The 52677-nt window shown below is 39.6% G+C and carries 50 protein-coding genes and 2 tRNA genes; 26 read left to right on the top strand and 26 right to left on the bottom strand.

What is annotated here, in order from left to right; genetic code table 11:
* Window positions 1-753 (top strand): ion transporter (locus tag EA341_RS08440; protein ID WP_293012944.1); only part of this gene is annotated, 753 nt, incomplete at its 5' end.
* Here EA341_RS08440 and EA341_RS08435 read toward each other — a convergent pair.
* From EA341_RS08435 to ileS, 3 genes are all read right to left on the bottom strand, one after another.
* On the bottom strand, window positions 750-1349 hold the full coding sequence (locus tag EA341_RS08435) for a hypothetical protein (protein WP_293012942.1): 600 nt from the start codon (window positions 1347-1349) through the stop codon (window positions 750-752). The genes EA341_RS08440 and EA341_RS08435 overlap by 4 nt on opposite strands.
* Window positions 1350-1443: 94 nt before the next feature.
* Window positions 1444-2106 (bottom strand): lipoprotein signal peptidase, encoded by a 663-nt coding sequence (locus EA341_RS08430; protein WP_293012940.1) that lies wholly within the window; start codon window positions 2104-2106, stop codon window positions 1444-1446.
* 74 nt (window positions 2107-2180) lie between these two features.
* Window positions 2181-5564: an isoleucine--tRNA ligase gene (ileS, locus tag EA341_RS08425; RefSeq protein WP_293012939.1), complete on the bottom strand. Its 3384-nt coding sequence runs from the start codon at window positions 5562-5564 to the stop codon at window positions 2181-2183.
* Window positions 5565-5813: 249 nt separating this feature from the next.
* Here ileS and EA341_RS08420 point away from each other — a divergent pair, with 249 nt between their 5' ends.
* The gene (locus EA341_RS08420) at window positions 5814-6266 is read left to right on the top strand and encodes a DUF1569 domain-containing protein (protein ID WP_293012938.1); all 453 of its coding nucleotides are present in this window, start codon (window positions 5814-5816) and stop codon (window positions 6264-6266) included.
* A gap of 105 nt (window positions 6267-6371) precedes the next feature.
* On the opposite strand, the gene EA341_RS08415 is transcribed toward EA341_RS08420, so the two are convergent.
* A complete protein-coding gene (locus EA341_RS08415; protein WP_293012936.1) occupies window positions 6372-7565 on the bottom strand; it encodes an AAA family ATPase in 1194 nt (397 codons plus the stop codon).
* Window positions 7566-7647: 82 nt separating this feature from the next.
* The gene (dgt, locus tag EA341_RS08410; protein WP_293012946.1) at window positions 7648-9000 is read right to left on the bottom strand and encodes a dGTP triphosphohydrolase; all 1353 of its coding nucleotides are present in this window, start codon (window positions 8998-9000) and stop codon (window positions 7648-7650) included.
* Between the two features lie 119 nt (window positions 9001-9119).
* Between dgt and EA341_RS08405 the strand changes: the two genes are divergently transcribed.
* From EA341_RS08405 to EA341_RS08390, 4 genes are all read left to right on the top strand, one after another.
* Window positions 9120-9935: a DUF4382 domain-containing protein gene (locus EA341_RS08405; RefSeq protein ID WP_293012934.1), complete on the top strand. Its 816-nt coding sequence runs from the start codon at window positions 9120-9122 to the stop codon at window positions 9933-9935.
* A 91-nt stretch (window positions 9936-10026) separates the two neighbouring features.
* Window positions 10027-10815, top strand: a complete 789-nt coding sequence (locus EA341_RS08400; protein ID WP_293012932.1) for a DUF4382 domain-containing protein — start codon at window positions 10027-10029, stop codon at window positions 10813-10815.
* A gap of 4 nt (window positions 10816-10819) precedes the next feature.
* Complete coding sequence (ribD, locus tag EA341_RS08395) at window positions 10820-11851, top strand: bifunctional diaminohydroxyphosphoribosylaminopyrimidine deaminase/5-amino-6-(5-phosphoribosylamino)uracil reductase RibD (protein WP_293012931.1); 1032 nt, start codon at window positions 10820-10822, stop codon at window positions 11849-11851.
* Between the two features lie 4 nt (window positions 11852-11855).
* Window positions 11856-12338 carry a GAF domain-containing protein gene (locus EA341_RS08390; protein ID WP_293012930.1) on the top strand — a complete coding sequence of 161 codons (483 nt, stop codon included), beginning with the start codon at window positions 11856-11858 and terminating at the stop codon, window positions 12336-12338.
* Window positions 12339-12347: 9 nt separating this feature from the next.
* On the opposite strand, the gene EA341_RS08385 is transcribed toward EA341_RS08390, so the two are convergent.
* Both EA341_RS08385 and EA341_RS08380 read right to left on the bottom strand, forming a co-directional pair.
* Complete coding sequence (locus tag EA341_RS08385) at window positions 12348-12920, bottom strand: TIGR00730 family Rossman fold protein (protein ID WP_293012929.1); 573 nt, start codon at window positions 12918-12920, stop codon at window positions 12348-12350.
* A 49-nt stretch (window positions 12921-12969) separates the two neighbouring features.
* Window positions 12970-13566, bottom strand: coding sequence for a hypothetical protein (locus EA341_RS08380; protein ID WP_293012928.1), 597 nt, complete (start codon window positions 13564-13566; stop codon window positions 12970-12972).
* Between the two features lie 258 nt (window positions 13567-13824).
* Here EA341_RS08380 and EA341_RS08375 point away from each other — a divergent pair, with 258 nt between their 5' ends.
* The 3 genes from EA341_RS08375 (at window position 13825) to EA341_RS08365 (ending at window position 14783) form a co-directional block, all read left to right on the top strand.
* Window positions 13825-14214, top strand: coding sequence for a DUF2784 domain-containing protein (locus EA341_RS08375; RefSeq protein ID WP_293012927.1), 390 nt, complete (start codon window positions 13825-13827; stop codon window positions 14212-14214).
* 266 nt (window positions 14215-14480) lie between these two features.
* Window positions 14481-14607 (top strand) — tRNA-Asp (locus EA341_RS08370).
* A gap of 49 nt (window positions 14608-14656) precedes the next feature.
* A tRNA-Asp gene (locus tag EA341_RS08365) sits at window positions 14657-14783 on the top strand.
* Window positions 14784-15041: 258 nt separating this feature from the next.
* Here the strand turns inward: EA341_RS08365 and EA341_RS08360 are convergent.
* The gene (locus EA341_RS08360) at window positions 15042-16268 is read right to left on the bottom strand and encodes an FtsX-like permease family protein (protein WP_293012926.1); all 1227 of its coding nucleotides are present in this window, start codon (window positions 16266-16268) and stop codon (window positions 15042-15044) included.
* Between the two features lie 12 nt (window positions 16269-16280).
* Window positions 16281-16661: a 30S ribosome-binding factor RbfA gene (rbfA, locus tag EA341_RS08355; RefSeq protein WP_293012925.1), complete on the bottom strand. Its 381-nt coding sequence runs from the start codon at window positions 16659-16661 to the stop codon at window positions 16281-16283.
* A 160-nt stretch (window positions 16662-16821) separates the two neighbouring features.
* On the opposite strand from rbfA, the gene EA341_RS08350 reads away from it, so the two are divergent.
* On the top strand, window positions 16822-18156 hold the full coding sequence (locus EA341_RS08350; protein WP_293012924.1) for a hypothetical protein: 1335 nt from the start codon (window positions 16822-16824) through the stop codon (window positions 18154-18156).
* 297 nt (window positions 18157-18453) lie between these two features.
* A complete protein-coding gene (locus EA341_RS08345; protein WP_293012923.1) occupies window positions 18454-19443 on the top strand; it encodes an SH3 domain-containing protein in 990 nt (329 codons plus the stop codon).
* Between the two features lie 209 nt (window positions 19444-19652).
* Here the strand turns inward: EA341_RS08345 and EA341_RS08340 are convergent, their stop codons facing one another.
* The 4 genes from EA341_RS08340 to EA341_RS08325 form a co-directional block, all read right to left on the bottom strand.
* Window positions 19653-20255 (bottom strand): nitroreductase, encoded by a 603-nt coding sequence (locus EA341_RS08340; protein ID WP_293012922.1) that lies wholly within the window; start codon window positions 20253-20255, stop codon window positions 19653-19655.
* A gap of 267 nt (window positions 20256-20522) precedes the next feature.
* Complete coding sequence (locus EA341_RS08335; protein WP_293012921.1) at window positions 20523-22013, bottom strand: peptidase S10; 1491 nt, start codon at window positions 22011-22013, stop codon at window positions 20523-20525.
* Between the two features lie 285 nt (window positions 22014-22298).
* The gene (locus tag EA341_RS08330; protein ID WP_293012920.1) at window positions 22299-23762 is read right to left on the bottom strand and encodes an aldo/keto reductase; all 1464 of its coding nucleotides are present in this window, start codon (window positions 23760-23762) and stop codon (window positions 22299-22301) included.
* 13 nt (window positions 23763-23775) lie between these two features.
* Window positions 23776-25248, bottom strand: coding sequence for an APC family permease (locus tag EA341_RS08325; RefSeq protein ID WP_293012919.1), 1473 nt, complete (start codon window positions 25246-25248; stop codon window positions 23776-23778).
* Between the two features lie 303 nt (window positions 25249-25551).
* Here EA341_RS08325 and EA341_RS08320 point away from each other — a divergent pair, with 303 nt between their 5' ends.
* The 5 genes from EA341_RS08320 to EA341_RS08300 all read left to right on the top strand — a co-directional run bounded on the left by EA341_RS08320 (window position 25552) and on the right by EA341_RS08300 (window position 31005).
* Complete coding sequence (locus EA341_RS08320; RefSeq protein ID WP_293012918.1) at window positions 25552-28482, top strand: DEAD/DEAH box helicase; 2931 nt, start codon at window positions 25552-25554, stop codon at window positions 28480-28482.
* Window positions 28483-28557: 75 nt separating this feature from the next.
* Window positions 28558-29412, top strand: a complete 855-nt coding sequence (gene purU / locus EA341_RS08315) for a formyltetrahydrofolate deformylase (RefSeq protein WP_293012917.1) — start codon at window positions 28558-28560, stop codon at window positions 29410-29412.
* 306 nt (window positions 29413-29718) lie between these two features.
* Window positions 29719-30318 (top strand): hypothetical protein, encoded by a 600-nt coding sequence (locus EA341_RS08310; RefSeq protein WP_293012915.1) that lies wholly within the window; start codon window positions 29719-29721, stop codon window positions 30316-30318.
* Between the two features lie 152 nt (window positions 30319-30470).
* Window positions 30471-30704 carry a type II toxin-antitoxin system ParD family antitoxin gene (locus EA341_RS08305; protein WP_293012913.1) on the top strand — a complete coding sequence of 78 codons (234 nt, stop codon included), beginning with the start codon at window positions 30471-30473 and terminating at the stop codon, window positions 30702-30704.
* Between the two features lies 1 nt (window position 30705).
* A complete protein-coding gene (locus EA341_RS08300) occupies window positions 30706-31005 on the top strand; it encodes a type II toxin-antitoxin system RelE/ParE family toxin (RefSeq protein ID WP_293012911.1) in 300 nt (99 codons plus the stop codon).
* Window positions 31006-31175: 170 nt separating this feature from the next.
* On the opposite strand, the gene arsB is transcribed toward EA341_RS08300, so the two are convergent.
* The 4 genes from arsB to EA341_RS08280 all read right to left on the bottom strand — a co-directional run bounded on the left by arsB (window position 31176) and on the right by EA341_RS08280 (window position 34204).
* Window positions 31176-32204 carry an ACR3 family arsenite efflux transporter gene (arsB, locus tag EA341_RS08295; RefSeq protein ID WP_293012909.1) on the bottom strand — a complete coding sequence of 343 codons (1029 nt, stop codon included), beginning with the start codon at window positions 32202-32204 and terminating at the stop codon, window positions 31176-31178.
* 213 nt (window positions 32205-32417) lie between these two features.
* The gene (locus tag EA341_RS08290; RefSeq protein WP_293012907.1) at window positions 32418-33032 is read right to left on the bottom strand and encodes a protein-tyrosine-phosphatase; all 615 of its coding nucleotides are present in this window, start codon (window positions 33030-33032) and stop codon (window positions 32418-32420) included.
* Between the two features lie 219 nt (window positions 33033-33251).
* Complete coding sequence (locus EA341_RS08285; protein WP_293012905.1) at window positions 33252-33794, bottom strand: DUF6428 family protein; 543 nt, start codon at window positions 33792-33794, stop codon at window positions 33252-33254.
* A gap of 80 nt (window positions 33795-33874) precedes the next feature.
* Window positions 33875-34204 (bottom strand): helix-turn-helix transcriptional regulator, encoded by a 330-nt coding sequence (locus EA341_RS08280; protein ID WP_293012903.1) that lies wholly within the window; start codon window positions 34202-34204, stop codon window positions 33875-33877.
* 208 nt (window positions 34205-34412) lie between these two features.
* Here EA341_RS08280 and EA341_RS08275 point away from each other — a divergent pair, with 208 nt between their 5' ends.
* The 3 genes from EA341_RS08275 (at window position 34413) to EA341_RS08265 (ending at window position 35567) form a co-directional block, all read left to right on the top strand.
* Window positions 34413-34853 (top strand): DinB family protein, encoded by a 441-nt coding sequence (locus EA341_RS08275; RefSeq protein ID WP_293012901.1) that lies wholly within the window; start codon window positions 34413-34415, stop codon window positions 34851-34853.
* A gap of 29 nt (window positions 34854-34882) precedes the next feature.
* Window positions 34883-35242, top strand: coding sequence for a cytochrome d ubiquinol oxidase subunit II (locus EA341_RS08270; RefSeq protein ID WP_293012899.1), 360 nt, complete (start codon window positions 34883-34885; stop codon window positions 35240-35242).
* A 145-nt stretch (window positions 35243-35387) separates the two neighbouring features.
* Window positions 35388-35567, top strand: coding sequence for a hypothetical protein (locus EA341_RS08265; protein WP_293012897.1), 180 nt, complete (start codon window positions 35388-35390; stop codon window positions 35565-35567).
* Window positions 35568-35616: 49 nt separating this feature from the next.
* Here the strand turns inward: EA341_RS08265 and EA341_RS08260 are convergent, their stop codons facing one another.
* The gene (locus tag EA341_RS08260; RefSeq protein WP_293012895.1) at window positions 35617-36009 is read right to left on the bottom strand and encodes an STAS/SEC14 domain-containing protein; all 393 of its coding nucleotides are present in this window, start codon (window positions 36007-36009) and stop codon (window positions 35617-35619) included.
* A gap of 227 nt (window positions 36010-36236) precedes the next feature.
* On the opposite strand from EA341_RS08260, the gene EA341_RS08255 reads away from it, so the two are divergent.
* From EA341_RS08255 to EA341_RS08235, 5 genes are all read left to right on the top strand, one after another.
* The gene (locus EA341_RS08255) at window positions 36237-38141 is read left to right on the top strand and encodes a propionyl-CoA synthetase (RefSeq protein WP_293012893.1); all 1905 of its coding nucleotides are present in this window, start codon (window positions 36237-36239) and stop codon (window positions 38139-38141) included.
* 94 nt (window positions 38142-38235) lie between these two features.
* Window positions 38236-38601: a hypothetical protein gene (locus EA341_RS08250; RefSeq protein WP_293012892.1), complete on the top strand. Its 366-nt coding sequence runs from the start codon at window positions 38236-38238 to the stop codon at window positions 38599-38601.
* Window positions 38602-38804: 203 nt separating this feature from the next.
* Entirely contained in the window at window positions 38805-39494 is a 690-nt protein-coding gene (locus EA341_RS08245; RefSeq protein ID WP_293012890.1) for a carbonic anhydrase, read from the top strand.
* A 90-nt stretch (window positions 39495-39584) separates the two neighbouring features.
* A complete protein-coding gene (gene ppk2, locus EA341_RS08240; protein ID WP_293012888.1) occupies window positions 39585-40430 on the top strand; it encodes a polyphosphate kinase 2 in 846 nt (281 codons plus the stop codon).
* Window position 40431: 1 nt separating this feature from the next.
* Window positions 40432-41208, top strand: a complete 777-nt coding sequence (locus tag EA341_RS08235) for a polyphosphate kinase 2 (RefSeq protein ID WP_293012887.1) — start codon at window positions 40432-40434, stop codon at window positions 41206-41208.
* 225 nt (window positions 41209-41433) lie between these two features.
* Here EA341_RS08235 and EA341_RS08230 read toward each other — a convergent pair whose 3' ends face one another.
* The 8 genes from EA341_RS08230 to wecB form a co-directional block, all read right to left on the bottom strand.
* A complete protein-coding gene (locus tag EA341_RS08230) occupies window positions 41434-42348 on the bottom strand; it encodes a hypothetical protein (RefSeq protein ID WP_293012885.1) in 915 nt (304 codons plus the stop codon).
* 78 nt (window positions 42349-42426) lie between these two features.
* Window positions 42427-43932 carry a DUF5982 domain-containing protein gene (locus EA341_RS08225; protein ID WP_293012883.1) on the bottom strand — a complete coding sequence of 502 codons (1506 nt, stop codon included), beginning with the start codon at window positions 43930-43932 and terminating at the stop codon, window positions 42427-42429.
* Between the two features lie 28 nt (window positions 43933-43960).
* On the bottom strand, window positions 43961-45337 hold the full coding sequence (mgtE, locus tag EA341_RS08220; protein ID WP_293012881.1) for a magnesium transporter: 1377 nt from the start codon (window positions 45335-45337) through the stop codon (window positions 43961-43963).
* Window positions 45338-46054, bottom strand: a complete 717-nt coding sequence (locus tag EA341_RS08215; RefSeq protein ID WP_293012879.1) for an MgtC/SapB family protein — start codon at window positions 46052-46054, stop codon at window positions 45338-45340. It lies immediately after the preceding gene.
* A gap of 190 nt (window positions 46055-46244) precedes the next feature.
* Window positions 46245-47609, bottom strand: a complete 1365-nt coding sequence (locus EA341_RS08210; protein ID WP_293012877.1) for a HAMP domain-containing sensor histidine kinase — start codon at window positions 47607-47609, stop codon at window positions 46245-46247.
* Entirely contained in the window at window positions 47606-48298 is a 693-nt protein-coding gene (locus EA341_RS08205; protein ID WP_293012875.1) for a response regulator transcription factor, read from the bottom strand. Before EA341_RS08205 ends, EA341_RS08210 begins: the two co-directional genes overlap by 4 nt.
* A 4-nt stretch (window positions 48299-48302) precedes the next feature.
* Window positions 48303-48779, bottom strand: coding sequence for a cupin domain-containing protein (locus EA341_RS08200; protein ID WP_293012874.1), 477 nt, complete (start codon window positions 48777-48779; stop codon window positions 48303-48305).
* Window positions 48779-49873, bottom strand: a complete 1095-nt coding sequence (gene wecB / locus EA341_RS08195; RefSeq protein ID WP_293012872.1) for a non-hydrolyzing UDP-N-acetylglucosamine 2-epimerase — start codon at window positions 49871-49873, stop codon at window positions 48779-48781. Before wecB ends, EA341_RS08200 begins: the two co-directional genes overlap by 1 nt.
* Before the next feature lie 175 nt (window positions 49874-50048).
* Here wecB and EA341_RS08190 point away from each other — a divergent pair, with 175 nt between their 5' ends.
* Window positions 50049-50714 carry a hypothetical protein gene (locus EA341_RS08190; protein ID WP_293012871.1) on the top strand — a complete coding sequence of 222 codons (666 nt, stop codon included), beginning with the start codon at window positions 50049-50051 and terminating at the stop codon, window positions 50712-50714.
* A gap of 5 nt (window positions 50715-50719) precedes the next feature.
* On the top strand, window positions 50720-52414 hold the full coding sequence (locus EA341_RS08185; protein ID WP_293012870.1) for a capsule assembly Wzi family protein: 1695 nt from the start codon (window positions 50720-50722) through the stop codon (window positions 52412-52414).
* Window positions 52415-52677: the final 263 nt, after the last annotated feature.

Raw genomic sequence — 52677 nt, 5'->3', positions numbered from 1 at the left:
GCTTCTAAAAACTTCGACTTGGTCATTTTGGTCTTGATTTTGGGGAGTCTTGTGGTAGTCATTTTGGATTCGGAGCCTAGTATTTACAGTGATTACCATCATGAACTTCTAATACTCGAGTGGGTCTTTACAGGACTTTTTACCATTGAATATGTCTTGAGAATATGGCTTAGTAAAAAGAAGTGGGGTTATATCTTTAGTTTTTATGGCTTGGTGGATCTGTTGGCAATTATCCCTACTTTTTTAAGTCTGATACTCACAGGGACTCAGTTTTTGGTGGTAATCAGGGCATTGAGGCTGCTTAGGGTAGTGAGGATTTTGAAACTTGGCCGATACATGAAGGAGGCGGAAGTATTGAAATCAGCACTTAAGGCAAGTAAGCTTAAAATCCAGTTGTTTGTAGGCACAGTACTGACCATAGTCTTGATAACAGGTACACTGATGTTTATTGTGGAGGGCCCTGAAAGCGGTTATACCAGTATAGGAATGTCTATGTATTGGGCCATTGTAACATTGACCACAGTTGGGTTCGGGGATATAACACCGGTAACTCCCTTAGGCAAATTTTTGGCTTCAATAATTATGTTACTGGGTTATGCCATCATCGCTGTTCCTACTGGTATTGTGACTTCAGAACTTACCTTAGCTAACTCCAAGACTAAGAAAAAGCAAGGGAAAGCTTGTAAAAATTGCAATAGCCAAGGACTTGACTTGGACGCTGCATTTTGTAAGTTTTGTGGAGAAAGGATTTAGTCTTCCAAAGCCAGGAATGTCATCCTCTGATCTCCATGCTTCCCATAAAGATAAAGTTTGTTATTGTCCAAATGATAGACTTTTGTTTCTCGCAGATTTTCAAAAAAGCGGGCTTCAAATTCATGAGCTGGTAATGTACTTGAAGCTGGGTTTGGGTGGTATTTTGTTGCTATTGTATCAATTAAAAACAAGAGTGTGTCAATTGTGAGCTCAATTTGGCCAAAGTATTCATAAGAAAATGTCCTGATATTAAAATCAAACATAGTTTTATTTTCAGTATTTCCATGAGACTCTAAAATATCAAGGGTGATCTGGAAAACATTGTCATAATCTTCTCCAGCTAAAGCAAATTCAGCCCATCTTGCCATACAAGTTAGCTGATCCAAATTGCCACTCTCAGCCTCTTGAAAAGCTACAAACTCCCATTTTCCAAACAAATCGAAATCCCCATCCACATCTGAAAGGTCAAAAGCACAGATATTCCTATTTTTTCTTGGAGTGACTTCTTCTGTTATTTCCTCATTGTTGGGAGGCTCATCGATCGTCCCGCAAGCGCATAAAACCAGCAAAATCCCAAAAACAGCAAAAGATTTCATAGCCTAATCTGTATTTTGACTAAATTAACAATATTAAAGCGGTTTATCAATTTTGACTATTAAGCACAAAAAAAGGCTGCTAGAGCCTTCTAAATCATGGGTTACTGGCTGAGGGCTTTTCGTCACCTTCAATAAATTGTCTTTGGATTTCGTCTTCTTCCTCTTCAGTTTTATCTTCTTTTTCCTCTTTGAAGAAAGAGTTTTGGAAAATTAAAATAATAGCTACCCCCACAAAGATGGCTGCATCCGCAATATTAAATATCGGCCATAGCGCCGTGTAACTCCCACCCCAAACTGGAATCCAGTCTGGTAAATATCCTTCCCAGATATCTATATAAAACATATCGATCACCTGTCCATGAAACCAAGGACTTTGGGCGTTATATGGTGCATTATTCAGCCATACACCGTAAAAAATACTATCAATCAGATTCCCAATGGCTCCGCCTAGTATCATTGAAATGCAGACAATATATGCGGTATTCATTTTTTTATTGATGATATAGTAAAGGTAATATCCAATACCAAACATGGCTACGAGTCTAAAAGTAGTCAAAATGAGCTTTCCATAATCAGAACCCAGTTGCATACCAAAGGCCATTCCTGGATTTGTAGTATAGTGAAGCTTAAACCAATCACCGATTACTTTAATCTGTCCCGGTGTGCCGAAATCCATTTGGTAGTGGACCATCAGTTTGACAGCCTGATCGATCAGGATTACCAAAAGGGCAATACCAAAATATTTGAAATACTTCATTGATATCAATTAAAAGCCACAGATATAAGGATTTTTTCAGAAAACACCTTTATCTGTGGATGATTATTTTTTTGTTAGGCTTTTTTGACTTTCACTTTAAGTTCAAAATCATCCATATCCAATATCCTGGCATCCGCCAAGCTTCCGTTGACATCCAACGAGAGTGCCTGCGTTTCTGTTTGGATATAGGCAGAGAAATTCTTCAATGCATTGTTGATCAATTGATCATGTTCAGCAACTTGAATGGTGATTTTGTCTTGAACTTCTAGACCCAAATCTTTTCTAAGGTTTTGGATCCTGTTTACAAAATCCCTCGCAACACCTTCTTGCTTCAGCGCATCCGTTAAGGTTATGTCCAAAGCCACTGTAAGGCCTTGGTCAGTAGCTACTGACCATCCTGGAATATCTTCAGAAGAAATCAGCACCTCTTCTAAGAGCAGTTCTAAACTTTCTTCTTCCACAGGAATCAGAATTTTCCCGTTCTTTTCTATCTCAGCGATTTCTTCCTGACCCCAATTCTTAATAGCAGCGACTACAAATCTCATTTTAGGACCAAGCTTTTTACCCAAAACGGGAAGGTTTGGCTTGACGCTTTTCACCAAGACTCCGGAAGCATCATCAATGTATTCTACTTCCTTGATGTTGACTTCTGATTTGATCAGCTCCTCTACATGTTCTAGCTGTCTCCTGATTTTGTCACTCAACACCGGAATCATGATTCTTTGTAAAGGCTGACGCACCTTGATCCCTATTTTTGGATTTTTCCGGAGTGAGTGCACCAAGGATGAAGTTCTTTGGGCCAAATCCATGCTCTCCTCCAAATCCTTATTGATCAATGAATCCTGTGCAGAAACCCAATCTGTCAAATGTATGGACTCTGCCATTGTTGAAGAAGCAGAAGCTGTCAGGCTTCTGAATAACCAATCAGCATAGAAAGGTGCAAAAGAGGACATCAATTGGGTAAGGCTGTACAGACATTCATAAAGGGTTTCGTAAGCGGCCTGCTTGTCGGTGTTCATTTCTCCTCTCCAGAATCTTTTTCTCGCCAACCTCACATACCAGTTTGATAATTGGTCTACAGTAAAGTTCATGATGGCCCGTGTTGCCTTTGTGGCGTCATAATTGTCCATGGCACCTTCCACTTCTGCAATCAGGGACTGCAGTTTGGAAATGATCCACTGATCCAATTCTGCCCTTTCCGATACAGGGATGGACTTGGACTTGTCATAAGCAAAGTCATCCAAGTTGGCATACAAGGCAAAGAAATTATAGGTATTCTGCAAAGTACCGAAAAACCTTCTCTGCACATCAGCAACTCCCTCAAGATTAAATTTCAGGTTGTCCCAAGGGTTGGCATTGCTGAGCATATACCACCTTAGGGCATCAGGACCGTATTCTTTCAGGGTTTTGAAAGGGTCTACGGCATTGCCCAACCTCTTTGACATTTTGTTCCCGTTTTTATCCAGCACGAGTCCATTTGCTATGACATTTTTGAATGCCACAGAATCAAACAGCATTCCTGCAATAGCGTGCAGGGTAAAAAACCAACCTCGGGTTTGATCTACTCCTTCAGCGATATAGTCAGCCGGGTAATTGGCTTTGAATACGTCTTCATTTTCAAAAGGATAATGCCATTGCGCATAAGGCATGGCTCCAGAATCAAACCAAACATCGATTAGATCTGATTCCCTGAACATTTTTTCACCTTTTGGAGAAACCAGAACTACATCATCCACATAAGGACGGTGAAGATCCATTTCTTTTCCTTCCCATGGGGAAGCAGTCATAAATCCTTTGGAAATAGATTTTTTTACCTCTTCCTCTAGCTCGGCTATTGAACCTATGCATTTTTCTTCGGTACCGTCTTCTGTTCTCCATATAGGAAGGGGAGTGCCCCAGAATCTTGACCTACTCAGGTTCCAGTCCACAAGATTTTCCAACCAGTTGCCAAAACGGCCAGTACCTGTTGCCTCAGGTTTCCAGTTGATGGTTTTGTTCAGTGCCACCAGCCTATCTTTATATGCTGTGGTTTTGATGAACCAGCTTTCTAGTGGATAATAGAGGATAGGCATATCAGTTCTCCAACAATGAGGATAACTGTGCTCGTATTTCTCTACTTTAAAGGCCTTATTTTCATTTTTGAGGATAATAGAGATGACGATATCTGTGTTTTTATAATCAGTGGCATTTTCATCGTCCTTGGAGTAATTTTTCACATAGAAATCATCAGCTCCAAACTCCTTATGGGCTTGTATGCCATGTTCTTTCATTTTTGCGGCAAGGTATTCACCTACCACTGGCAGAAATTTCCCCTGTTTGTCTACTACAGGGATTTCGTTCCCCTGCTCATCTTGTACAAATACTCCTGGTACATTATTTTGTGTCAAGGTCCTGAAGTCATCCGCACCGAAAGCCTTTGCTAAGTGTACGATTCCAGTACCATCTTCTGTGGTTACATAATCTCCGGATACTACTGTGAAAGCAGGATGCGGCAAAGCAATGTCTGCTATAGGGAACAATTGCTCATATTCCCATCCCAACATATCTTTCCCTTTGAATTCGCCAATGATTTCAAAAGGAATCAATTTATCTCCTGGTTTGTAAGAATCAAGTGAAAGTTCTTTTGCCTTGCTATTGAAGTATGAACCTATCCTCGCCTTGGCCAAGATGGCTGTCATTGGATCAAAAGTGTATGGATTAAAGGTTTTCACTTTTACATAATCCAGGTTTTCACCGATAGCCAAAGCGGAGTTGGAAGGCAAGGTCCATGGAGTGGTCGTCCAAGCTAGAATGTAGGTGTTATCCTCACCCTTCAACTTGAACTGTGCCGTGATAGAGGTGTCCTTTACATCCCTGTAACAGCCGGGTTGATTGAGCTCATGGGAACTCAAACCTGTACCAGCCGCAGGAGAATAAGGCTGAATCGTATAACCTTTATACAAAAGGTCTTTTTCATAAAGTCTCTTCAAGAGATGCCAAAGAGACTCAATGTATTTTGGCTCAAAGGTGATGTAAGGATCATCGAGATCTACCCAGTAACCGATTTTCTCAGTCAGGTCATCCCATTCATCCTTGAATCTCATGACCGTTTCCCTACACTTTTGATTGTATTCTTCTACCGAGATGGTTTTACCTATATCTTCCTTGGTGATGCCCAATTCTTTTTCTACCTGCAGCTCAACTGGAAGGCCATGGGTATCCCATCCGCCTTTTCTTTTTACCTGAAATCCTTTCAGGGTCTTGTAACGGCAGAAAATATCTTTAAGGGTACGGGCCATGACATGGTGAATCCCCGGAGTGCCATTGGCCGAAGGTGGTCCTTCAAAAAAAGTAAAGGTTTCTTCACCTTCCCTATTGCTGACGGATTTATTGAAAATGTCTTTTTCTTTCCAAAACTGCAGGATTTCTTCTCCTATTTCCGGATAACTAACCTGCTTGTACTCCTGATATTTTTTCACGGTATTCCTTGGTGTTTTTTTACCTGAGCCTCCACATATTTTCAGGGATGCCTCTTATAATCTTTCTGGATTTTCTACTTACTTTATGGAGCCTGAATCCTGCTTTACGCTGATTCTTAGGGAATGCCTAAAAAGTAAGCAGGCGCAAAGTTAAGATATTTTGGAGGATTAGAGGCAGAGAAATAGAAAATTGATACCAAAGCGTATCAGCACTCATTTTATTGATTAAGTTTAAGTAAACGTAGATCTATGAGCAAATCCATATTTGATCAAAATGCAGTTGACGAAGTCATCGCAAGAGTAGGGAAATTGAATGTTGCCGATAAAGCAATATGGGGTAAAATGACCGCTTCGGAAATGTTGGCCCATTGTAACCTTGCCCATCAGGGAATTTTGAAGGCTCCTAAGGCTGATAAAAATGGGGGATTTAAAAAGTGGGTGACAAAATTGTATTTTATTCATTGGATGAAGGAATTCCCAAAGGGAGCAAGAGGTCCCGGACGATTTGATATGAAAGATAAGGTGGATGTAAGCTTGTTTGAAGAAGAAAAATCCAAATTTGTTCATATTATTGGTAAATATGCCAAGGTAGAGCATCAGCTTGCCGGTTTTCATCCGCGATTCGGTAAACTCACCCACAAGGAATGGGGGATTTTTGTCTGGAGACACGTGGACCATCATTTGAGACAGTTTGGATTGTAGGTTGGGGTTTATTAAAATAAACCCCATCAATTTGAAATATCCGTAGTCTAATTACTTTTACACCTATTCCTGCTGGCAGGATATGATAATATTTTATAATGTAAATCACCTTATAAACCCAAACAGCCAAAGCGGAATCCGATTGAAAGATCCGATAGGTAAATCGGCGATGGCCAAAAATGAATTCGATTCACCTTTGATTTGAAAATCTGTTTTATTTTTACCCCCTACTTCTATGGTTAACTTATCATCTAGCAGGAAGTCCCCATTTTTTGGAAGACTTAATTGATGTCTTTCAGCTACTTGAGAATAAAAAAAAGTCCCCCGAAGGTTTCCAATATCTAAATTCGCACCCGCCAAAGCATAGCTGATATTTGTGTTTTCCAAATATACCTTGTCAGGTTTTTGGAGAATACTCGTGCTTTTACCTTCTGCAAAAAGACTGTTGATGATTTTCGCTTTTTCCAAATAATGCAGGTAAGTTGTGAGGGTATTTCTATGAATCCCTATTTTTTCACTCAATTTCGCAACATTTGGTTTGAACGGCACACTTTGAGCAATCAGACCCAGTAATTGATGGATTCTTTTGGTCTTATGGATATCCATACCTTCAATGAACTGAAGCTCTGTTTCTATGGTCATTCGGATGATTTGCTCAATTCTCAAATGGTAAGTTTTTGTCCCTTCCATAAAAAATGGATAATAGCCAAACTTAATATAGTCATCAAATTCAGCCAATGGGTTGATTTTCTCTAAAATCGAATTCGCTATATCTACATGGTTTGATATAATTTCATTGAGTTGAAAAATAGGCAGTTGAATATTTTTTGTGAAATTCAAATATTCCCTGAAAGATAAGCCTGTTAGATCGTACAAGACAGCTCTTCTGCTCAAATCAACATCCAACTTGAGCATATCTATCACGGAAGATCCTGTAAATACCACTTTTAATTCTTTATAAAAATCATAGGCATTTTTCAACTCTCTGGCCCAAGTGGGATATTTGTGCACTTCATCCAATACAAGAAATCTTCCACCAAAATGATAGAAACTTTCGATAGTTTCAATTAAAGAATGATTACTAAAATAAATATCATCTAAAGACCAATAAGCAGCACGATCACTCAAACCGTAAGCTTTCTTAAGATATTGTAAGACTAATGTTGACTTTCCGGTGCCTCTTGCTCCCAAAATCCCCACCAACCTACTGTCCCAATCTATCTCATCATACTTGCTCCTAATCATTTTCAAGCTGGTGGAGCTGACAATCAGCTTAGATTTTTGATTCAAATCTTCCATTTTGCTATTTTATTTAGCAAATTTAGAAATTAATGCTATTTAAAATAGCGAAAATAAATAATTAACTGTGAGAAATCTGCTACTAAACTCCCGGCAAAGCAATCCCTTTTACTTTTCTATAAAGTGAAAGGGCATACTTGTCAGTCATGCCGGAAATGAAATCAATCAAGGCTCTCAATAGAGGATACGCATTGGGTTTGGAATCCCAATTTTCCATCGGAAAATCCTCTGGAAGTAATCTTAAAATGCTCTTGTCTTTTCCTGAGTAGAGATCCGTTTGGAAGAATTTGTGGTTCAAGGCTTTTGAGAAAACCTCTAATAAGCCTTCCAATACCTGAAATCCTGCAGCTTCTTTTTCCAAAACAGGTTTAGAGCGATAGATTTTTCGAACAGACAGACTTGAAATTTTTTCCAAGACTTTGGCAGAAGGAATGATGTCTGTAATTGCTTGATCAAAGCTCCCTTCCAACATTTTTTCCTCGTGCTCACAAAATGAATTTACTGCTTCATCTATCAGCTGTCCGATAGTCATGGCCCTCAAGACAGCAAGCTTTTGGGAAGTAGTCTTATATTTTGAAAGTTTTTCCTCCTGAAATTTATTTCCCAAAATTTCAATAAGTAAGGCCAAGGTTTCTTCAAAGCTAACCAGTCCCAATGTACATCCATCTTCCAAGTCAATAATGCTGTAGCAAATATCGTCCGCAGCCTCGACCAAAAATGCCAAAGGATGCCTCACATAACTTTCAGGGCTTGAATTTTCAATTCCCAGTCTGTTAGCCAAGAGTTCATAATCGGTGATTTGGTCTGAAAAAAAGCCAAACTTTTTATGGCTTCTTCTTTTTGGATCTTTTTCGAAAATCTGAGCTGGTCTAGGATATTTGGTGAATGCGGCCAAAGTAGCATGTGTGAGCTTTAGGCCATTTTCTTTGGAAACCAGCATTCTGAATCCTTGAGCATTGCCTTCGAAACTGCACAAATCGGCCCACTCCAGTTGGCTCACGTAGGGTTGCCACACAAATCCATAAGGATGATGCTTGAAAAAATCAGAAATGGCCTCTTCTCCAGCATGGCCGAATGGTGGATTTCCAATATCGTGAGCAAGAGCTGCCGCAGCTACAATCGCTCCAATATCTGACGAAGAGATACCGTGGCCAGGTAGATTCGGGTACTTTTTGACTAAGTATTCTCCTGTTGTTTTCCCCAATGATCTTCCAACACTGGATACCTCCAAACTATGCGTAAGCCGGGTATGTACAAAATCATGCTCCGGCAAAGGAAAAACCTGCGTTTTATCCTGAAGGTTACGGAACGGAGCAGAAAAAATAATCCGGTCATAGTCTCTTTCAAATTCGCTTCGGCTTTGTGGTTCGGAAGGTGCGTTGTTTTTATTGAGGTCAAACCTGCCTCCTGCTAAAAGTTGTTCCCAGTTCATCATGCTCAAAAATACTAAAGCTACCCGATTGGCATCCATTAATTGGTAAAAAATATGTGGGACCCTTTTATTGGTATCAATTTTGGACATACGGGTTTGTCAACACCAAAATTTTATTCATAATGAAAAACAAACTATTTACTATGATGCTGGCTATGCTGGCATTTTTCGCCATGAGTTCCTGTGACCAACAGGAAAATTACAATACCATCACAGAAGGCAATGCTAAAGTAAACGTATTCCTGGTAGATGCGCCTGCTGACTATGAGGAAGTTTGGGTAGAAGTACTTGCTGTAAGAATCCTCCCAGCTGAAAATGATGAAAACACAGATTCAGAATGGGTACATATTGATCATGAGTCTGATGACAGAATGGTTAATTTGTTGTCATTGGTGGGCAATAATGAGGCATTTATAGGAAGTGTAGAAGTTCCTGCAGGAAGAGTTTCCCAAATAAGATTATTGTTGGGAGACAACAACTATATCATAAAAAACGGAGAGAGAATTGACCTCAAAACACCAAGCGCTCAACAAAGTGGCCTGAAGCTACAGGTAAATAAAGAGTTTGAATCTGGAAAAGAATATGATCTCATTATTGATTTTGATGCGGGAAGATCGATTGTGAAAGCTGGGAATTCTGGGAATTACATTTTAAAGCCAGTGTTAAGGGTAATTGCTGAGACAGCTTCTTCCATACAGGGGACAATATTACCTGTTGAGGCAGAACCAAAAGTTACAGCCTCTCACAACGGGGAATCATTCTCCACTTTTACGGACGAAAATGGTTTTTTCAGAATAAGGGGAATTCCGGCAGGTTCCTATTCGATTTTGATCGAGCCTAAAGAACCATATTTACCGGTGACTCTTGAAGGAATCACTCTCGACGAGGGACAATCTATCACATTGGACACCGTTACGCTAGAAGCTGAGGAAGAATAAAAAGTCAAGCCATTTCGAACTTTCGGAATGGCTTTTTTTATTCATCTTCATAAGAGCCCTCGATATTCACTTTCTTTTATAAATTTGTCATGTGAATAAACTTATTACGCTTCCACTTATTATACTTTTACTCTTTTCCGGGTGTTCCAGTGACGCAGAAAGAACCAATACTTTGGTCAATGTTTTCATTGTCGGGGCACCGGCAAATTTTGATGAGGTTTGGGTAGAGGTACTGGGAGTGGAAGTGCAGTCTGTTGGTACGAGAGGTCAGGACAATGCAGATCCTAAATTTTTTCCGAACGACCAGGTGATTAAACGCATCAACGTAGGTGCATTGGTTGGAGAGAGCCAATTTTTAATAGGCAGAGGAGAGATACCTTCGGGAAGCATTAATAACATCACTTTGAAATTAGGAGATGATAATTTTACAATTACGGAAGGGGAAAGAACAAATTTGGTTTTGATTGAAGATTCACCCTCTGTTGATATGAGTTTAACTGTAGATCCAGGATTGTCCATTGATTTATTTATTGACTTTGAGGTATTCAGATCCATCCGGACTGGCGAAGGAAGTAGTTTGGAGCTTAGTCCAAAAATACGTGCTTTTTCAAGCCTTAATACAGGAAAGATTTCAGGAGGAATAAGACCCCAAACCGAAAAAGTAATCTTGTTTGCTGTCCAAAGTAGGGATACAGTAGCTGCAACTGGAACTGTGCAGAATTCAGGAAATTTTCAATTTAGAGGTTTGAGTGGCAATCATAGGATAATTGTACAGCCATTGAGCCAAGCATTTCTTTCAGATACACTGAATAATGTCAATGTAGGTCCAAGGCAGACCACTCAAGTAGGGAACATCACGTTGAGACCGAGAGGAGAATAGGCGCATGGGAAAAGATGAAAGATATATGGGGAGGGCATTGGACTTAGCATTATTGGGCATGGGAAGTGTCAGCCCAAACCCAATGGTAGGTTGTGTCATTGTCCATCAAGATAAAATTATAGGAGAAGGTTATCATATGGCGTATGGAGGTCCACATGCAGAACCGAATGCTATTCATGCTGTCAAAGATTCCAATTTACTCAAAGAAGCCACGGCTTATGTGACACTGGAACCCTGTTCCCATTGGGGTAAAACACCGCCTTGTGCAGACCTTTTAATTGAAAAAAAGATCAAAAGGGTAGTGATAGCAGCAGTTGATTCCAACCCTCTTGTAGGAGGTAATGGAATCAAAAAACTAAAGGAGGCAGGAATTGAAGTACAACAGGGTGTCTTGGAGAAAGAAGCTTTAGAGCAAAATAGGCGATTTTTTACTTTTATAAACGAAAAGAGGCCCTATATCATCCTGAAATGGGCTCAAACGCAAGACGGTTTTGTGGCAAAAGAGGATTATGACAGTAAGTGGATCAGCAATTCTTACAGTAGGCAGATGGTTCATAAGTGGCGAAGTGAAGAAGACGGCATTTTAGTCGGCACTTTGACTGCGAAATATGACAATCCAAGGTTGAACGTGAGGGAATGGGTGGGAAAGAACCCCATTCGTATAGTGATAGACAGAAACCTAAGTCTTGATAAGAGTTTGCATCTATTCGACAAAACCCAGTCTACCCTATGCTACAATCAAATTGAAAACCAATCAGTCTCCAATCTTGATCATATTCTTCTCAAGAAAGGTTTTGACATGGAGGATGTTTTGGAGGACCTATATGAACGAAAAATCCAAAGCGTTTTCGTAGAAGGAGGGGCAAGGATCCTAAATAATTTGATTTCAAAGAACCTATGGGACGAGGCAAGGGTTTTTACAGGGCCTGTCAGTTTTGGGAGAGGAATCGAAGCTCCAACAATCCTTGGTTTGCCCTATCAGGAGACAAACATAATGGGAGACAAGCTTAAAATTTATAGAAACATCAATCACTAGCATCATGGCTGAATCCATTTATATTCCAACTGCTGCCACAAAGGCGGTAAAATACGAATCAATATTACCTCAAGTGGATGCATTGATTTCTTCTGAAACAGACACCTATGCCAATCTTGCGAATGTAGCGGCTGTTTTGAGAGAGGCGTTTGGTTTTTTTTGGGTAGGATTCTATTTGGTAAAAGAGGAAGAATTGGTGCTTGGTCCATTTCAAGGGCCATTGGCTTGCACCAGGATTAGAATGGGTAAAGGTGTCTGTGGTACTGCTTGGGCAAAAGCTGAAACCCAGTTGGTGCCTGACGTGGAGGCTTTTCCTGGTCATATTGCCTGTAGCTCTGCTTCCAAATCAGAAATTGTAGTTCCTGGCTTCAAAAAAGGAAAAGTATGGATAGTGCTGGACGTGGACAGTGACCAATTGGGTGATTTTGATTCGGTAGATCAGGAGTACTTGGAAAAACTGATGCTTTTAGTAGATAAATACTGTTAACTTAAGTCCTTATTTCACTTCCCACTTCTCGATATGCTGCGGCTCAAAGGCCTCCATTTTTTCCAACAAATCTACAGGGTCGGAAGAAACAATAAGCAAGTTGAGTTGTGCTTGATGTAAGAAACCTTCTTTTACCGAATGGTCTAAGAATGCAATAAGTTTATCATAATAACCATTGACATTGAATAGGGCAAGCGGTTTTCTGATGTAAGCCAGTTGATTTAGTGTCATGATTTCAAAAAGCTCTTCGAAAGTACCAATGCCTCCGGGCATTGCAATAAAACCATCCCCTTTTTCTGCCATCAACCATTTTCTGTCCCGCATGGTTTCTACCACAATGAGTTCTGTGCATCCCTGATGTGCAACTTCTATGTCCACAAGTTTTTGAGGAATGATACCATAGACTTTTCTGTCTGACTCTAGCATGGCATCAGCTATTACTCCCATCAACCCTACATTTCCCGCCCCATAAACCAGGTCAATTTCCCTTTTTATCATTTCTTTAGCCAAGGAAAGTGCACCATCACTGTAGGCGCCTATGCGGCCTTTGTTAGAACCGCAATACACAGTAATTTTTTTCATATCCAAATATAGGAGTTAGAATAGAAAGGGAAAACGAAAAAAACCTGTCTCAGACAGGTTTTTTATTTAGCGCATCAACAAGTTCACGCTTGAGTTTCCGCTCTCTATCAAGTGTATTTTTTCTATGCTGCTCAAATTCTTCAATGGTTTCTTCCAGGTCTTTTCTTGCTTTAGAAATTACTTTGTGGCTTTGACTGTATTGAAAAAGGAAAAACAAGAAAGCCCCCAAAAGAACCAAAACAATAGTCCACATGATGCTGCTATAAGCTGATTTATGGATGGGCATACCCAGAAACTCAAAGCTGTCTCTTGCTTCCTCGGCATTGGCGAGCTGCTCTTGGACTTCGCTCATTTGAACTTCCAAAACATTGATTTGGTCCTGTCTTTCCTTTAGATCACTCTTGACAGTGACCAATTGGTCTTTGAACACATTTAAAGAATCAGTGACATTTTTTCTGATTTTATCAAGATTGGTACGCTTGACCACTTTATATTCTTGAAAATTATTCGAAACTGAGTTTAAATAATCAAACTGACTTGAAATAGTACCGGAATTTAAAGAGGGAGCCGGAGTTTCATCTTGTGCATTTGCATTGATACAATATATAAAAAAAGTAAATAGACTGATAAATATGGATTTTTTCATTCTAGACTGGTGGATTTTGTACTATCTATTATTCAATATTCTCAGGGAAATCCTGATTTTGTAAGGTTAGCAATAAATATGCCTTTTTATTACCGGTTTATCAAAATAAGAACGTGGAAAAATATATTTTTTGATCAAGTAAGGGGGTTTTTAACAGCTTTTCCGGCTAACACAAGGAAAAAATGCCAAAATTTATAGGTCTGGGACTTGGCAAAGTGATATGGTTTTTTGAAATTATCGCATTGATACTTCTCAATTATGGTAGAAAGCGAATTTTTATTAAAAATCGGAGATTACTTCTTTTTGATTTTCCATACTGCATTGGTTTTATTTAATCTTTTTGCTTGGTTGCACAAGCCTTTATTGAAGTGGCATTTTTTCACCATAGTCATCACCTTTGCTTCTTGGGGAATTTTGGGTATTTGGTATGGATTAGGCTATTGCCCATTGACAGATTGGCACTTTGAAATCTTGAGAAAACTGGGAGAATCAGATTTACCGAATTCCTATATCAACTACCTGTTCCAAAGAATTTTCAGCTTTTCACTTCCAAGTGACATGGTGGATGCTCTCACCTTAGGTTTTTCGTTGGTAGCGCTAGGTATATCCATTTATCTCAATTTTTTCAAAAAGAAAAGCAAAACCTAATACATTCCTAAGCTATTTTCCAGAAGATAAAAGGGTCACCCCCCTTTCAGACGCACTGTAGTTGTACTGGGAATCCAAATTGATTTAAAATTCTTCAAACCTGTATACATTTTTATCATCGATTTTATCGATTCATTAATATTTATAACCTAAAATTAAATATAATGTAAATATTAACCATTTTTGTTAGAAATATTTTAAGGGGAAGAATGTTTTATTAACTTTGAATCATCAATAAAGACAAAAGGTCTTTCAGATAACAAAATTGTAGGATGATGAAATTGGCAAACATGCCCCCCTGTCTCGGGGGTGGGGAATCAGGAATAAAGCAAATAGCGAGCTCGTATTTTGCCTAACTGCCCTTTGGAGGTTCGAGTCCTTCTCCTACAGCCAACCCAAATATGATGGCATAAGGCTATCAAAATATTGAAAACACTTACAATGTAGGATGATGAAATTGGCAAACATGCCCCCCTGTCTCGGGGGTGGGGAACCAGGAATAAAGCAAATAGCGAGCTCGTATTTTGCCTAACTGCCCTTTGGAGGTTCGAGTCCTTCTCCTACAGCCAACCCAAATATGATGGCATAAGGCTATCAAAATATTGAAAACACTTACAATGTAGGATGATGAAATTGGCAAACATGCCCCCCTGTCTCGGGGGTGGGGAACCAGGAATAAAGCAAATAGCGAGCTCGTATTTTGCCTAACTGCCCTTTGGAGGTTCGAGTCCTTCTCCTACAGCTGGTTATTTTGGGTTTATTGTTAATTGACTAAAGCTGTGAAATGTATTCACGGCTTTTTTACTTTAATGGGGGTTGATAATATATTATAAATCAGTTGATTTTACCTTAGCTGCAATAAGTGCAGGTCTGTAGGAAGCCAGAAAAGTAATGGCAATAACGGCAATACTTGTCCATAAAAAATCTGTCCAGATGATCTTTACAGGGTAACTGTCAATGATAGATGAGCTTATACCCAGTGTTACAAGTCCAAAATTATCCTGCACCCATACTATCGCAAAACCTATCACCAAACCTATCAGAGCTCCGGAAAATGCAATGATGGCCCCTTGTTTGATATAAATTTGCTTTACAAGTTTGGCCCTTGCCCCCATGGCAAAAAGTATTGCAGTATCTTTTTTCTTTTCTATCGCCATCATGCTCAAAGAAAAGAAAATATTGAAAGATGCAATTGCAAGAATAAAGCTAAGGGTAATGAATACAAATAGCTTTTCTATTTGAATGGTCCTGAGGATGCTGGCGTGCTGCTCATCAGTATCCTTCACTGAAAACCCCTCTCCTAAATGCTCTCTTAATCTTTTTTTGACGGTATTGATTTTAAATCCTTCTGCAACCTTGATTTCCAGCGACGTTCTTTTTTGGCCATAGTTGAGTAGCTTACTCACAAAAGAAATGGGGGCAATGATATAATTATCATCAAAATCCTTCTCTATGCTAAAAAATGCAGCTGGCTTGATAATATCTCTATTATAAAGTTGATTAGGGTCTATAGATCCAGCACTACGAGGAGCTTTCGGATAATATACCTGTAGCAATTCAAATTCATTATCAAGGTCTATAGAAAGAAAAAAGCCCACGCCTCTTCCTATAATTGCGCGAGGTTGTATATCCGTACCCAGATCTAGATCTCCCCATACATACCCTTCTGCAAACCTATCTGGATCTTCAAGATAGGCTGCTGATACGCCTTTAATTTTAGCCAGATGTTGGTTGTCACGATATTTGAAAAGAGCATTGTCTTCAATTACTTCAGTCAATAAGGCCACGCCCTCTAATTCCTGAATACTACGGAGCCATGTTTCATCTACTTCAAAAGATTTTCCAATAGCTGCCTCTACCTTGAGTTCTGCATCAAATGAAGCATAAAGGCTTCTGACCAGATCCTCCAAGCCATTGAAAACCGATAAAACCACGACCAAAGCCATAGTACCTACCGCTACCCCAATCATTGAAATCCTGGATAGAATGGTAATAAAATTTCGCTTCTTTTTACTGCGAAAATATCTGGAAGCTATAAAAAAGGAGACGTTCAAAGGCGTATGAGGTTAATCTTCTTCCTCTTCTTCCTCATCAGAAGATTCAGGTATATCCAATTTGGAGATGACGGCATCCATATGCTGCGCATAAGAAGCTGACTCGTCCATAAATAGGGCAATTTCAGGTACTATCCTGACGCTCTTGCCAATTCGATTTCCGAGATGCTTTCTCAATTCACTTTTTCTGTCATTCAATTTTTCGAAGACAGCCTTGTCTTTTTCTACCAAAAAGCTGACGTAAACTTTTGCCAAGCCAAGGTCTGGGCTGACCAGTACTCTAGCCACGGTGATAAATGCACTGCCTATTAAGTGGCGGCCTTCTTTTTGAAAAATCTCACCAAGTTCTTTTTGAATCAGTTTACTGTATTTTTGTTGTCTTTTACTTTCCATATCAGATTAAAGTTGGTACAAATTTAGTGAATTAAATGACTAACCTTTAATTTCGGGAGTTCTGATTGTTCCACCTCTCATCCTTCGATAGATTTTGATTAGTTTTTTTAGAATTAATGATCCTTTTCGCCTTCTGGCCATCCTGGCTTTAATGGTATTGATGAGTGGAATTTATTTACTGTTCCTAGACTTGCCCACCCTGCAATCCGAAATGATCTGGATGTTGATCGGGGAACGTATGGCTGAGGGTAAACACATGTATAAGGACATCCTGGATGATACCGGCCCTTTAGCAGCGGGAACCTACTGGATTCTTCACATTGTTTTCGGAAGATCAATCATTGTGTATAAAGTAATAGCAGGATTGATTGTTTTCATTCAGATAGCATACTTGAACAGCCTCTTTATGCGGTACAAGTCTTTTGATGAAAACACCTACATCCCTGCATTTGTAGTACTCATCCTATTTTATTGCTCCTTTGATTTGGTTACGCTTTCACCTGCCTTACTGGGAAGTACTTTTATAGTTTTTGCTTTAGGACAATTGTTTGCTCAGACGGTCTTGCAGAAAGAAGGTTCGGATTCTGTTCTTCTTGTGGGCCTCTTGGCTGGAATCGCCTTATGTTTTCATTTTCCTTTGGTGATTTTCCTCCCCTACTTGATATTGGTCGGAGTGGTGGTAAGTAGTTTCAGTTTTCGACAATTACTCCTTTCTCTGATAGGATACACAATTCCGATAGGTATTTGTGGGCTTTACTATTTCTGGATAGATGCTTTGCCACAGTTTGTGGTAGAATATATCCTTACTGGCAGGTTAGGAGAGGTATATGTACATGTCAGTTATCAAGACCTTTTATTTTTATATGTAACCCCTTTATTCTTTGGGGTAATTGGGATTTTCCTAGGTTCCCTATTCAAATCATTGACAGTCAATCAACAAAAACAACTGCAGCTGATGCTGATTTATCTGGTTTTTGCGGCAAGTTCTATTTTTCTTGTTAATAGGAGAACACCTTATCAGCTGTTAATTTTGATACCTCCCTTGGCATATTTTATTTCTATGTTTTTTATTTCATCCAAAAGAGACTTTATCACCAAAATACTCTCTATAGTTTTTGTAATTGGCATTCCACTGATGGGGTATGCCTGGTGGTTTTGGAAACATGATCAGAAGGTCCTACAAGAATATACAGTGAGTTCAAAACAAGAACACGAAATCAGCAGAGGCAAAAAAATCCTTGTTTTGGGAAATGACCTGGGTTATTACAAACATGCAAAACAGGTCACACCTTATCTGAATTACTATATTTCAAGAGATGTACTTGCTGATTTCGAAGATTTCAAGGACATGGCAGATGCTTATAGAAACTTTTTGGAAGAAAAACCTGAGTTGGTTGTGGATGAAGATGGTATTTTTCAAAGCCTTCTTCAGCGCATTCCCCTTCTCAAGGAAAAATATAGAAGATCCGGCAAATTCTATTTTTTAGAGGAATAACCTGCTAGTCCCAAACAAGAATTATTATTCTAATAATGCGACAGTAGTTTGAAATTGAGGGAGATATCCTGTATTTTAAATGAATGGTTTGGGGCTGAAAAGCATTTGATTGTTTTTATAGTAAGATAATTGTTTATCAGTGTTCACGACATGAATTCTCTTTTGGGTGATCCTTTATTTGTGTAAAGAATGCGTCCTGATCGATTTCATTGGTAAAATCCACGCCAAAAACTATAGGCACGGTTTTCATTTCCCAGATCTGTAAAACAAATTTTAAACTTTAACCAGAGGTTTATCATGGAAACCAAATTCGGATTTGCAAAAATGACAATAGAGGAATTCACCGAATGGCTTAGCAAGCAAAGAGTGGCACGCACCATTCTCAATGTACAACAACACCATACCTGGATTCCCAATTATTCTCATTTCAATGGTAAAAACCATTTTGAAAGGCAGCAGGCAATGAAAAACCACCATGTGGGTGTCAATGGTTGGGCGGATATTGGTCAGCATTTTTCTGTGTTTCCTGACGGTGCCATTGTTTCAGGTAGGTCTTTAGAACGCGTACCTGCGTGCATCACCGGACACAATGCCCATTCCATTTGTCTGGAACATGTGGGTAATTTTGATAAAGACGGGGACACCATGACAGAGCCGCAAAGAAATGCCATCATCAAAATGACAGCAGCAATCTGTAAAAAATTCAACTTACCTGTCAACACCAATAGCATAATTTACCACCATTGGTTTGAATTAGGAACGGGCCTACGCAATAATGGCAGCAGAAATAATAAATCCTGCCCTGGGACTGCTTTTTTTGGAGGCAATAAAGTTGACAATTGCGAAGAGACCTTTCTTCCTTTGGTGAGAGAACAGTTGGGCGATTTTGATGTGGTCAAAACCAAAAATCCATATATCAACTATGTCCTTGTCACCGCAAGCCGTCTGAATGTCAGGACACAGCCAAATGGTAGGTCAAGTTTGGCCAATAACCGTTCCCCTATTGAATTGGGGGCTATTTTGAGGGTGTATGGCAAAACAGATGGTTGGTTAAAAATCTCAAACTCTCAAGACCATTGGGTTTCGGGAAGGTTTACAAAAGAGGTAAAAAGAGCAACTGTCAATGCCAGTGTTCTCCGCGTACGCTCAGGTCCGGGGACAAATTTTAATGTAGAAGGAAATCTAAACAGAGGAGAGGAAGTCTTTATCGTGGCAGAAAAAAATGGTTGGTGTAAGATTGGCTTCGAGGAAAAGTGGTTGAGCAGTGATTTTTTGGATTTTCATTAACCAAAGCCATTGCATCATGGGCGTAAAATTCAAAAAAGGAGAACCCACACATTGAAAGTATTTAAATCTTTTTCTTATGACCTTTTGGGTGGACGGGAAAGTGCACTTATGTTTTCTCAGTATTGGAATTAGCTAATACTTTATATTTGTAGACCTTCGGGATTTTTAAAAACCCCAAAGGTTGTTTAGTACATTAGGTTTTTAGCTTTTTACCTTACCCAGTCCACTTTTTCCTCTATAGACTTTCTCCTACCCAATGGCCATCTTTCGGTCGCAGGCTTTGCCACATAGAAAAATCCCATCAACATATCTTCTTCTTCCAAGCCAAACCATTCTTTGGCTTCTGGCCAGAATGTAGGACCGCCTGTTCCCCAATAAGCTGCCAATCCATGAGCAGAGGCTGTCAAATACATATTCTGAACTGCCATGGAAACCGCTGCAATTTCCTCCATTACCGGAAGATTTGCTTTGAGATCTCTCTTCATTTTGATCGCAATAATATGCGATGCTTTGAGCGGGTTTTCCTTGAGTTTATTATAAGTTGCTTCTACAAAGTTTCCATTTTTTGTGGCCCTCTCCCGATATCGCTCAGATTGAAAATCTGCAAACTTCTGCAAGCCTGCGCCCGAAAAAACGGTAAATGACCATGGTTCGGTCAACTTATGGGTGGGTGCCCAATTTGCATTTTCCAACATTTCCTGAATGATGGTATCGGATACAGGATCATTTTCTTTGAATTGGGCTACAAACATGGACCTACGGCCTCGGATAATTTTATTTACTTCTTCAATATTAAAATCAGGTCTTTCCATAGAGATTTTATTGATAGTTACTGTCAGGTTTTAGAATGCGAAATAAAGGCAAATGGTTTCCTTTTAGACTAATTTCTATTTCAAAACAATTGTTATGTTTGTCTCAGTCATCAGGTTAGCTGGAAAACACTTTTAATTTCCAATACCTTCGGTAAAGATCTCTCTGGAAATTCATTGATATTGGTATCAAGCCAAAGTATTTATTGCAGAATAAGTTATTCTGGGAAATCAATAAAGATGTATTAAAATCAGATTAACCCATCATCTCTATTTCTCCATAAAGCTCCTTATATCCATAACCAGTTTTTCAAAATCAGGTCTATGGTTGTACATCATATGGCCTCCTTCATAGTAAAACATCTGCACCCTTTCCATAGGAATATCATGTCTCGCGAAGGTATATTCGGCATCTAAAAAAGGAGTAATCAAATCATAATAGCCATTAGCCACCATGACTTTGAGGTCTTTATTCCTCCTCATGGATTCTCCCAACCCCCTGGCCACATTGACATAAGAAGGTTCCCATCCTATACCATCAGGCACCGGTTTCCAGTTCCATTTGCCGTAAATTTTACTATTGGATGTCAAATAAGGCCGGTCAATTTTAATATTTAAAGTCCTTGCAAAATAATCCTGTAAGGAAGCAGTATATGCTGCATCTATTGCATAGCTTGATGCATCCCCCAAAGTAGGCCTGTCAGCAGTTTGGTCTCCTTCTTCTCCTAGGTACCTGCTATCAAGCGTACCGATAGTCTTGCCCTCTTTCCTCAATAATTCCTTTTTGAATCTTGAGGTTAAAATCCTATTGTCGGATAAAAGCACATATTCGGGGTCAAGTCCCAAAAAATTGGCAATTCTTGATGCTAAAGTTCTTTTGTTTTCTGTGGATAACTGATTCCCCTGATACAAAGCAGGAAGGTAAACATTGTAGGCAAATTCCCTCGCCTCCTGTACAAAATCCTCTAAGGCCTTACCTTCTCCAGCTTTTCCATGGTACCAAGCAGTGGCCGCCATGGTGGGGAAATAGGTGAAATAAGAGGCTATATTGTCATGTACTGAAGTGCTCCCCTGATAATCTAACGCCTGAGAAATCAATATCAATCCATTCAAGGCCATAGTCTGCCCTCCGCCTTCCAACGCAGCGGTAACAGCACCTGCCCTAGTTGTACCAAAGCTTTCACCAGCGATATATTTGGGGGATTGCCAGCGTTGGTTTTGAGTTATCCACAATCTCATAAATTGAGCAATGGAGTTCGCATCTTCCCTCAAGCCCCAATAATCCTCCACTTTTCCTTTACCGATTACTTGGCTGTAACCCGTTCCAATTGGGTCTACGAATACCAAATCAGTAATATCCAATAAAGCCAGGTCATTGTGGATAACTTTGAAAGGAGCGGCACCATCGTCTGATTTGGCGTCAGAATCAACCTGGACTACCTTTGGGCCAAAAACTCCCATATGCAACCAAACTGAGGCTGATCCTGGACCTCCGTTGAAAACAAAAGTCACTGGTCTCTTGGAAGGATCCGGTTCATCCTTGATATAAGCTGTTGACCATACGGATGCAGTTGGTTCCCCTTCGCTGTTTTTTAGATAAGTTTCTCCAGCAATCGCTTTATAAGCTATGCTTTTCCCATGAAAGGTCCCTTGGTGGGAGGTTTCAAAAATAATGGGCTCTGGAATTGGTTTTTCGCTTTCTTGGGCAAAAATCGGAGAAAAACAAAGGAACAAGAATAGACTAAAACAGATTGTTTTCATGTTTTTATAATTTGTTTTTTAGAGTTCAACCACGATGGATCGGGGCAGGCTATGGAATCCCTGCCTGTCCGGCAGGCAGGTCACTTTGATAATCATCCCAGTGTGTGATCCCGTAGGTACGGGATCATGCCTGCCTGTCCGGTAGGCAGGCTCGATTTCATATGGTTAATTGTTAGATATGATTATTTGGAACGATCCCAGTAAATCTCAAATTTAGTATTAAAGGTTATTATCAACAATTTCAGATTTCTTGAGAAAATGATGGTCTAAGATATTTACCTAATTTCAATCTTCCATTTCCCCTAAAATCTCTGCATCTGCCTCAATTTCCACCAAATATCCCTCTCCTACCAATTTGGCCTCTACCAAAGTATTTGCTGGTTGGATATGTGCAAATCTTTGCCCGTGGGCCCTTGCTACCGCTTCCCAGTCCTTGATATTATTGACAAAAATCCTGGTTCGAATTACATCCTCCATTTTTCCCCCCAAGGAAATAATTGCCGCTTCAATTTTGTCCAAGACAAAATGGGTTTGGGCAGCGGCATCTTTTCCACCGATCATCAGATTTCCATGGGTGGCAGTAGTACCTGACACTGAAATTCTATTGCCTCTGCGCGTGCCCCGGCTGTAACCGGCCATCCCTTCCCAGACTGTTCCGCTGAAAACCTGAAGACTTCCATTTGCTCCCTCATTGATTTCAAAAGGTTTTGGAAGCTCTTCCAGGTGATGGCTTAGGTCTCCCGATGCTGTCAGAAATGGAGGCTTCCTGTACTCATCGCCGCAGTCTCCAGGAATTGGGCTCAACTGGGATTGGGCATTGTGGATAACTGACTTATCCACATCGTCTAATTCAAAGGTAAATAACTGTTTAGTGTCCTCAATATGAATACTTTGCCCCAATCTTGCCCCAATAATTACACCTCCAATATAGTCCTGGTCCATGATGAATTTAGTGGCTACATTCGCTATAGAAACTTGATGCTTTTTTGCCACTTTATCCACAGTCTCGAGAAGGTACTGAAACTTATCCCATCCTCCGGCAGCGTCGATAAACCTTTTGTATTTCATCTGTGACCAAGTGCCGCCATTTTGAATAGAGGGTTCAGTTTTCCCCAACCATTTATTCGACAAAAATCCTCCTGCCAAGGTCCCAAATGCCAATACTTTTACGCCATACTCTTTACAGACTTGGGCCATTTCTCCGGAGGCCCTTTGATCAATCAAGGAATGGCAGACCTGATTGGAGACGACAGGAATACCGCTAGCACAAACTATTCTAAGATGTGCCGCATCAAAATTGGTCAGACCAATATGTTTGATAAGGCCCTCTTTTTTCAATTCAGAAAGCCAAAAGAGCTGATCCAGCCAGGTTGGGTCAGGGTAAGACCATGCATGAAACTGCAACAAATCAATTTTCTCAACCTGAAGTCTGTCTAAAGACAATTGGATTGCTTCTCGCGTTTCTTGTTTGCTGGATTTCCCAGGCTTTGGTACCCATTTCGTCAAAAGTTGGGCTCTTTTACCTTGGGGATGTTGGTTGTAAAAAGTACCGGATATGATTTCAGCCGATCCATAATGGTCTGCCATATCAAACGTAGTCAATCCGGCTTCTACATATGGTGCCATAGCAAGAGAGGTGGCATTGGGATCAAGTATATTCCCGTCTTTCTCCATATCTGCGATCTGCCAAAGTCCGGTCAATACTTTTGAAATCTTAAGGTCAGGGGCGAGGTCAGTATATAAATCCATTATTAGTATATTTTTATGGTAAATGAGAAAAAAGCGATTTGGTGTCAATTCCTTTTCTTTTCATTTGGGTAAATTTAAAATAGAATATCATGGAAGCAATACCCATTACAATCAACCAAATAGACGTTGAGTGAAAATACCAAGCCCCGGCCTCAGTATGGATATCTTTCCAGGTGTGGATAAATAGAAAAAATGATAAAATAATTGTACCACACCAACCAATAATAAGTCTCACTTTTCGGTTTTTTACAAATCGAATTTCCTTAGTTAAAGCAGGGTTTACCTTTTCGATTGACAATAAGGTTATGCACATCAATAGGAAATTAACCATCATAGAAGTCACCATAATGTCAATTCCCAAAAAGAAATCCCCTGCAAAATGACTGCCTATAATGCCAACACTTGCCATCATACCACTGATTATGATTGCCAGATATGGGGTTCTGAATGTTGAATGTATTTTGGTGATGGATTTTGGGAAAATACCATCCTCCGCCCATGCAAACATCAACCTGGATACCGAAAGTAGCATGGCAGGTAAATCATTAATCAGGGCTATTGCTGCGCCTGCTACGATCAAAACCGTAAGTCCTGAGGGTAGGAGATAGCTCATCATCCCAGGTGCAGTAATGTCCCTCTCCATTGCCTGAGCTGAGACAAAAGACCACGGGACTGCATTGTAAACTGCTCCGGTAAAAAGCATGTAATATCCGCCTACTATTAATATGGTCAACCCAATTGCAAGAGGAAGCTTTTTGGTCGGGTCTTTAGCCTCCCCTCCAGCCTGGGCAATGCTATCAAAACCGATGAAGCTGGCAAACAAAAGGCTGCCGGCTGATAAAAAAGCAAATAAATCAAAACCATGCCCCTCAGTTACCTCTGGAAACTCACCTTTTTTAAGTAAGAATGATTGTGCGAAATCTTCTTGTGTAAAGTAAAAACCGCTTATGATGACAATTCCTCCCAATAAAAACATCAGGATCATCAAGGGTATAATTGTCTTTTCATACAATTTTGCCCCTTTAATATTGACAAAAACAAAGAGCCAGACCAAAGTTAGAGACAGTAACACCCTTACAATTCCGGAGTCGAGGGCAGCTGCCATTTTAATCCAAGCAAGGGTTTCAGCAATATCCCTGAGAAAAGGTATAGTCACGTAGGCAACAACTCCAATCACTATAGATAAGCCAAACCATTGAGAAAAACTGGCAATAAAACCAAGGTATGGATTCAGTCCGCGACTGGCATAAATATAACTACCACCAGCTTTCGGCATGGCTGTGGCCAATATACTGTATGCAAAAGCAGCCAATATTGCAGGAATAGCGGCGAAAATAAAAGCGTACAAAACGTAAGGACCAATACCTGGCACATGTCTCTGTATCATAAAAGGCACCACATTGATAGACGCACCCAACATGGAACAGACTCCTGTTGCAACCAAAGCGGTCAAACCAAGCTGACGGCTTAAAGTAGAATTACCCATTCATTTTTTTGGGGAAAATCCGATAATATCTATTCAAATCAAAGCCTCGAACTGTAAATGCAGAGTTGAAAGATGATCAGTGGTAAAAAATAATCCTAAAATTCAACCTGACGAAAACTTTGGCATCTGACTGATAATCTTAACAGTTCTAATTGAAAAGATTTTCCCACCAATATTCAAGCATGTTTCGCCCGTCCCAAATACTCTTTTTTTATCTAAATTAATTCTGTATTTTTCGAACTAGCTTAACTTACAAAATTCAAATTTATCTACGGATTTGCTCCGTTGATTTCGTCCAACAGCATGAAAGTTTCTCCTGAAAAACCTTTTGAAATTATCTACGCCATATTCATTCATGAGTATTTGGGGCTACTATTTGAATCCTTTGTGGTGCAATTGGACGAAAAAGGAAGGCTTTCATTTGCCAATCAAAACATTTCAAGTATCAATGCGCCTGAATTTTCATCAGGTCTTGATGAGATGGATTATAAGCTAATCAAATGGATGGATGACATGCAGCAGGATGCAGTTGTCAAAAAATTCAATACCAAAAAGCTTAAGCCAAAAGAATACCTGAGAAAAATTTACGATCCCAAAACCGAAAATAAGACTATTCAGGAGTTGATCGAGCGAAAGCTTGAAAATCTCAGGGCAAAAGTCTTGGAAAATCTCCACGGGAAAAGACTTTTTGAAATGGGCAATGATGGAAATCCTATTTGGAAGGAAATTCGAATCATGCCTGAAAAGGCATCAGTACTTTTTCATTTTAGAAGGAATGAAGACAATACCCATTATTTCCCTACCCTTAAATATGGAGGAGAAAGACTGGAATGGCAGTATAAAAACGCCTATCTCATTTGTCATGAACCTGCATGGCTGGTGGTAGAAGGGAAACTTTACAGTTTTAAAAAAGATGTTGATGGCAAAAAGCTTCAACCTTTCCTTAATAAAAAATTTATTGTAATTCCCCGGAAGGTAGAAAAGCAGTATTACGAAAAATTTGTCACCCAGCTTGTATCTTCTTTTGATGTGTATGCAAAAGGTTTTGATATCAAGGTCCTCCGAGATCAACCAAATGCAGTACTAAGCCTGAGTGATTTACCAAACAATCCGAAAAATGATCTTTTCGGAAACCCAGTTGAAGAAAAAGAGGAAGACAGTATAGTTTTTGATTTACAGTTTCAGTATGGAGATTATATTTTCCGGTCTGAAGAAAAAAATGAGAATAACGTAGAATTAGAACAGATTGATGACAATTATATTTTTCACAAAGTAATTAGGGATTTAGATAGGGAAAAAACTTATGGAGACTATTTAAAGGGCTTGGGTTTGCCGGTCAACAGTGCAAGGTTTTCCCTTTCAAAATCAAAGGCTTTTGGATGGATCAACAACTATCGGGAAAATCTAGAGGAAAAGGGAATTCAGATCAAACAGTCAAGTACGCTTAAAGGCAAAAGGTATTTTATCGGCCATGCTCATATTTCTGTTGAAGTCAAGGAAAACATAGACTGGTTTGATGTAAATGCCATAATTAAATTTGGTTCTTACGAAATTCCTTTTCATAAAATAAGAAAACTATTGCTTCAGGGTAAAACTGAGTTTGAGTTGCCCAATGGTGAGATTGCAGTAATCCCCAATTCCTGGTTTGTCAACTACTCTGAAATGTTCGCATTTCTTGAGGAAAAAGAGGAAGAGGCTACACAGTCTCTTGTACTTAAAAAACACCATATCGCTCTGGCGCAAGAGCTACAGGAAAGTAACTTGCTCCAGCTTAGCCTGAGTAGAAAACTTGAAAAACTTCGTGATTTCAGTAAGATTGAAGATTATGAACTTCCTTCCAAGTTTAAAGGACAATTAAGGCCTTATCAAAAAGCAGGTTATAATTGGTTGAGATTTTTAGCTGAATACAAATTTGGTGGTTGTTTGGCTGATGATATGGGGTTGGGAAAGACAGTACAGACCCTAGCGATGTTAGCATACCAAAAAGAAGTCAATCCAGAAATGACTTCTCTTCTTGTGATGCCTACTTCATTGATTTACAATTGGGAATTGGAAGCAAAGAAGTTTACTCCAAGCTTAAAAATTCTGACCTATACAGGAACGAATAGGCTAAAGGATAACAGCAGGTTTGCCAAATATGATTTGGTTTTGACTTCCTATGGAATAACCAGGATGGATATCGATATTCTGAAGGGGTTTTATTTCAATTATGTTATTCTTGATGAATCCCAAGCTATTAAAAACCCAGGAAGCATTATTTCCAAGGCAGTTGGAGAATTGAATTGTAAGCAGAAGCTGATACTTACCGGAACCCCGGTAGAAAATGGTACGATGGACCTTTGGTCACAGATGAACTTTATCAACAAAGGTTTGCTGGGAGGTCAAAGCATGTTTAAAAAACAATTCCTTCAGCCCATTGAGAAACAAAACGATATGGATAAAGCGGCAAAGCTTCATGCTTTGATCAAACCCTTTATCCTGCGTAGGCTAAAAACCCAGGTAGCTACTGATCTTCCAGAGAAAGTAATCAATGTGAAGTATTCTACCATGACCGAAGATCAGGAAAAAGCCTATGAAGAAGTTAAAGGATATTACCGCGAAAAGATTGTCAACGAAATGTCTATTCCTGGGTTAAAAAATCAGCAGTTCACCTTGTTGAGAGGTCTTACCCAGCTGAGGCAAATTGCCAATCACCCGAGGCTGACGGATAAGAGTTATTCATCTGACTCTGGGAAGTTGGAAGATGTGATCCACATGTTGGAAGCTACTGCCAGTGAGGGTCACAAGGTTTTGATTTTTAGCCAATTTGTAAGACACTTGGGAATTGTGAGGGAGTATTTGGATCAACAGGGGATCAGCTATGCTTATTTAGATGGTACTACCAAAGACCGACAGGGCCAAGTTCGTTCTTTTCAGGAAGATGACAAAGTGAAAATTTTCCTGATTTCTCTTAAGGCAGGAGGCGTAGGCCTTAACCTGACAGCCGCAGAATATGTCTTTTTATTGGATCCATGGTGGAATCCGGCTGTTGAGGCTCAAGCCATTGACAGGGCACACAGAATTGGTCAAGAAAACAAAGTGATCATCTATAAATTTATCACGCGAAATACGGTTGAAGAAAAAATCATGGCCTTACAAGAACGCAAAATGGCACTTGCAGGTGAATTGATCAGTACTGAAGAAAGTTTTATGAAGAGTCTGAGCAAAGATGACATAGAGGCACTTCTTGACTGATAAGAAGCTTGTTTCAATGTAACATTGGAATTCCATGACTTTTTGAGCTATTTTGAAGATCAAACCTAATTAGCTATGGATAAGGCAATCATGATGATTCAATGTAAGGATCAAAAGGGTATAGTGGCCAAGGTCTCGGATTTTTTATATTCCTATAAAGGTAATATCCTTGAAATTGACCAGCATGTGGACGAAGAAATCGGCATGTTTTTTATGCGAGCAGCATGGGAGCTGGAAAGTTTTGATTTGGAAAAGGAGAAAATTGCAGACACCTTTCAACAAGATGTGGCGAATGAGTTTGGGATGAAGTTTGAGCTTCATTTTAATACCTCCAAACCTAGAATGGCGATTTTTGTGTCCAAGCTTTCACATTGCCTTTTTGATATATTGAGCCGCTATTATTCCGGACAATTTGATGTAGAAATTCCACTTGTCATTTCTAATCACTTGGAGCTGAAAAGGGTGGTTACTGCATTTAGAATCCCATTTTATCATCTGCCTGTGAATAAGTCCAATAAGGCTGAAGTGGAAAAACAGCAAATCGAATTATTGAAACAGCATCATGTGGATTTTGTGGTGCTGGCTAGATATATGCAAATCTTGAGCGGTGATTTTATCAAAGTTTTTCCCAACAAAATCATCAATATCCATCATTCATTTTTACCGGCATTTGTAGGCGCCAAGCCATATCATGCAGCCTATGAAAGAGGGGTGAAAATCATTGGAGCCACTGCGCATTATGTAACAGAAGAATTGGATGCGGGGCCAATTATAGAGCAGGAAGTTGCCCGGGTTAGACATCATAATTCTCCTGCTGATCTGGTACAGATGGGTCAGGATGTGGAAAAGGTAGTTCTTTCGAAAGCCATCAAATACCACCTTGAAAGAAAAGTGCTGGCTTATGGAAATAAGACAGTGATATTTTATTGATTAAGTTTTTAGAATCTTGCTTTCTTGTTAGTGTAGCGAATTGGGAATTGTTGTCAATTTGTATTCCATTAATTCCGGTAAGTCAGTGTTTTGAATATGTGTATACTTCAACATCACAGGAAAAAATAAATATATACCCAAGAAGGACAATACGAATAGGTTCAAAAAGGAAAAAAAGCTAATTTATTGGCATTATTTTGTAATAAAAAAAATTAACATTTTTTCAGATTAAATCATATTAAAGTAATTTTTTAAAGAAATAATTTCATTGATATTTGAAATTGAGACTTTTAAAAATCATTTGCTATGAAAACAAACCTACTATTACTTCTCCTTTTCTTCATGGCTTTTGCGCCTATTGTTTCCTTCGCTCAGGAGGAAAAGCCAAAATTACAATATACAGTCGGAGGGGGTGCCTCTATTGACGGGAACAACCTGCTTTGGGGGCTAAATTTGAATAATGAAATTAATTATAAATTAGGTAGAAGAACTTCCCTGAATGCTGCAATTCTTTTTTATCAATCTCTTGGAAATCTAGAAAATAGAGGGGTTTCTCCAGGTCAAAAAAGTATAGACCAGTCTTCTGGTATTTTTATTACGCCAACTCTTAAGTACGATATTCTTCAAAGGGATTCTGGCTTTATTTTGGCTTTTGCAGCTGGTCCCTCCCTTCAACTTGGTGGAAATACAATCGAAATGAATAATTTTTCTGGACCAGAAAACGCTCCCTTTATTTCTGCCAGTAAATTTCAGAGAATAGGTCTCTTTTTAGAACTTGAAGGGGAGTGGAAAACAAAAAATCCCAATATTCGAAATGCAATAGGTATCTCAGCTTATGGCGCTGATTATTACTTTCCATGGTATCTGAATGCTACATATAAAGTGAGATTTCAAGCAGGGAAATAAAGTTGAAATAAGGTAGAAATAAAATGAAATATTTTTAGCTAAAAGCCAAGTTTCAGACCTAGGTAAAATGTTTCTTTTACATACTTCCGATTGATAAATCTATACCATTTATTAATATTTGTTGGTATATTTAATCAACGAATTTTGATATTATGTCTAAAAATACAAGTGTAACTTTAGGAAGTCATTTTGAGGATTTTATCAATAAACAAATCCAAAAAGGCAGATATGGATCCACCAGTGAGACTGTTCGAGCGGCTTTACGCCTTTTGGAAGAGAAAGAAGTAAAACTTGAATCACTCAGAAAAGCAATCATTGAAGGTGAAGAAAGTGGGCGAGCAGAATATTCTTTAGATTCTTTCCTGGAAGAGTTAAACGGAGAATAAATTGGGTTTCTATCTAACAAACAAAGCAAAAGATGACTTAAGAGATATTGCTAAATACACTCGAAAGGAATGGGGTATTAAGCAAAGAGATCTTTATTTGACCCAGCTTGACAGTACTTTTTTATTACTTTCCCAAACCCCTAACATAGGTTTAAATTGTGACTACATACGCCTGGGGTACAGAAAATATTTAACTGGGAAGCATCTTATTTTTTATCGATCTATTGATCAAAATGATATTGAAATAGTAAGAATTCTTCACGAAAAAATGGATGCAATTAGCAGAATAAACAAATTTTGATTCTGCTGATTGGAGGTAGAGTTATAACCTTGCTTATCTTGAAGAATTATATTTTAAATGTATTTCGCTACTGAAATATTTCGCAAAGCATATTTCTACCCTATTTCGCCGAAGGCATATTTCTACTTTATTTCAATACGAATATTTTGATTTTATTCGGTTTAGTTCGTTTAGTACTTCCACTTATTCGCCAAACTCACCAAATGAAGCATTATCGGCACTTCCACCAATACTCCGACTACTGTTACCAATGCGGCGGGGCTGTCAAGACCGAATAAGGCAATGGCGACCGCTACTGCCAACTCAAAGAAATTACTTGCCCCGATCATGGAGGCAGGTGCACAGACCGCATGTCTAAGTTTCAATTTTCTTCCTCCAAACCATGCCAAGAAAAAGATAAAGTACGTTTGGATGATCAATGGAACTGCGATCAACAAAATGATCAATGGATTATTCAGGATATTAGGTCCTTGGAAGGCAAAGAGTAAAATCAAGGTCAGCAATAACGCGATGATGCTGACAGGCTTGAACTTAGGGAGAAACTCTTTTTTGAACCAGTCTTCTCCTTTATTGGCAATCATGATTTTTGAGGTAATTACCCCTGCTACTAAAGGAATCACAACAAAAATAACTACTGATGCCACCAATGTACCATATGGAACTGTCACATTGGTGATTCCTAGTAAGAAACCAACCAAAGGAACAAAGGCTACAAGGATAATCAGATCGTTTACAGAAACCTGAACCAAGGTGTAATTGGGATCTCCGTCTGTCAAATAAGACCACACAAAAACCATAGCCGTACATGGAGCTACGCCCAGAAGGATTGCCCCTGCGATATATTCACCAGCCATCTCTGGCTCAATGTAGGCCGAGTACAATTGGTCAAAGAATATCCATGCAAAGAATGCCATGGTAAAAGGCTTGATCAGCCAATTGATCACCAATGTCCAAATCAAACCTTTGGGCGCTTTGCCCACCCCTTTGATACTGCCAAAATCTATCTGCAACATCATGGGATAAATCATCAACCAGATCAGAATGGCAATCGGAAGGTTGACATTGTAGATTTCCAAGTCTGACAAGACCGAGATATCATCTCCTGCCAAATGACCGATCAAAATTCCTACACCTATACACAAGGCGACCCAGAGGGTCAAATACTTTTCGAAAAAGGCGATTTTTTTGGTTTCAGACATTTTATTCTAAGTGATAAATTTTAGAAATAAGATCGATATAAAATGGAAATAAAGTTGAAATATGATTGAAATACTGTAGAAATAAGATTTATCCATATTTCGGCGAAGCCTATCCCGAATGGCTAAGCTCTCGGGACCTTCGCTAAAGCTTCGGTTTCTTTTTATTTCGCCACCAGCGTATTTCAATTATATTTCGCGAAGCATATTTCTACTTTATTTCATATGAATTTTTGAGAAAACATAAAGCATCTCCGATCCAATCTGCAAAGATCGTGTATCATACATTTCCGCTTCTTGATCTGTATCATCAAATGCTTTTGGATCTTCGTATCGGACGGGAATTCTGGCTTCTGTTCCGGGTATAAAAGGGCAGTTTTCATCAGCATGGGAACAGGTCATCACTGCAGCAAAGCCTGTTGGAGCATTGGCAGCATCATCATAAACTTTGCTGAAGGTGACAATTGGGTCTTCATCATCTGAATAAAACACAAAATATTTTGGATTCTCTTCTCCTTCCTTGCTGACTTTGAAGCCAAATCTTTTGATAGATGCTACTGCGCGTTCATTGAAAGCGGTGACTTCAACTCCTCCGGAAAAAGAGTTCAAATCAATGCCATGATAAGCTGCTGCCACCTTTCCCCAAATCTGCGAAAACTGGCTTCTGCGTGAATTATGAGTACAGATAAAGTTCAGGTTGATTTCCTGCTGCTGATTGACTTTTTGTTGAACATAGTCAATTAGTACTTGAAGTACTACCTTCCGATCATCTGAGATCGATAGTGCTTGCGCCTTTTCGATATGCGCTTGGAGTGTTGGGTATAGATTCATTTTTTTAAAGAAACAAGAATCAAGAGTCAAGAAACAAGATGCCTTCTCACGAAATAGGTTAACATTTTATAAAGAGTAGTTCTCTGATTTACATGCCTCCAATATTTCGCCGAAGGCATATATCAATTTATATCGCGCTAGCATATATCATTATCTAGCAGTGCTTAAAATATCACGACATCAAGTCTTATGTCTTGTGTCTTATATCTTACGTCTCCTTTAACAACATCCCGATCCAGGTTCGCAGCTATTTGCGGACTGAAGGGAGGCAAGTGAAACTCTGATTTTTGGTTTTTCGGATACAGGTCCGCAGCAAGCGGCAGCTTTTTCTTCTGGAGTAGTAGCGCGGTCTTTGGCTTTACAAGTTGTTTGATCAGGTGTGAGTTGTACAATCAGGGCATTGCCACTGTCTTTGATGTTATGAATAGGAAGCACAGCTGTTGGGAACACGGAATTGCCATATTCAAACTTGATTTCAGCATCTGGGTAAGTTTCTCTTACCTTATTGACCACATCAAAGATCTTTAGAGCTTTGCCACTATCTACTGAATGATCCGGCTCGGGGACTTCATTTTCCCATAATTGTACATGCACTTCTGACCATTCATTGCGGATACCTCCACAGTCCACCGTATCGAAATTGACGTTCTTGATTTCGGTGATATGGTAGTCAGTACGTACATACTGTCCGCTTTGGTATTCGAAGAAAAGCGCCTTATCAGGGTTTTCTCGTAGGATTTGGGTAAATTCTGTTGTTTTCATTTTTATATTTTTTTGTACAATGTACCAAGTACGAAGTACCAAGAATGCACTCTACTTGGTACATGGTACTTCGTACAATTCTAACAGCATCCCGATATCCTCGGAAAGCCGCCAAAGAGCTCTTGAAATAGATTCTGAACTTCTGCCCAGCGCAGGGCATCTATGCAATAATTCACAGATACGCCTTCAATACTTCCCTTGATCAATCCGATTTCTTTGAGTTCGCGCAAGTGCTGGGAAATTGTCGCTTGTGCCAAACCCAATTCCTGAACCAAGTCTCCATTGATGCAAGAGTTTGCATGGATCAAATATTCCAGGATGGCTATTCGAGCTGGATGGGCAAAAACCTTGGCGATTTTAGCCAGTTCGTTTTGCCGGTCTGTGAAGAGATCTGTTTTGGTGACACCCATTTTTAAAGGTAGAATTTAGAGGGATGAAGGATGAATTTTTGAAATACTGTAGAAATAAGTTTTTACCATATTTCGGCGAAGCTATATTTCTTTTATAATTACATCGCAATATTACGATATTTAATATTTCTTAGCTACGTTTTCAATATTTTTTTCCATGATTTTTATCAGATAGTTCTGAAAAAGAATTTTATATCTTGCTAGGGATATGAAAACATTTATCGAACTCTGGAAAGAAGGCCGTACTAGATTTACCAATCAACTGGCCAATATTAAACCTCAAGATTTGAGCAAAAAACTCGGAGACTCCCCAAATTCTGCTGGCTTTTTGATCCGACATATCGCGGAAGTGGAATTGCTTTTTGCTAAGAATGTTTTTGGAAAAATGGATGTCAAGGTCGATGCACAAACCTTAAAGGCAGGAAAAGATACAGGAGAGTGGACTGGTTTAGACGCGCTCCTGAGTATTGAAAGGTATGCTGCTGAGCAATTGGAGGAGGCGATCACAGGTCAAACAGATTGGGAAAAGGTAATTGAAACCAAAGAGTTCGGAAAAAAGACGCTAGCCGAAGCATTTGGCAGGATCACAACCCACACTGCCTATCATGCTGGGCAGCTGGCAATAGTAGTGAAGTATGGTACCAATTAGACGTATTAAATCTTCTTACTTTAGATCACTTGCTGATCGTATTTAAAGAAAATCAAATCCTGTTTGTGGTTCCATTTTTAGTTTTCCTGAGCATTGCAAATGTGCCAAGGCTAGCTAGTAAGGAAAAATACGGCTGGGCTTTCATTTTCACCAGCCTTACAATCGCATTACTTTTAGTGATCGTTGCTTTCGAACTTTATCCAAGGTTATTGTGGTCTAATGATATTCAGGCAAACAGCATCACCATTTACAATGCTGCAGCATCCACGAAAACGCTAAAAATTATGATGGGTTTTGTAGCTGTTGGCGGACCATTGGTATTGATGTACAGTTACTTCGTTTACAGAACTTTCTGGGGAAAGGTCGATTCTAGCTCTGAAGGTTATTAATAGTCAGGAAAACTATATTCCGTACTTAACAGCAGATATACGATAATTAAATTCCAGTGTCAAAATAAGACAGGCTTCACTTTCAACATTTGGCTTTGAAAAATGTTAAATACTTGTTTAAAGGACAAGTAAAAATTACAGCTTCATGGCCAAAAGAACTTCGGTGAATGATATAGAGAATATTGAAGATTTAAATGATCTGGAAAGAATAGTAAAAGATAAGCGCAATCACAAAAGGGCGGATGCCAAAAAGGAACGCCGTAACCGTCATTACGTAAAACTTCTGATTAGACAACAGATCAAAAGTGATGGTCTGGATGATTAGATTTAAGGGGAGACTTTTTTGTCAAAACCCGCTCTTTATCATAATAATATTAGCTGGCTAGACCCAATGTTTTCACCCAAGCCTCTGCTTCATGCTCATTTTCAAAGATCTGGTAAGGGACTGGTTGCTTTTGTAATGAAAAAATAATTTTTAGCACCGCACGAATAGCAAGACTTGGAATAATGTAAGCTGTTCCTGCACAATAGCTTTGCATCAATTTTTTGTTTTCTCTTAGCCATTTAGCCTGCATTTTTTGATGTGCAAAAGAAGGTAGAACTGCGAGTGACGCATCAAAAATGACAGCCAGTTTCTTCTCGTAGCGATAGCAGTGTTTGGTTTCATCAAGATATGCTTGAAAGTTTTGATCTGTACTGTTTTTACCCGTAAAACGAACTCTGATAATTGGAAAATCAGATTCGTCAATTGTTGCATATCGTTCCATAGGCTTTAAAAACCCTCCGGGACAAAAAGAGTTTTAAATCGTTGCTAAGATTGCAATGTTAATTGAAGGGTGACTTATGAATTCTATTTCTATTTAGCAGGAAAATAAATGATAATTAAGCCTATTTATTCTATTTTGAAAGAGAATTTGGATATGGATCTTAATAGAAGAAAGTCAAGGCCCTACGACAAATTTTTCTGAGAATTAAAATAATAAACGCTGCCCAAATGACCTATAAAAACGAGTTTCAAACCTCAATAGAAAAGCCCGAGATATTTTGGGAACAAAAAGCCAAGGACATTACTTGGTTCACTTTTCCTGAAAAAATTCTTTCCAAAAATGAAAATGGTTTTTACCGCTGGTTTGAAGGAGGAAAGTTGAATACATCTTACCTATGCTTGGATTATCATGTTGAAAATGGGAGAGCGGAACAAATAGCTTTAATTTACGATTCCCCTGTCACCAACACCATCCAAAAATTCACCTATCAGGAGCTCAAAAATAAGGTTGCCCTTTTTGCTGGTTTATTGGCTTCAAAGGGTGTAACAAAAGGCGATACTGTCATCATTTATATGCCCATGATTCCTGAGGCAGTGATTGCCATGCTGGCTTGTGCTAGACTAGGAGCGATTCACTCTGTTGTCTTCGGCGGATTTGCAGCACATGAATTGGCCATACGGATAGACGATGCCAAGCCAAAGCTAATTCTTTCAGCATCCTGCGGAATCGAATTTGATAGGGTAATACCATACAAACCTCTTATTGATGCAGCCTTAATGGAGGCGGAGTTTGAACCTGATTTCCATATTGTGTTGCAAAGGCCCATGAAACTGGCAGAGTTGGAGTCAGAAAAGGAAATTGATTGGAATCAAGCCTTATTATCAGTTGAACCACACTCCTACGTACCAGTGGATGCCCATGATCCTCTTTACTTGCTTTATACTTCTGGAACTACAGGTAAGCCGAAGGGTATCATTCGGGATAATGGAGGTCATGCAGTAGCCATGAAATACAGTTTAACGAGCGTTTATGACACGCATGCCGGGGAGGTTTTTTGGGCAGCATCAGATATAGGTTGGGCCGTAGGACATTCTTACATTGTCTATGCGCCTTTGATCAGTGGCTGTACCACAATTTTGTTTGAAGGTAAACCCATTCGGACTCCTGATGCCGGTACTTTTTGGAGAATCATTGAACAGCATCGGGTCAAAACATTTTTTACCGCACCGACGGCTATCCGGGCGATCAAGAAAGAAGACAGTGAAGGAAAACTGTTTGCCAATTACGATCTATCATCCTTAAAATACCTGTTCCTTGCTGGAGAGCGATGCGATCCATCGACCTACGAGTGGGTCAAAGACCTACTTCAAGTACCAGTCATTGACCATTGGTGGCAAACAGAATCTGGTTCACCCATGCTCGCCAATATGGCTGGGCTGGGATTAAAAACTGTTAAGCCTGGTTCTTCATCAACGCCAGTTCCTGGTTATGATATTCAGATCATGGGCGAGGATGGACAGATATTGGATACCCATCAAGAAGGTTATGTCGTTATCAAATTACCCCTTGGTCCAGGCTGTTTGCCTAGTCTTTGGAAGGATGATGAAAGATTTCAAAAATCTTATCTATCCCGTTTTGAAGGTTATTATTTGACTGGAGACGGGGGATATAAGGATGAAGAAAATTATTTTTATATCATGGGTAGGGTGGATGATGTCATCAATGTCAGTGGTCATCGCTTATCTACAGGTGAAATGGAAGAGATTGTAGCTGCAGATCCTGCTGTAGCAGAATGTGCCGTAGTGGGAATAGCCGACAAATTGAGAGGACAAAGGCCAGTAGCTTTGGTTGTTTTAAAAGATGGGAAAGATATTTCTCAAGCAGAAATAGAAAAACAACTGATTCAAAGTGTAAGGGACAAGATTGGAGCTGTTGCTTATTTCAAGTCTGCGATTCTTGTCAAACGACTGCCTAAGACAAGGTCGGGAAAGATTTTAAGAAAAATCATCAGGAATATTGCAGATGGTGTTCATTTCGAAATCCCCTCTACTATAGATGATCCAAAAATTCTGGATGAGATACGAGAGGTATTGAGAGAAAATAAGATAGGGAGTGAATTTGACGACGGTTAATCAACATTTTTAATTTTCAGAAATATGATTATCCATAACTATATTTTCCTAACTTAAATAAAATTTTATTAACCCATAATAATATTATAAACCAATGAAAAGAACCTTATTCTTACTTACCGCATTCATGTTTTGTGCTTTCTCTGCTTTAATGGCCCAAGACAATGATGCGATGATCGGCACCTGGGATGTGATGATTGAAGACACCCCACAAGGAAATGTCAATGTTATCTTGACCATTGAGAGAATGGACGGGAAGCTTAAGGCAAAGTTTAATCCGGCAGGTTCAGATCAGGAAACTCCAATTACCAATATCAGTGAACAGGAAAATACCATTATCATGTATTTTTTCGCTGAAGGATATGACCTGTATATGAGTTTGAAGCCTTCAGAGGATGACAAGGTATCCGGATTCTTAGTAGATCAATTTCCTGTCAAAGGAAAAAGGGTGAAAGGGTGAATTATTTCATTTAAAAAAACAAAAGCCAATCCAGTTCACAGCTAGGTTGGCTTTTTTAATATTTTGATTATCCTCTTTGCCAGGAGTAGTTGAATTTGATTTGAATAAAACAGCACATAAGGACAAATTAGATTACTTGAGTGACTTGTAGCACACTTTTTCCCTTATCGAAAGTGGAGATTTGCTGAATCAATTTCCGAAAAATGGCACGATTTAGCATGTACGTAGTACTTGCTGTTTTAGGGTTGATCTCTTGTCAACCCAAATCAGCAGATCAACATCTGGAAACTATTCCAAAAGAGAACTTATTGGAGGTCCTTTTAAAAGGAAATGAGCGATTTGCTGACGACCACCCTCTCCATCCCGACCAAACCTTGGAAAGGCTCAGAGAATTATCAGTAGGTCAACACCCCGTAGCGGCGATAGTCAGCTGCTCGGATTCGAGGGTTCCACCGGAGTTGGTTTTTGACCAAGGCTTGGGTGACTTATTTGTCATCAGAAACGCAGGCAATATAGTTGGGGACTATGAAATTGGTAGCCTAGAATATGCCATTGAACATTTAGAAGTGCCCTTAGTGATCATCTTAGGCCATACCAAGTGTGGGGCAATTGGAGCCTTTGTGGATCATGATCACGACCATTCCCATCATTATTCTGAATACATTCAAAAAATTATTGATTTTATAAGCTCAGAGGAAGAGGAGCAAGCTTTGCCAAGAGACATTCCTGATTTTTACGAAAAAGCGATTGAAGCCAATGTACTTCACGGAGTGCATGCGCTTAAAGAAAATCTTCCTCTCGTAAATGATTTGATCGAACAAAAAAAATTAAAAGTTGTAGGTGCTATTTATAACATGGAAACTGGCAAGGTGAGGATATTGGAAGAGAATTAAGGTCGCTTTTAGATATAGCTTTCAAGATTGTTCTTGCTATTTTTTGTAACTTAAAAGAATTGTTTAGTATTTCTTGCAAGAACCTGATTTATGTTAACAAAAGAAGACCTTATCCAGTCGGAAACGAGAAAAGAGCTGGTTGAAATATCAAAAAGCAAGGGTTTGAAGCTTAAAAATATTCTTCGGCGTACTCAGTATGAAGAAGAATTATTGCTTTTACAGACCGAACTTGCTTTTCTGCAACAGCATGTAGAAAAAAACAACCTAAGAATTGCTATCCTCTTTGAAGGTAGGGACGCTGCAGGTAAAGGTGGTTCTATTAAGAGATTTGTAGAACACCTCAACCCACATACTTCCGGTGTAGTGGCCTTGACCAAACCCACAGATATCGAAAGAGGTCAATGGTATTTTCAAAGATATATAGAAGTGTTGCCTAATCGAGGTGAGATAAAGTTTTTTGATAGGAGTTGGTACAATAGAGCTGTGGTAGAGCCTGTAATGGGATTTTGTACTCGGGAACAATACCAAACTTTTATGGCTCAGGTCACCCACTTCGAACATATGCTTCATGAAGACGGGATAAAAATCATCAAGTTTTGGTTTGATATCAGTAAGGAGGAACAAAAAAAGCGCTTTGATGACCGTAAAAATAACCCCCTGAAAGCGTGGAAGTTTAGCCCTGTAGATATGAAAGCACAGGATATGTGGGATGAGAACACCCAGTACAAAGAAAAGATGTTTGCCAACTCCCACACTGCTTTTTGCCCTTGGGTCATTGTCAATACGAATAATAAACACACTGCAAGGTTGGAAAGTCTCCGGTATGTCTTGGCGCAGTTTGATTATGAAGACAAAGGCAAAACAGGGGCTGACCTTCTGACAGACCCCAATGTTGTATTTAATTATTTTCGAAAATCCAAAAGCCTAAACTTGTGATATGGAGCTAAGCAAAGAGGATCTGAAAATCCTGAATTCTAAAATAGGCCTTAAGCATTTATTGTCAAGAAAAAAGATTGACCTCAAAAGAGCCCTACTTGCGGCAAAATATGAAATTGTCTTAAGAGAAATTCAAGCGGAATTGGTAAAAATGCAACTTTGGATAATTGCCAATGATAAAAAGGTAATGGTACTTTTTCATGGAGGTGACCCTTCAGAAAAATCTGGTATCATCCGTAAAATTCTTTCTCATAATAATCCCAGGCATTACCGGGTGGAGGTTAACCTTCCACACCTTTCCCAAAAAACTAATGGAGAGTGGTATTTCAAGAAATTTGTGGAAAAGTTGCCTCAGGAAGGAGAAATGGTGTTTTGGGATCGAAGTTGGTACAACCGGGCCATTATTGAGCCGGTACATGGCCTTTGTACCCAAAAGGAATATGAGCTATTTATGGAGCAGGTAAATGCATTTGAAAAAATGCTTACAGATTCTCGCATTACATTGATTAAGTTTTATTTCAACATCAGTAGAAAAGAACAGGCAAGGAGGTTGGAAGAAGTGAAATCAGATCCCTTAACCAAGTGGAAAATGACCCCTTTTGATGAGACATCGAAAGAATTATGGGCAGATTATAAGGATTATAAAGAAAAAGCAATGATCCAGACTAACACCAAATATGCTCCTTGGATAGAAATAAACAAAGAAAAGAGGGAGGAAGAAATGATTGAGGCGGCCCGTCAATTGCTCCAAATTGTCCCCTATCAGAGTGAATTATAATTGTGATATTTTTAAAAATGAAAATGAATTTTTTGCCCCAAGGTTGATATACTGAAGTTTGATATCCATTATTTTTGACCTTCCTTCTTCAAATGGATCTCAAATTTGTATAAAACCCTTGTTTAGCTGATGTTTGGCATCAAAGCTAAAAAATTAGATTACACCCATAGTTTTACATGGGAAAACATAGAATAAATCCAAAAGTTAAACACTTGTTTGTGGGTTTTAATAGAACCTCTCTATTTGATTCAAAAAATAAAGCAAATCCTTACTAATAAGGGCAATCTGTGACTCCAGCTGATCGAGCATCTCTGACCTGTTTTTTAAAAGCTCTGGAGAGTACTCTCCACCATCAGAAAGCAATGCAGTCATTCCATCCCCATTCATATTGTAAGTCTCCCATCTTTCCAATAGTTGATCTTTTAAAGAAACGCCTTCCTTACTGTTATTTTTACTGTTGAAATAGTACCAAGTAGCTGGTGGAAAATAAGCAGGTCTCATTTCTGACAAATAAACATCCCTCAAAATGTTTTTAGGATGATTGATGGATACACGTCTATCCAGTCTTAGAATAGAAATACCCAAAAAAACTTCTGTCAAACCCCCTGCGATACCTATATATTCTGGCCAGTCACTTCGGGAGTTGTCAGCAGCCAAAATAAGACCTGTTCCGACACCTACCACAGCACCGGTAATAATGGCCGCCACCGTCAGGTTTCTTTCCTTTTTTCTCAATTCTTTTTCCAAAAATGAAGCGATTTGTTCTGCCTTTTCCTCCTCGCAGTCAATGGCGGACATCAAAGAATGAAGTTCTATATCCATCTTCATGATCTTACCAAAAATTCTGGTTTTGAGCTCAAGCTTATCAAGTCTATCCAAATCCTCATCCAAGTAACTTTCCATTTCAGGCACGGCATTCATAGCAATTGCCAAATCAATGATTTTCTCGTCAAAATTTTCTTTTAGTCTTTCTCCAACTTTTAGTGAGTCAGCTAAAAAACCATCTTCAGAACGTTCAAAATCTAAACCTTGTAAGCACTCTCCCTGAAAGGCTGTGGGAGAAGTAATTACTTTTTTTCCAATGCAGGAAAAATTGAGTAATAGTGTCAACAAGAAAAGCCTTCCTAATACCTTTGACATAAAAAAACAGCTACTTTGATGGATGTCATTACAAAGTAGCTGTTTTGAATTAGGGCTCAAAATTCTTTTTAAATAGACTTAGAATATATGTCCAAATCCAAAGAAAAACTGCCCGCCTTCTCTGCTTTGTGCATAATCCAATCTCAAGATGGTGGATTGGTTCCATGCAATTCGGCCACCCATCCCTGGTGCACCTCTGAAATTATTGAACTGCACATCGGTCAATCCTTCCCATACGGTACCAAAGTCATAGAATGGAGTCAGGCCGAGTGCAAAATGCTGATTGAAGGCATTGAAATCATGCAGTCGCGCTCGCATCTCTAAATTCACCAAACCTACCGTTGGAGCCATAAATCTTGCTTCCCTATAACCTCTTAGCGAACGACCTCCACCAAGGACCAAGATCCCTCCTGCTTCAGCTTGTGAAGACAAATCCCACATTTCTATAAAGTTGATATTTGGTCCAAAAATATGCCCAAAGGCTGCCAAGCCAGCGAATGTGATTCTGTTTCTATTGTCTTTCCACCTGTGAAGCGTATGGATAAACTGGCCCTGAACCATAAACTTGTTGAAGTTGAAATCAGATCCCAACCAAGGTGCTGAATACTCATGCGAATACTGTAAGAAAACCCCTTTGGATGGGTCCGGCTCCAAATCACGCGTGTCATAAATCAATGCTGCAGCAAGCATTGAAGTGAACTTGAATCCATCTGAGAATCCAGAAAGGTTGAACCTATCCCAAGTACCGTCATTGATTTGTCGGTTGACCAAAGTCTGCCGCTGTACAGCTTCCACTTCTGTTCCATCTGCTAAAAATGCTTCTTCTGCTACTAGTCCTGTATAGTCTTCAAAAGAAGTAAATAATGCCTCATACCCAAACATTAACCTGAGCTTTCCTCCCATTTCTACCCTTTCTCCCAATGCATTGAATAGCAATTCTCTTTGAATAAACTGATTGTAGTGGGTATCTGTCTGTAACCTTCCTCCATTACCGGGTACGGCAATTTTGAGGTTGTCTTCATAGTCATTTACCCTGTTGAACTGTCGCACACCACCTTCAGCACCCACAGATTTATCCTGGAAGGTCAGCCTATCCAAGGATTCTCTTCCAATACCCCAATACTGGGCATTTGGATCTTCCCAGACCACCGCATCAGCCCGCAACCTCCACTTGGAATTGAAGATATAGGGTACATCCAGGTTGACTGCAGCTCTTATCCGCCCATTTTCAAAAATGAAAAACTCGGTATTGATGCTGTATCTGTATGGGGTATAGTAAAAAAAGGGATCTTCTTTGGTTTTGTTTTGGAAGAAAAAGACATTTCCTCCAACCCCAAAACCTCTGATCGGGTCAAACTCAAATCTTGGCAATCCCGTAATGAAAAAACCTTCTTTTTTGTTCAGGATATCCTCTCGGGAGAGTTTTTTATCATCCGATAGCTCAAAAGGTAAGCTAATGGTATCCAAGATGGCTAACCGATCTGTATTCTTGTGTGCATTCGGATCTCTTGTGCCGATAGCAGGTTCTTGGGCAAAAGCGGTATTTGCCAATAAAACAAGCGCGATAAGTAATAATTTTTTCATAACGAAAATATTAAAGTTGGTTTAGTATTTATATTCCCAATAATGTAATGGTCACTGTAAAATAGATCAGCAGTCCTGTAATATCTACTACAGTGGTAATTGCCGGTGAGGCCGCCACAGCAGGATCACCGCCAAACTTTTTGACCAACAAAGGCAAACTTGCGCCGATGCAGGTCGCTGAAACTACCTGCAAGGAAAGTGCTAATGAAATCACAAAGGCCAGTTGGGTAAGGGTGTACTCTGATGGAATACTGGTTTCCCAGCTTAAAAAGAGGACTTTTAGAAAGGCAAGAACCCCAAGGCAGACTGCCAACATAGAGGAAATCTTAAACTCCTTGAATACAATTTTAAGCCATTGTTTGGGGTTAATCTGCCCCAATGCCAATGCCCGTACAATAACCGTAGCTGCCTGAGACCCTGAATTTCCTCCTGTATCTGCCACCATTGGCATGTAGAGAGCAAGGATAATCAATGCTTCCAATGTAGACTCAAACCTATGTATGATCACTCCAGAAAGTATGCCTACAGCAGCAAGTGAAACGATCCATACAACTCTTTTTCGAAAATGCTGCATACTTGAAGTATGTATGTAGTCATTGTCTGAACTTTCGGTCATGATCCCCATGAATTTCTCCATGTCCTCAGTATGCTCCGCACGGATAACTTCAATGGCATCATCCTGGGTAACAATTCCTACGAGTTGTTCGGCGTTATTGAGCACCGGGAGTGCTAAAAGGTCATAATCTTCAATTCTTTTAGCCACCTCTTCTCTGTCTTCATCCACTGCGGTATAGACAAAGTTGTCATGGAGAATCTCACTTATCAGCTGATTAGGAGAAGCCATGATTAGGTCTTTTAAGGAAACAAAACCTACCATTTTCATTCTGTGATCCACCACATAGATATAATAGATCATCTTTTTGGATGGGGAATCCCTTCGGACTTTTGCCATAGCAGAATCCACGGTCATACTGGCAAGAATAGTAGCAAAGTCTGTACTCATAATTCCCCCTGCTGTTTCAGGTGGATAAGCACTCAATTTGATCACATCCTCCCGGGCTTCCTTACTCAGGTAAGGAAGAATTGCTGCTTGTTCGTCCTGAGACATGTGCTGATAAAGGTCACAACGATCATCAGATGCCATATTCTCGAATATAGGAGCAAACCGTTTTTTACTGATTTGCTGAAAAAAACTGAGTTGTCTGGCAATGTCAAAGTGGGAAAATACCTTTGCTTGCTCCTCAGCTTCGAAGTAATCGAAAGCTGCCAGTATACTGGCTTCTTCCAATTGTTCCAAGGACTCAGCTATTTCAACAGAAGGCATTTTTTGAAGTGCAGGGATCAACTCCCTCACTTTCTGCTTTTCAGCCAGTACAATCCAGTTTTCTTTTTCTGCACTTCTCATCTACTGATCGTTTTGTTGTCCTTCTATTTCCCAAGTAACTTCCATCACCCCATATTCCAGCAGTAGCTTGCCCGCTAGCATTTCCATAATACCATCATTGTTCCCAAAGGACACTATCTTTGCCTCTACATAAGCATGTTCCGGATTACCCATATCAAAACTTTTGAGTGACTGTAACCTAAGGGTTCCATTGGTTTTGATGATCTCCAGCATCATTACCCTCAAGTGATTTTCTACCTTATCCAAGCACTTGATCTGAAAACTGTAGAAAAATGTTCCTTCATTAAGATCGCTAGGAACTTCCGGCAGCGAGTTTACCCTTCTGCCTATAGGCCTCAGACCCAAATGGGCAAGCATCACGGCTCCTGCAGTAATTATCGCTTCCGGGTAAAGTCCTACTCCAGATAAGGATCCTACTGCAGCAGAGCACCAGATAGTTGCCGCCGTATTGAGTCCCTGAACATTGAAACCATCTTTCATTATCACTCCTGCTCCCAAAAAACCAATTCCTGTCACAATCTGACCAGCCACACGGGAAGGATCGCCGGTATCTCCTATAAGTGATACTGATAAAAGAATAAATGCTGCTGCACCCATAGAGACCAAAGTATTGGTCCGAAGCCCGGCACTTTTTTGCCTATACTGTCTCTCAAAACCTATTGCTGCACCCAGAAAAAAAGCCAGGCCTAATCTTAATACAAATTCAAATAGTGTCATATTGACCTCTTTTCATGGTTGGATTTAATTTTTGCGCAACCTTGAGGCCTACAAAAATTAAAAATTCTTTAAACTGTTTGGGGGAATGTTTTCCATAATTTTCCTTTTGAACAATACAAAAGTACAAAGACTACTAAGCCCTTGACTTTAGGGATGTGTTAGAAAAAAATTAGAATATTATTAGAAAAACTTAAATACGGGGGATGCTGATGATAAAGGTTGAGCCCTTTCCAGGCTTAGATTGTACAGTCACTTCGGCATCATGCAGGTTTACAATACGCTTGACCAAAGCCAGACCAATACCAGTCCCTTCAAAAATATTTTTGTTTTTCCCTCTGAAAAAGGGATTGAAAATTTCCTCCAGTTCTTCCGGGTAGATACCGATCCCTTCATCTTTAAAAGCTACCTGGACTTGGTTTCCTGATGTTGAGATACTACAGCGGCAAGTGTGGTTAGAAGAATATTTACAGGCATTTTCAATCAGGTTTTTGAATGCAATCGTAAGCAGATAGCTATTCCCGAAAACTGTGATCTCCTCTTCTTCGAAATCACCTTCAAAATCCAAGTCAACCTTGAATGATTGATTCAAAAGCTGCAGTTCCTGACTTGCATCCAGGAGCAATTCATCTACCCTGAATTGCTTGAAATTCACTTCCGAGCGGTCATAACTCGCTTTTGCGAAATCAAGTAGGGTGCTCGACAGCTTGGCCAGTTTTTTCGCATCAGCCAATACGGAAATGACTGTCTCTTTGTATTCTTCTTTACTCCTTTTTTTATTTTGACTCAACTCTAACTCAGCAATGATCACAGAAAGAGGTGTCCGCAATTCATGAGAAATGTGAGAAACAAACTGCTTTTGCGCATCAAAGGACTTCTCCAACCTTTCAAGCATTTGGTTAAAGGTTTCTGCCAAAACCCCCAGTTCATCATTCCTTTTAGGAATGTGAAGCCTCAGGTCCAAATTTGAAGCTGATATTTTTTGTGCTTCATTAACCATATCGGTAATGGGATCCATTGTTTTTTGGGAAAAGTACCTTCCGATGAGGTAAATAATAGCCAAGCCAAAGAAAAAAGAAACCAGCATGGTGTTTCTCAGGTTTTCCAGATTACGGTAACCGTAGGCATCGAATGCCGCAGCAGTAACATAATAAGGCTCATTATCTACCTCAATAAGCTGACCGATGACCTGCCACTGATCCTGAACAAAACGAATCATTTTCTGCTCCCTGATTTCTGCAAGCATTTCAGGCGTTTCCTTGACAAAATCAATGTCCACAGCATCATGATACAATAGCTCCTTATTTTGATTATAAATAGCTACTTCTACTTCATACAAAACCTCTCTGTTCTTACGATAAATTGTTTGCAAAGTATTTGCGTCCAATTTAACATTGAGCAAAAGGTTAACTTTAGTCAGGGCTTCTTTTTGAAGAATATTATAAAACTCACTTTTCCTGTTTTGATTGGCTGAAAAATAAACAATAAGCATAAAGACAAGAAGTATTCCCGCGGCTAAGGCCGTAAACAAAAGGGATATTCTTTGTTGTATGCTCATTGTTGCTGCAATATGAAACCCATACCCGATCTTGTATGGATCAGTTTGGAATTAAAAGGTTTATCTACTTTTTTTCTGAGGTAATTGATATAAACATCGATAAAGTTTGTTCCCGTATCGAAGTTTACTCCCCAAACATCACGGGAAATCTCATCCCTGCTCAGGACTTTTTCGGGATTTCTGACGAGGTATTCAAGAAGATTGTATTCTTTAGGAGTAAGGCTTAACTCAATTTCTGACCTGAAGGCTTTCTTTTGGTTTGTATTGATCTCTAAATCTGCATATCGTAAAATTGGATCTACCTGTTCTACCCGCTGCACTCCAGCTCTTTTCAGTAAGGTCTTGATGCGCACTAACAATTCCCTAAAATCAAAAGGTTTGACCAGGTAATCATCTGCCCCCGCATCAAATCCTTCAACCTTGTCATCAGTAGTTCCTAAAGCGGTCAACATAATTATTGGAGTGTGCATGTCCTTCTCTCTGATGGCCTTACATAGATCCAAGCCATTGACCTTGGGCAGAATCAAATCAGTAATGACCAGATCAAAACCTCCACCTTCAAACAAGCGAAGTCCCATCTGTCCATCAAATGATTGCGTAATGGCATAATCCTTCTCCTCCAATCCTTTTCTGATTACACCAGCTAGCTTTTCATCATCTTCTACCAATAATATAGAGGCCTTACTCATAGCTTTAGGTGAGTCTTTTGATAATTTCTTTTTGTTCAGGCCATTTTTCAATCAATTCTTCAAAACCCAAAAGCCTGAAGTCCTTGAAATCAAAACCCGGAGCGACCACGCAAGATACCAAGCTATAGCTATCAGGTTGATCTACGGTGGATCCAAAAATTACACCTTGCTCTACCAGTTGATAAGGCTTGTGTCCTACCTTATCAGGTGGACCTACCAAAAGCTGTCTGTATCCTTCTTCATCCAACACATGAACGGTCAATGGACTTCCTTCATGGTAAAACCACATTTCATCACTTTTGATCTGGTGGAACTTAGATGCGTTTTCAGAAGTAAGCAGAAAATAAATACAGGTCATAAGGCTTCTCGCCCCATGATCCGTGGAAAACTGCCACTCTGATCTGTAGGTCTCCGCATAAAAGCCACCCTCGGGATGCGGCTTGAGCTCCAGTTCTTTGACCAATTGTTCTACCCTCTTCATCAGGAATATAGTTGAATGATTTTATCGATTATACGGTCCGCAGTTTTTCCATCCCACAACGGGATTCCCTTGTAACTCTTCCATTCCCCTTTCATTAACTTTTCTAGATACGGAGGTAATTTTTTAGGGTCTGTTCCAATTAATTCATTTGTGCCCAACTCAATTGTTTCAGCTCTTTCTGTATTGTCTCTGAGGGTGATACAAGGCACATTCATCACAGAAGCCTCTTCCGTTATTCCACCAGAATCGGTAATCACACCCTTGGCATTTTTGACAAGATAATTGAATTCCAGATAGCTCAATGGTTCGGTCATATGAAGCGAATCATAATTGATACCCATAGATTGTAAGTTTTTGGCAGTACGGGGGTGAACCGGAAAAATGATCGGCAGCCCTTCTGTCCCTTTCACTATCGCTGCTATCATTTCCTTGAGCTTTTCTTCTTGATCCACATTGGCAGGCCTATGCATGGTCATTACAAAATAAGACTTCGGCTCAATTTGATCAAAAATGTCTCCATCGGGCTTTTTGAACCTAGGCATATTGCTCATGAGGGTATCAATCATGGTATTTCCCACATAATGAATCTGACTTTCTTCAAAGCCCAGTTTCCTAAGATTGGTGTTCGCTATTTCTGAGGTAGTGAAAAAATGATCCGTAATACTGTCTGTAACCATTCTATTGATTTCTTCCGGCATGCTAAGATCTCCAGAGCGAATGCCTCCTTCTACATGGGCAACATCGATTACCAGCTTTTTAGCCGCTATGGAACAAGCCAAGGTCGAAGTCACATCGCCTACCACGATAACGAGATTGGTAGGATTCTCTATCAGTTCTTTTTCAAAGGCCACCATAATGGCAGCTGTTTGCTCGGCTTGGGTGCCACCTCCACCACCCAAATTGGCATCTGGTTCGGGTATATTCAATTGTTCGAAAAAGTCACCGGACATCTTCTTATCATAGTGTTGACCTGTGTGGATAAGTCTATAGGAAATATCAGTTCCAGCCTCCTGTTGTTTTTGAATCGCATGGACAATGGGAGCAATTTTCATAAAATTCGGTCTTGCTCCAGCTACTAAAGTAAGTTTGATCATAATAGAAAAGGAAAATTAATGATGTCCGCAAGATAACCAATAATCAAGGCATGCCAAATCATTACTGCTGACTATTGCCGATGAAAATAGGCCAAATCCGATTGATTTTTCGTTTATTTGTTCGATGTTTCGTTTTGTTTATGCGCGAAATCTTTGAGTAAAGTAATTGAACCTTATGCATTTTCATAAATCAGGTAGTTTATCCTTTATTTCCTTAATTTTATCCCTGACTTTGGCCTTGGTTTCTTGCGAGGATGTTTTGGAAAGTGAGCAGGTAGTCTATTCAAATGACTTTTCCACATTGAATCTTGCCAACTTTGAGAATGGAAGACTTTTTATTTTCCAGCAGGATACATTGATGGGATTCTATCACAATGAAGAGGCTTCTGTAACAATTCATGATCTTCCCGGACACAATGTGATGAAAGTGGAAGTCGAACTTTGGATCCATGATTCATGGGATGGAAATCCAGATGACGGCATCAGCGGTCCAGACATCTGGTACATGAAGGTAGACGGAGATGACATCATTAGAACGACTTTTTCCAACTCACCCTGTGAATCGCTTTTTTGCCTAAAACAATCTTATCCCAATGATTATTTTAGACAAAATGATCCAAGGTCTGGAGCCGTAGAAACCAATATCCCAGGCTTGTGCCTGTTTGGCGCTTTTCCCAGGTACACAACCAAATACAGAATTACGAAGATTATCAGGCATACTGCCTCTTCTGTAAAAGTAACCTTGGGTGATGAATTGGTTCAGACCAATACGGATGATCCTGCATGTGATGAAAGTTGGTCTATTGGGGAAATCAAAATTACAACCATGGTGGTCATATGAGGAGCATGAAACACATATTGAAAACAACAATCTTTTTAGGCTTGTTCCTTACAGCTTCCCTTGGCGTGTTTGCCCAGACTGTCCCACTAAATACGCCTGTATTGGAGGAATATATGAGAAGGATGCAACTCCTGGGTAAGCTCGATGGCCAAAGCTCTTTTGCCATCAGGCCCATTTATCCCATGGACGCCTTTAACAGGTACAATGGTATAGACTTAGACAGCACTTTCACCGATTTTGATACCTCCACCTTTAATAGAAAATACGGGGAAAATGATGAAGGTACACTTATGGCCATGCCGTTTACCTACAGGACACAGTTCAACTCTGAATACCCCTTCGGACTGAACAACGGAGCCATGATTCCAAACAGAGGCTTTCAACATGTCTTGTCAGGCGGCATCTACTTAGAACAAGGTGGCTTCAGCTTCCAGTTTCAGCCAGAATTGCTCATTGCCCAAAACCGTGACTTCTCTGGTTTTCCTATAGAGCATCAGGCAACTGTCTTATTCTATTATGAATATATGAATAGGATTGATATGCCAGAACGCTTTGGAGAGTCTACTTATGCCAGATTCCTACCAGGACAATCCAGTATCAGGTACAATTATGAAGGATTTTCGGTGGGGGTCTCGACGGAAAATCTCTGGTGGGGACCTTCCAGGAGAAATTCATTGATATTGAGCAACAATGCTCCAGGTTTTATGCATCTGACAGTCAACACCCGAAAACCCATCGAAACACCTGTCGGACATTTTGAAGGCCAGATGATTGCCGGATTCTTGAACGGTTCGAGGTTCTTGCCCCCACATGCGGATTATAGCATACAAAATAACCCGGTGCATATTCCAAAAAGAACTGTGGATGGCAGGTATTTATCAGGAATCATATTGAGCTACCAACCAAAGTGGGTACCAGGATTATTCCTGGGATACTCTGCTACCAATCACCTTTATAGGGCAGATATGGATAGATTGGGTGACTATGTCCCTTTCTTTAATGGTCAAAAAGGCTTTGCAAACGCCCAAAATCCAGTTAGGGATAAAAGACAGCAGTTCAGTTCGGGCTTTTTCAGGTGGATCAGTCAGGAAGGCCATTTTGAATTTTATGGTGAATATGGAACCAACGGTAACAGTCGTAGGCTAAGCGAGTTTATGATTACTCCTGAGCGGAACAGGGGCTTTACACTTGGTTTTACCAATCTGATGCCTTTGAAAAAAGAAGGCTCATTCTTACAGATCAGTGCCGAAATGACCCAAACAGGTCAGACCATAAGGGAATCCATCAGAAACCTGGATACCTGGTATATACACGACCATGTCAGGCACGGATACACCCATCAAGGACAAGTGCTAGGGGTAGGCTATGGTCCCGCCGCAAATGTCAACTGGATTGAACTAGGGTGGGTTAGAGACTTCAACAGAATCGCATTCCATTTTGAAAGGATCGTATACAACAATGACTTTTACTACTTCAGGTACGAGGCCTCTAAAGACTGGAGAAATAAATATGTTGACCTGGTGCCCTCCCTAGTGGCAGACTGGAGATTCGGCAACCTATTGGTGCACGGCAATTTCCAATATGTCAATACGCTAAACTATATGTGGTTTTTGGAAAATCAGCCCGATCAGTACTTTGTGCCAGGATTGGATAGAAAAAACTTTGTGGCTACCCTTGGAGTGAGTTATATACTGAAATAAGGATAGGGTAAAAGTCCAATTCAAGGTTTTTAATGAACAATAAAAGAGACAAAAGGAAACAAAAGAGAGGGGGCATTTCAACCTTTCGTAGCCAGATGTGGATAATCATTGTTTGCATTCTATTTCTACACTTCAATTTTGAATTAATCCATGCAGAAATTACCTGAGCTTTTGTGATTTTTGTTTACTTATGTGGTTGAGCCTTTTACCTTCCACTATTAAATTGGAAATTAACTTTAAGGTTTTTTTGAATCTGAAAAACC

This window comes from Mongoliibacter sp. (assembly GCF_007692705.1).
Lineage (GTDB): Bacteria > Bacteroidota > Bacteroidia > Cytophagales > Cyclobacteriaceae > Mongoliibacter.
This window is presented reverse-complemented; position numbering and strand designations above follow the sequence as displayed.

Coding starts and splice junctions, on each gene's coding strand:
- EA341_RS08310 (WP_293012915.1), top strand. CDS start 29,719: ATGAAAACAAACCTACTATTACTTCTCCTTTTCTTCATGGCTTTTGCG.
- EA341_RS08405 (WP_293012934.1), top strand. CDS start 9,120: ATGAAAAACAAACTATTTACTATGATGCTGGCTATGCTGGCATTTTTC.
- EA341_RS08335 (WP_293012921.1), bottom strand. CDS start 22,013: ATGAAAACAATCTGTTTTAGTCTATTCTTGTTCCTTTGTTTTTCTCCG.
- EA341_RS08320 (WP_293012918.1), top strand. CDS start 25,552: ATGAAAGTTTCTCCTGAAAAACCTTTTGAAATTATCTACGCCATATTC.
- EA341_RS08200 (WP_293012874.1), bottom strand. CDS start 48,779: ATGAAGAGGGTAGAACAATTGGTCAAAGAACTGGAGCTCAAGCCGCAT.
- EA341_RS08265 (WP_293012897.1), top strand. CDS start 35,388: ATGGCCAAAAGAACTTCGGTGAATGATATAGAGAATATTGAAGATTTA.
- EA341_RS08230 (WP_293012885.1), bottom strand. CDS start 42,348: ATGTCAAAGGTATTAGGAAGGCTTTTCTTGTTGACACTATTACTCAAT.
- EA341_RS08390 (WP_293012930.1), top strand. CDS start 11,856: ATGGCTGAATCCATTTATATTCCAACTGCTGCCACAAAGGCGGTAAAA.
- EA341_RS08435 (WP_293012942.1), bottom strand. CDS start 1,349: ATGAAATCTTTTGCTGTTTTTGGGATTTTGCTGGTTTTATGCGCTTGC.
- EA341_RS08225 (WP_293012883.1), bottom strand. CDS start 43,932: ATGAAAAAATTATTACTTATCGCGCTTGTTTTATTGGCAAATACCGCT.
- rbfA (WP_293012925.1), bottom strand. CDS start 16,661: ATGGAAAGTAAAAGACAACAAAAATACAGTAAACTGATTCAAAAAGAA.
- EA341_RS08345 (WP_293012923.1), top strand. CDS start 18,454: ATGGAAACCAAATTCGGATTTGCAAAAATGACAATAGAGGAATTCACC.
- EA341_RS08235 (WP_293012887.1), top strand. CDS start 40,432: ATGGAGCTAAGCAAAGAGGATCTGAAAATCCTGAATTCTAAAATAGGC.
- EA341_RS08275 (WP_293012901.1), top strand. CDS start 34,413: ATGAAAACATTTATCGAACTCTGGAAAGAAGGCCGTACTAGATTTACC.
- EA341_RS08380 (WP_293012928.1), bottom strand. CDS start 13,566: ATGAAAAAATCCATATTTATCAGTCTATTTACTTTTTTTATATATTGT.
- purU (WP_293012917.1), top strand. CDS start 28,558: ATGGATAAGGCAATCATGATGATTCAATGTAAGGATCAAAAGGGTATA.
- mgtE (WP_293012881.1), bottom strand. CDS start 45,337: ATGAGAAGTGCAGAAAAAGAAAACTGGATTGTACTGGCTGAAAAGCAG.
- dgt (WP_293012946.1), bottom strand. CDS start 9,000: ATGATGAACTGGGAACAACTTTTAGCAGGAGGCAGGTTTGACCTCAAT.
- EA341_RS08190 (WP_293012871.1), top strand. CDS start 50,049: ATGCATTTTCATAAATCAGGTAGTTTATCCTTTATTTCCTTAATTTTA.
- EA341_RS08205 (WP_293012875.1), bottom strand. CDS start 48,298: ATGAGTAAGGCCTCTATATTATTGGTAGAAGATGATGAAAAGCTAGCT.
- EA341_RS08250 (WP_293012892.1), top strand. CDS start 38,236: ATGAAAAGAACCTTATTCTTACTTACCGCATTCATGTTTTGTGCTTTC.
- EA341_RS08280 (WP_293012903.1), bottom strand. CDS start 34,204: ATGGGTGTCACCAAAACAGATCTCTTCACAGACCGGCAAAACGAACTG.
- EA341_RS08210 (WP_293012877.1), bottom strand. CDS start 47,609: ATGAGCATACAACAAAGAATATCCCTTTTGTTTACGGCCTTAGCCGCG.
- ppk2 (WP_293012888.1), top strand. CDS start 39,585: ATGTTAACAAAAGAAGACCTTATCCAGTCGGAAACGAGAAAAGAGCTG.
- ribD (WP_293012931.1), top strand. CDS start 10,820: ATGGGAAAAGATGAAAGATATATGGGGAGGGCATTGGACTTAGCATTA.
- EA341_RS08185 (WP_293012870.1), top strand. CDS start 50,720: ATGAAACACATATTGAAAACAACAATCTTTTTAGGCTTGTTCCTTACA.
- EA341_RS08330 (WP_293012920.1), bottom strand. CDS start 23,762: ATGGATTTATATACTGACCTCGCCCCTGACCTTAAGATTTCAAAAGTA.
- EA341_RS08245 (WP_293012890.1), top strand. CDS start 38,805: ATGGCACGATTTAGCATGTACGTAGTACTTGCTGTTTTAGGGTTGATC.
- EA341_RS08290 (WP_293012907.1), bottom strand. CDS start 33,032: ATGAATCTATACCCAACACTCCAAGCGCATATCGAAAAGGCGCAAGCA.
- EA341_RS08305 (WP_293012913.1), top strand. CDS start 30,471: ATGTCTAAAAATACAAGTGTAACTTTAGGAAGTCATTTTGAGGATTTT.
- EA341_RS08215 (WP_293012879.1), bottom strand. CDS start 46,054: ATGACACTATTTGAATTTGTATTAAGATTAGGCCTGGCTTTTTTTCTG.
- EA341_RS08285 (WP_293012905.1), bottom strand. CDS start 33,794: ATGAAAACAACAGAATTTACCCAAATCCTACGAGAAAACCCTGATAAG.
- EA341_RS08255 (WP_293012893.1), top strand. CDS start 36,237: ATGACCTATAAAAACGAGTTTCAAACCTCAATAGAAAAGCCCGAGATA.
- EA341_RS08350 (WP_293012924.1), top strand. CDS start 16,822: ATGAGTGGAATTTATTTACTGTTCCTAGACTTGCCCACCCTGCAATCC.
- EA341_RS08325 (WP_293012919.1), bottom strand. CDS start 25,248: ATGGGTAATTCTACTTTAAGCCGTCAGCTTGGTTTGACCGCTTTGGTT.
- EA341_RS08430 (WP_293012940.1), bottom strand. CDS start 2,106: ATGAAGTATTTCAAATATTTTGGTATTGCCCTTTTGGTAATCCTGATC.
- wecB (WP_293012872.1), bottom strand. CDS start 49,873: ATGATCAAACTTACTTTAGTAGCTGGAGCAAGACCGAATTTTATGAAA.
- EA341_RS08415 (WP_293012936.1), bottom strand. CDS start 7,565: ATGGAAGATTTGAATCAAAAATCTAAGCTGATTGTCAGCTCCACCAGC.
- EA341_RS08385 (WP_293012929.1), bottom strand. CDS start 12,920: ATGAAAAAAATTACTGTGTATTGCGGTTCTAACAAAGGCCGCATAGGC.
- EA341_RS08260 (WP_293012895.1), bottom strand. CDS start 36,009: ATGGAACGATATGCAACAATTGACGAATCTGATTTTCCAATTATCAGA.
- EA341_RS08375 (WP_293012927.1), top strand. CDS start 13,825: ATGGTAGAAAGCGAATTTTTATTAAAAATCGGAGATTACTTCTTTTTG.
- EA341_RS08340 (WP_293012922.1), bottom strand. CDS start 20,255: ATGGAAAGACCTGATTTTAATATTGAAGAAGTAAATAAAATTATCCGA.
- arsB (WP_293012909.1), bottom strand. CDS start 32,204: ATGTCTGAAACCAAAAAAATCGCCTTTTTCGAAAAGTATTTGACCCTC.
- EA341_RS08420 (WP_293012938.1), top strand. CDS start 5,814: ATGAGCAAATCCATATTTGATCAAAATGCAGTTGACGAAGTCATCGCA.